This window comes from Cytobacillus solani (genome assembly GCF_001420595.1).
Lineage (GTDB): Bacteria > Bacillota > Bacilli > Bacillales > Cytobacillaceae > Cytobacillus > Cytobacillus solani.
Genome location: NZ_LJIX01000006.1, coordinates 2509744 through 2567414, shown reverse-complemented (window position 1 = coordinate 2567414; position 57671 = coordinate 2509744). Strand labels below are relative to the sequence as shown.

The window sequence follows — 57671 nt, the reverse complement described above, 5'->3', positions numbered from 1 at the left end:
ATTGAAAATGGAGATATTTTGACATGCAAATAGAAGTAATTGTTGATAATAAGGGCACAAGAAATCCAATCTGGTTAGATGATGCTAACGGGAAGAATTTATCTATCTTTAAATGATAAACCATTTGCAGAAAGAATAGAAGGGTATTCAGATTAAAACCGCAAAGTACCTGAAACCAATCCAATATGAAGAATTTGTCATTGAAACACCATAGATGGCTCTTAGCCTTTTCCAGCTTTGGAAAGTGGCTTTTTTTGACTTGAAATAAAATTATTTGATAAACAATGAAATTATTTTACGCCATAACTCGTTTTAATAGGTGTAAGATGAAAACAAGACATGCGCATGATTGTTTTAGCAAGGAGGTCAAAATGGAAGATGAACTTCAATGGGTGCAGGAAGTGCTTTCAGGGAACAAACAAGCCTATGCACACATTATTAATAAATATAAAAACCAATTATATGCCACAATTTTGCGAATGACAAAAAATCCGCAGGATGCGCAAGATCTAGTGCAGGAGGCATTCATTAAGGTATACAACCAGTTAGGAAAATATGATCAAAAAGGACCGTTTTCGAGCTGGATGTATAGGGTAGCGATTAACCATTGTATGGATGAGTTCCGGAAGAAACACTATCAAATGAAGCAGGTGGAAGTCAACGACGAAAAGGTTATTAATCCGAATCATCCAGAAATTATTTTCCTGAAAAAAGAAAAACGCAGACAATTGGAACGGCTAATTGGTACGTTGCCTGAAGATGAGCGAATGATTATTCTTTTGCGATATGTAAATGAATTAAGCTATGACGAGATAAGTGATTTAGCCGAAATCCCTCTCTCACAAGTTCGCAATAAACTTCATAGGGCTAAGAAAAAAATGAGAGATACAGTAAAACGTGAAGGAGGATATTTTCATGGGATGTCATGCGGCAGATAAACTTTCACAGTATGTTGATGAGTTACTTATAGAACAAGAGCAGGTTAAGATACACAATCATATTAAAAACTGTGGAGACTGTTTGCGAGTAGTAAATGCTTTTAAAGAGGAACAGCAATTTTTAAAAGAAACACTGCAAACGCCACCGTTACCTGATCATTTCTCAGAAATGATACTTGATCAGTTAGAACCATATGAACATAAGATAGTCAGTAAGAAAAGAAAACCTTGGAAACGAATTATGTATTCCGCAGCAGCAATTCTGCTAACACTAGGTCTTGGTACAGCACTCAGTCCTAGCTTTGCGGAATGGATAGGTGGGTTATTCTCAACAGATCAAGTTGATGATGGGCTGCGCATGGCATCTGAAGCAGGACTTGCTGAACGGGTCAATCTTGAAGTGAAGAATAACGGACTTACCTTTAAAGTAGAGGATGTAGTCGCCGATACCTCCAGGATAGCCTTGTCATTCCAAGTGTTAAGTGAAAAAGGAGAACCACAGGACACATATCTTGATATTCCAGAATCGCGAAATAAGATTACAGCAATTGATCAAAATGGAAAAACGCTTAATCATCTAGGGAGCGGATGGACAGAAGGCAGTGATTACGGGTTAGTTGAACTATCATTACGGGAACAGCCTGCACTTGATAAAGTTACCATTATGTTTGATTTAGTCGAACTAAATGGTGTAAAAGGCAGCTGGAAATTAAATGTTCCAGTGGATTTAAAAGATAACAGGAAATATACAACAACCCTTCCTCTAAAGGAAGCAAAAATAAGCACAGATGGAGTGGCTATTCAAATGAAGGAAGTGCGATTTGCACCTTCTTCTAACGAATTGTTATATGAAACTGCATTTACAAAGGAAGAAAGAACACGAGTGGCAACTGAAATTGATATGCTTAAAAGGAAATTTGGCGAGGGAAATATCCATTCTTTTACCAATTACGGAACAGCCATTCAATATCATATTGAAAATGAGCAAGGAGAGGCTGTATATTATCATAATACATTTATGGAAGGTAAAGGGCATCCGAGTGGTGAAGGACTTATCCAAGGTTCTGGACAGGATATGGAACAACTTGGTCAAGTGATGTGGAACGAATCATTTATTCCGCAGAAAAATGATCAAAATCTTACTTTTGTATTAGATGGTGTGACAAAGACCGTTCCTTCTAATTTTTCGATAAAAGTCAAACCAAAGGAATTTAAAAATACTCCTGTCAAATTTGAATATGAAGGCAACTATATGACTATTAAAGAAGCGGATACAAAGAATAAATTATCCCTTCGTAAGTCGCTTATTCCAATTGAGAAGGAAACAACCTTTACTATCGAGATGGAAGGCGGAAAAGAACTGCCTGGATCTGACCTGGGTGACTGGGTTATTACTGACAACAAAGGGAAGGTCTATCAAGCCTTTCATAGTGGTTCCGTTTTAAATGAGAAAGATAAGAATGGACGTTATAAGACTACTATCGAGCTCAAAGTGTATGACATTAATGAGATACCAGAAGAGGTAACATTACACTTGCTATCTGTTACTCGTTATTACGATGTTGAAGATAAGTGGGAGATTCCATTATATTAAAAAGAACAAAACATTAGGAACGAAACCAATTATGGCTTCGTTCCTATCTTTTTATTTGCTGTGCAAACTTGCTCCTCCCACTTAAGTTAGCTAAACAACAGAGCTATTAGGGGGTACCGCCAAAGTTGACGGTACCCCCTAGAAGACATGTAAAGAATCGCTCATGAATCGACAAACATAGAATTCAATAAATACATTGATAAAAGTGAGAACTTATGGTAAATTTATATAGATATACATCGTTTATATATTTTTTAATATATTATCCCTATTTTAATTATACGATGTGATCGATGCGTTAGTCAACCCTTTTTATTAATTTTTTTAAAGGAGTGTTTGCTATGAATTCGGAACTTCAGCAGGAGCAAAAACGAGTAGACAGTGTAATGACGACAATTACACAGGAAATCAACAGATTAGAGGAAGAAACCTCCAGGCGTAGAAACGAAGTGGTTCATATCCGCAAGCACTTTTGGGATGAAATCAAGGTAAATACGGATACCTTTGATGATTATCTTGAGACCATTATCGGCTTGAGGCAAGAGGCTCAAGCTCTGGCAGTAAACCAAAGTGCCCATAGACATGCTTCTAAGCGTTTGTCCACGCTGCGGCAAATGCACGAAATTCCCTATTTTGGACGGATTGATTTTATTGAAGAGGGTACTTCAACTCAGGACCAAATCTATATTGGTATCTCATCGCTTAGTGATCCTAGTGGCGAAGATTTCCTTATCTACGACTGGAGGGCTCCGATCTCAAGTGTCTACTACGATTACCAGCCCGGCCCGGCTAAATATGTAACACCCGGAGGCACAATCCAAGGCGTATTGGAGAAGAAGTGGCAATATTTAATCCGAGGCAGCGTTCTTCAATCCATGTTCGATACGAGTCTTACCATTGGAGATGAGGTTTTACAGCAGGTTCTGGGAAAAGGGACCGACAAACAAATGCACAATATTGTAGCGACCATTCAACAGGATCAAAACCGGATCATCCGTCATGATCAAGGGAGACTGCTCATTGTTCAGGGGGCAGCTGGGAGTGGCAAGACTTCAGCAGCTATGCAACGAATTGCTTATTTACTCTACAAATATCGAGATCGTCTGAATGCTGATCAAATCATTCTTTTTTCGCCTAATTCCATCTTTAATAGTTACGTGTCGAATGTGCTGCCGGAACTCGGCGAAGAGAATATGCAACATGTCACTTTCCAAGAATATATGGACCATCGTCTGAGCAAAGAGTTTCAAATTGAAAATCCATTTGATCAATTGGAATATGTTTTAACAGCTGCGAATACTTCTTCGTATAGGTCTAGGGTTGCGAGTATACAATTCAAAGCATCTACTCGTTTTTTTGAAGCAATCAAATCATACAGACAATCCCTAGAAGGTTCGGGAATGCTATTTAAGGACATTAGCTTCAGAGGGAAACCAATCGTTACTGCACGACAAATAGCAGAAAGGTTTTACAGTCATGACGCTTCACACCGTTTCCATAACAGACTTGAAAGTTTGAAGGATTGGCTCATTAAGAAAATAAATGAGGCCCAAAAGGTCGAACAGACAAAGCCATGGATTTTGGAGGAAATCGAAGTCCTTAGCAACGATGATTACCATAAGGCACATTGCTACTTAGCAAAAAACGAGGCTATAAAGCAGAAGTGATAGCCGATTATGAGATCGAACCAGAATCACTCGCCAGATTGATTGCTCACCAGAAAATGAAGCCCTTACGAAAACAAGTCCGAGCGTTTCGTTTCGTTGACATGAATGGGATGTATAAACAGCTATTTGCTGATCCACTAAAGATCAGTGATTGGATAGAAGGTGAGAAACCGGAAAGGTGGCCGGATATTTGTCGAATGACGCTGGAAATGCTAGATGAAGGTAAACTTTTTTATGAGGATGCTACTCCGTTATTACTTTTGAAAGAGCTGATTCTAGGCTTTCAGACGAACAGTTCCATTAAACACCTCGTTGTTGATGAGGCACAGGATTATTCCCCATTTCAATTTGAGTTTTTGAGGCGTTTGTTTCCTGCAGCCAGGATGACTGTGCTCGGCGACTTTAATCAGGCGATATTCGTACATGCCAGCGAAATGGTTGATTTCACAACCCTAACCAACCTATATGGTCTAGATGAAACAGAGGTAATCACAATAGCAAGGAGCTACAGATCTACCAAACCGATTATCGAATTTACACGAAGACTCGTTCCGAACGGTGAAAGTATTATCCCTTTTGAACGGGAGGGTGAACAACCCGTGCTGAAACAAGTTGCCGATCATACAGAATTGCACAGATACATTGCCTCTAATGTCGCAGATTTTAGAGGTTTAGGGTTTAGTAGCATTGCGATTATATGCAAATCTGCTGAGGAAAGTAAAAGTGCATATGAAGCCCTATCTGGCATCGAAGAAATTAAACTCCTGAAGAGTAACTCGATTGAATACGAACAAGGAGTTGTTGTCGTACCATCATATTTGTCCAAAGGTATCGAATTCGATGCTGTCATCATTTATGATGCTTCAGAGGATGTATATGGTGATGAGAATCTGCGCAGTGTTTTCTACACCGCCTGCACCAGAGCTATGCATTATTTGCAGCTTTACAGCGTAGGTGAACCGAGCCAGTTATTGCGAAACGTATTACGAGAAGGTTTCATCCAAGCTTAACTCAGTTTTTAGGCTTGTCATAAAGCGTACTTTTTGACAATAGAAGCACATAAAAAACGCAAAGGTTTAAATATATCAAAAAAAATAAAAAATGTAATGGTTAGGGGAAATGTAGAAATGAATTCTTTGGTTCTTGGTTTCCATGAAATGAAAAAAACACAGCTTTTGCTCGTTGGTGGAAAAGGGTTAAATTTAGGGGAAATATCAAAAATTGAAGGAATTCAAGTACCAGAAGGATTTTGTGTTACAACAGAAGGATATCAGAAAGTAATCGAACAAAACGAAACGTTTCTAGCATTGTTGGATCAACTAACAATGCTAAAAGAAGGGGATCGAGATCAAATTGGTGAAATCAGCAGGAAGATTCGACAAAGCATCTTGGAAGTAGAAATACCTTCCGATGTTGCGCGTGATGTTGGTCACTATCTTTCCCAGCTTGGTGCAGAACATGCTTATGCAGTGCGTTCTAGTGCGACTGCTGAAGATTTACCACATGCCTCTTTTGCTGGTCAGCAAGACACCTATTTAAATATCATCGGAAAAGAAGCAATCTTGCAGCATATCAGAAAATGCTGGGCTTCTCTTTTTACGGATCGAGCGGTAATATACCGAATACAAAATAGATTTGACCACAGACAAGTTTATTTATCTGTTATCGTTCAAAGGATGGTTTTCCCACAGGCTTCAGGGATTTTATTTACCGCTGATCCAATAACCTCTAACCGAAAGCTGCTATCAATCGATGCCGGTTTTGGGTTAGGTGAAGCATTGGTCTCTGGCTTGGTGAATGCCGACTGTTATAAAGTACAGGAAGATAAAATAGTAGATAAGATGATAGCTAACAAGAAATTGGCTATCTATGGACCAAAAGAAGGTGGAACAGAAACTCAACAGATAGATCACGATCAGCAAAAAACACAAACACTTACTGACCAACAGATTTTACAACTAGCAAGTATTGGAAGACAGATCGAAGCTTATTTTGGTAGCCCACAAGATATCGAATGGTGTTTAGTTGATGATATATTTTATATCGTCCAGAGTCGGCCAATCACGACTTTATACCCGATCCCCGAAGCAATTGATCATGAAAATCACGTTTACGTATCTGTCGGTCATCAACAAATGATGACCGATCCTATGAAACCGCTGGGATTGTCTTTTTATCTGTTAACGACTCCTGCACCAATGCGTAAAGCTGGTGGAAGGTTGTTTGTTGATGTCACACATAATCTTGCCTCACCTGTAAGCAGAGAAATTTTATTAGATACCCTTGGACAATCCGATCCGCTCATAAAAGACGCCCTTATGACCATAATAGAGCGAGGAGATTTTATTAAATCGTTACCAAATGAAGAACAAAGTCTCGATAAAAGCAATAAACGTATGTCGTCTGTGGGTTTTCAAACACAAATAGAAAAGAATCCGAAAATCGTTTCTGAGTTGATTAAGAGTTGTCAAACATCGATTGAAGAGTTAAAGCATAACATCCAAACGAAATCTGGCGCGGATTTATTTGATTTTATCCGAAAAGATATCCAGCAATTAAAGAAGATTTTATTTGACCCACAAAGTTCGGGTGTGATTATAGCAGCACAGGATGCTTCATCATGGATCAATGAAAAAATGAACAAGTGGTTGGGTGAAAAAAACGTAGCAGATACGCTTTCTCAATCTGTACCAAACAATATTACTTCTGAAATGGGCCTGGCGCTATTGGATGTTGCAGATGTGATTCGTCCTTATCCGGAAGTAATTACTTATTTACAACATGTAAAAGAAGATCACTTTTTGGATGAACTGGTTATGTTAGATGGGGGACAGGAAACTCTAGACGCAATAATTGCTTATCTTAACAAATATGGAATGCGATGTGCCGGAGAAATCGATATTACGAAAACCCGTTGGAGCGAAAAACCGATTACACTTGTCCCTATGATTCTTAGTAATATCAAAAACTCTGAGCCTAATGCCGGTAATCGGAAATATGAGCAAGGACGGCGTGTTGCTTTGAAAAAAGAACAAGAGTTATTAGATCGATTGAAGCAATTACCGGATGGTGAGCAAAAAGCCAAAGAAACAAAACGAATAATCGACCTAATCCGGAATTTCAGCGGGTTTAGGGAATATCCAAAATACGGCATGATTAATCGTTACTTCGTTTATAAGCAGGCATTACTGAAAGAAGCCGAACAACTTTTACAAGCAGGTGTTATTGATGAAAAAGAAGATATATACTATCTCACTTTTGAAGAACTTCACGAAGTCGTCCGCATAAATAAACTAGATTACCAGATCATCAGCAATCGAAAAGACGAGTACAAATTATATGAGAAACTAACTCCGCCACGTGTTATCACGTCTGATGGTGAAATCATTGCAGGTAAGTACAAACGAGAAAATCTCCCAGCCGACGCTATTGTTGGTCTGCCTGTTTCTGCTGGAGTTATAGAGGGATGCGCTCGTGTCATCTTAAATATGGAAGATGCTGATTTAGAAGATGGAGATATATTAGTCACCTCCTTTACTGACCCTAGCTGGACACCATTGTTTGTATCCATAAAAGGCCTAGTAACAGAAGTTGGTGGATTAATGACCCATGGAGCAGTTATCGCACGTGAATACGGCTTACCAGCAGTTGTCGGAGTAGAAAATGCTACTAAACTAATAAAAGACGGACAACGAATTCGCGTGCACGGTACAGAAGGGTTTATAGAAATATTGTAATTGCTGAATACGTCCAAATTTAATTAGCAGCACCGCTCCAGAGGGTACCGGAGCGGTGCCTCACCAACCGTTATAAATAAAAATGATATTAGGTCACAGCACCAAGATTGATAGTAGAATGAATTAAAAAGAGTAAGCTCTGTAAATATCTCCAATAATCCCTTTCAATTGATGAACACCGAGGTCGGTATTTGTCATTATGACTAGCCCGGTTTCCAAATCAGGCTACCATCATACATTGAAAACCTACACCCCAGCCAAATGATGAAATTTCAATTCCTTTTTCGTTTTTCTCAAGAAAAACACCTAGCCTAGTCCAGTCTTTACCACCTTGTGGAGTTACCAATTCAATGGCTTTATTTACAGGAAGATTAAGTTTACTTTCTCCTTTTAAGGAATTTAATAATTCTATAACCAACAGAGCTAAATCTGAAGGGGTTGTCCATAAACCAGAAGCAGCAGGATATGGATAAATGGGATACTTTCCATTTACTTCATCACCAACTTTGTTATGACCAGCTGAAAAATTGGATAGATCAGCTTCTCCAATAGGAAGTTCAAATGTGCTATTTCCCATAAGTAATGGTTGAAAAATATATTCATTCATTACTTTGTTAAAAGTTTTTCCAGTCACATCTTCTATCAAGAGCTGTATAATACAATAGCCTGCATCTGAATATTGAAAGTCGCTTTCAGGTTCATACTTCATTTCAATAGGAACTTTACAATAGGGGGTTTTTCCTTCTAATAGCTGGACTATTGTAGGAAACCCTATTTTCGAATCGAGTTCAGGAAAACTGCCTTCAGGATCGATCATTCCTGATTGGTGACAAAGTAAATTTCTTAGGGTTACTCTTTTTCTTATATTCCATGCATTATAAGGAATTTTCCACGATACAAGTTTTTCATTTACATCCTGATCTAAATCAAGAATACACAGGTCTGTCAATTTCATTACTAACATTGATGTTAGAAATTTACTAATTGAACAGGCGCTAAATATCGAATGACTATCTACGCTTTTTACTGTATTTGTATTAAGTAAACCGTAGCATTCTGTCCTGCTTATTGTACAACCTTCAATACAAGCCATGCTAAGTCCAGTTACATGATAATTATCCATAAGGTTTTGAATATTGATATGCGGTAATTTCATATGAACCTCCATCATCAACTTCCAAGATAAATATAATCTTACTTTACTATATTTTCATTATAATGGTACATTTCTGTATTCGTGTTCTGTTGTTTAAAAGTAAAAAAGAATCATAGTTGAGTTCATAAGCTATGATCTATACAATAAGATTTATAGTGTTTTGGTAAAAATATATAGGATGTGGAAATATTGGAAAATGAAATGCTGAAAATATTTGACCAACAACGGAATCAAATAGGCATTGCTTCAAGAGAAGAAGTCCATCGGGTAGGTTATTGGCACGAAGCCTTTCATTGTTGGTTTTTTAGCAGAGAAGGGGAAGAATGTTATATTTACCTTCAAATTCGGAGCAAAATGAAAAAGGATTATCCGAATCTAATCGATATCACCGCTGCAGGGCATCTCTTAGCACATGAAACAGTTGATGATGGGATTAGAGAGATTAAAGAAGAAATTGGCATTGCTGTTTCCTTTAACGAATTAATTTCAGCAGGTATTTTTAAATATTCTGTTGTAAAAGGAAAATTTATCGATAATGAGCTGGCTCATATTTTTCTATATGAAACGAAACATTTCCTACATAATTTTATATTACAAAGAGAAGAAGTATCAGGGATTGTTAAGGTAAAATGGAAAGAATTCTATGATCTTTGGTTAGGCAAAATAGATAAAGTCAACATTCAAGGGTTTGAAGTAAATAAGGAAGGGCAAAGAACTTCAATTAACCGATTTGCTGGAAGAAATCACTTTGTTCCTCATGATTTGTCTTATTATGAGCATGTTATTAAAACGATTCAAAAAATTAATGAAGATTAGGGTGATCAAATGATAGTATCCTATTTTTTAGTGTTTTTATTGGCGGCTATTCCATTATTTGAGCTGATTACAGTCATCCCTTTAGCAATCATAGGCGGATTGGCGCCGGTTCCGGTAGCTATCCTCGGTTTCTTAGGGAATCTATTAACTATTCTATTGTTAATTGTGTTTGTTGATAAAATTAAACTCCTTCTCAGAACTAGAAAGCAAAAACGTAATGTGGTTACTGAAGTTGAGGGCGGGGAAGACCAGTATACGGAAGGAACAGAACCAGAACAAGATTCCAAAAAGCAAAAACGAGCAAGAGTACTCTTTGATAAATACGGTCTTCCTGGCTTAACAATTTTTGGGCCACTTTTAGTAGGATCACATATTTCTGCATTCATGGGAATGAGTTTTGGATCAAGCAGAGGGTTGGTGACAGGCTGGATGATTGCAAGTCTAGTTATTTGGACCATTGTCTCAACAGTTTTAGCTAATTCAGGGGTATCATTCCTGGCACCTGATTTGAAAGAGAATGGTTTTCTGCTTCGTATCTTCCAGTAAGGGGAATAGGATATATTTGCGCTTTTCATAAATAAAGATTGATGTCAATCTATTAGTGTGGAGGGGTGGAATTTGTGGAAGCATTTATTTTTATCCTTATCATTGGCTTCATTTTTTTATTCGTGTTTCTAAAATTAAATAGAAAAAAGCGTAAACTGCGTTTGAAAAATGAAAGTGTACCATCACATTTAGGCATGCATGTTTCAGAGGGGAAACTAATTGTAAAGGCTTTGGATGCTTCATTCCCCTCCATATTTAAAAGCAATGTAAAAACAAGGATCTTAGAGCAGCATCCTAATTGGACAGAAAATGAATATCAATGGAGATTTTTTGAATTAAAAAGATATTTTGTTATGAATAGCTTGTTGAAATCTGTTCCTATGTTCAGTGAAGAAGTCGATGAAGTTTGGCATGAAATGTTAATGTTTACGAAGGATTATGAAAAATTTTCGATGAAATTTTATGGAGAGTTTTTGCATCATATGCCCAATATGGAATCTGAACCGATACCGGGAGAAAGAGCCTTTTTTGATTGGATGTATTTGAGTTTATTTGAACCAAGATTAAACAGTCATTTACTATGGGGTGTTTTCTTGAAACATCCTATTAAGAAGGAAATTCTTCTAGACTTTAAACATCTTTCAGATGAGGAGCTCTTAAAGAAATATTTTCGGCAAACGACACAATGGGATAACGTAAAGAAATACTTGATCAATAAATTGAAATTAGAAATCCAACAGGCAGAACAATTCCAGCATGAAAAAAATCCATTTATTAAAATAAAGTCGGAAAATGAATTTCACATTATTCTTCCTGCTGCTGTATTCTTCTCCCTTTATGGGGTCGATCACTATGAAAACAATATAAACAGCTTAATTCCTTTTTATTCAGCTAAAGCTGCTGCTTCAGGCAGCTCCTGCTCAGGTTTCGGGTGCGTAAGCTCATCTGATAGTGATTCAGGTGGAGGATCGAGCTGTTCGAGTTGTGGTGGGGGGTGCAGCAGTTAGTTGAAAAGCAAAAAACAAGATCTTCCAGCAAGATCTTGTTTTTCTACTATAAAGATTCAATCCGTTATATCAATCCTTTGTTTTCTCTTGACTTTCCAGCTGATAGCTGCAGTTGGAATCATGATCATGATACTGTAAATAATCCCTATTTCCCATTGAGTTCTTGTAAGGAAAAAGGCTTCAACAGGAAGGGCGCGAGTTTTAATAAGCCAATAGACAACTGCAAATAGTGGCAGTAGTATACCGATAATTGAAATATAGTTCTTGCATATACTTGATACAAAGATAGCTAGTAAACTCATTGACAGCATTATTACATATGTAAGTAAGACCGTCATAAGAATTAATTGAAGAAAAGTGAAATCATACCAATACACAGAACCCATAAAAGAGTTAATTTCACTTTCAAGAAACATCCCAATATCGTTAGTAGAATACATCCCGTAATAAACGATGATTAAAAATGTCGTAATAATGAAAGCTGAGAGCATGCCAGCAGCAACTTTTTTCATAAACAAGCTTCTGCCAATCTTAGAGCTGTATTGTAATCCAAACATATTATTCTTATAATCTCTAATAAAAATGGGAGAAATCATAAAGATGACGCTAACTAGGATCGTAATGGCAATGGAATGACTGATCGTTTGAAAATTGTCTTGAACAGGGTAGGCTGGGAAGATAGCATTCACCGTTCCAGATTGAACGATTTCCTGAATTCTCAGTTCCTGTTTATCAGTTAATTTTCCATCGGTATAACTATAGCCATATCTTTCATTAACAAACTCCATCTCCTCAATAATATTCTCTCTTTCAGGGATCTCCCAGAATAGATCAACCCCATCTTCAAACATAATTCTTGAAGACAATCGCTCAATGGCAGGATTCTCATGATCTCCATTTCTCATTTCTTGGTATTCTCGATAATTTGTAATCCCTAATTTAGCAAATTCTTGATCAGCTTGAATGTACTTATCTGCTTTATTTATTTCCTGTCGAAACACCTTTTTAAAGTCTTTTAATTCATCTTCATCTAATTCATACCCATATTTTTCGACCATTTCAATTCCGATATTGTACATATCAGTTGCTGGCCTTCCGTTTGGAAAAACAGTTACATCAAAATCTATAAAAATATAATACATAAGCAGGTTGATCAATACGAAAATAAGCATCATGACTGGGTGAAAAATCTTCTTCATTTCCTCTATAATGATCCGCAAAATTATTCAACTCCTTTACTTTAAATCGCATTTCCGGAAACTTCTAGTACAGTACATAACAAAGAGTAGTAAAATGACAAACCAGGCAACGATTGTAATTATTTCATAATAAGCAGTAAACGTTATTGCTCTTTGCATAAACCAAACAACTGAATTCAATATGAGATGAACGGGTGTAAAGGAGCCTAGTAAAAATAAAATACTACTATTCGGAAACAGTCCTTGATTGATAAATATCACACCAAATAAACAGAGAAAGGTAAAGAAGACGAGATAACTATTCCGAATCCATCTGGCTAGAACAACAGTCATCAAGGTGAAAAGAACAATTAATAGATAGGCTAATACAATTGCCGCCGCTAAATATTCGATAAATGATAGGTTCCACCATGACATAAACCATTCCTTGCCTGCGTTAAAATAACTGCTAATTGGCACATGCCAAAACTCCTTATACGAAAATACACTGAAATAAGCCGCCAAGCTAATCACAAAGAGAATGGACAAAATAGAAATATTGGTAATTAACGAAGCACAAAATTTATCCAGCCATAATTTTCTTCCTCTTTTAGAGCTATAAGTAAGTAAATAGGTTCCTCGATCAAACTCAAAGTTCATGATATATGCAGTCACTAGAACCGTTAAAATCAGACTTTCTATTAGAAGCGCTTTAAACATTGTTTTAAACAGTAATAAATGAGTTTCCCATACACTCTGAGCAGGGAACAGATGCTTATATTCATTATTTTCATGAACCTCTTTGTATCGTTCCGAAAAATTATCAAATTGACTTCTAATTAATTCCGCTGCTGGTCCGCTGATTCCATATACCTTCAGCTCATATTCAGCTATTTTAATCGGATCACGCGAAAGGAAGCTTTCCTCGATATGAAGACTATTGTTATAGTAAAAATCTAACAAAGCGGTATTATTGAAAAGTTGAATATTTTTCTCAGAAAACTTTTCGGGAATATAAAAGGTACGGTCAGAATATAACTCATCCATGTTTTGATATTTCTTAGACACTACACTGTTAGTTATCTCATTTACTTTTTCCAATGATGCTTCATAATCACTCTGCATCCTTTTTAGCATCTCAGCATTTATTTCTGTTCCATACATATGAGCCAGTTGATTTATGCTGCGTAAATCATCCTTAATATAGGAATTCTCATAGATGAGAAAGAAGTTAAAGCCGAGAAAAAGGACTGTAAGTGCCAGAATAACAGGGGAAAGGATTACTTTGCGAATTTCATACAGCAAAATTCTCATTTCAGTTGCTCCATTACTTGATCCTGATATTCAAATAGAAAGACATCTTCTAACGTCGGACTTACTTGATTCCAATTTGGAGAAGAACATTCTTCTGCAATATAACGAATCAACATTTTGCCATTTTCCTGACGCTCAGAAAGAGATAAATATTGTTCCCGAAATGGCTGAACTTGTCCAAATTCCATCTCTGTTTCAAATACTTTGCCATTAAGCTTTTGACAAATGGCTTGAATACTATCTTTAACAAGGACTTGTTTATCCTTAATCATGATAATTTGATTGGCAATAGACTCGACATCTGAAACGATATGCGTGGACAAAATGACAATTCTGTCTCTTGCCAAGTCTGACAAAAGATTTCTGAACCGAACGCGTTCTTTTGGGTCTAATCCTGCTGTCGGTTCATCAAGAATTAAGATTTTTGGGTCATTCAGCATTGCTTGTGCAATCCCAACTCTTTGAATCATTCCACCCGAAAATGTCCTCATTTTCTTTTTGATGGCATCTTCTAATGCAACTAGCTTAAGTAGTTTTGGGATTTTATTATTTGCTGCTTGTTTAGAAATTCCTTTTAATGCAGCTAGGTATTGTAAATATTGATAAGGATTGTAGTTCTTGTAATAACCAAAGGCTTGCGGGAGATAGCCGATTAAATCTCGGTAATTTTCTCCCATACTAAAAATATTTTGACCTTCAAATAGAATTTCGCCTTTTGTTGGATATAGCAAGGTTGTGAGCATTTTAATTAATGTTGTTTTCCCTGCACCATTTGGGGCTAATAAACCGTATACTCCGTTAGAAAACTCAAGCTGAATATCTTCTAAAACGGAATCCTTCCCAAAGTTCTTACTTACATTATTAACCGTTAACATATCCGTTCGCCCCTCTCATCTTATTGTGACGCATGAATTCTTTCATTTTTTTTACGTATAGGCAGGTTGACAGACAAATAATCGTTCCGTATAAATACCATGGCACTGATACGAGAAACTGATAATAGATAGCTGAATCAAGCATGACTAGTAATAGATTGATGCCTATCCAACAGAATATGATCCCGATCTTTGCAGCTAGTGTTTTTATGATAGAAAGCACATAGATAAACAAAAGTGAAAATAACAGCAAAGAGGTGGTCGATATCAAAAATGCCTGAACAAAGTGCACACTAGAAAATTTCAGTGCCATTGAAATAATCCAAACGGTGTTTAATAGAAAACAAAGAATGCTAAATATAAGCATACGAAAAGCAGCAATTTGATATATATTATATTTACACGACATTTCCACTTCGAATGTTCCATTTAATTTGTTCTGAATAAATGGGAAAATAGAAAGTACAATGTAAAGAATTGGTGAAACAAGCATAATAATGCCGTAATAATTAGTATGTGTGTTATATCTTTCCTGTCCATTAGTCGTCACAACATACATAAAGAATGCCATCAAGACAAAAGCGGTTATGATTACTATATAATCCCTCATAATAAATCGAATCCCAATCTGCTTATACATGCTGCTTAGGAGATTTTTTAAAGAATCTCGTTTGACCATTCCTTTGGCAACAATTGTGTTAATTTCACATTCAACAAATTTCTCATCTGGAAAGGGGGGCTGATCACGCTTGTCCACCATTGTCCCTCACTCCTTTTCTTACAAACTTTATACTGCGATAATATTTCGTTTTTACTGTAGATTCTGGAATCTGTAAGGAGGCAGCGATTTCCTGAAAAGTGTACTCTCCAAACAGTTTTAAGCGAAAAATTTGTTGATGGGATGTTTCCAACCCATTTATAATCTTCATGACAGCGCTAAATTCCTCTTTATACAAAAGCGATTCTGTAAAATCCTTCTTTTCTCCAATTTCAATAGTATCGAGAGAATCTGAAAGATTTCGGAACTTATAATGCTTAGAACGAAAATAATCCACCATTTTATAAGTAGCAATTTTATATAACCATGTTCGAAAAGATGCTCTCTTCCCTTCAAATTGATGTAACCCTTGGAGCATATTAATAAAAATTTCTTGCGTTATATCACGTGATTGTTCCTGATCAAGTGTCTGTTTAAAAACATAATGATAAATTTCGCGGTAATAGTGAGATACAAGCTCATTTGCTGCCGCTTCATTGCCTTTTTTCTGTATCTGTTTAATCAGCTTCAAGTCTCGGTCCATCTTTCACCACTCAATTTCTGAAAATAGTTAAGGTTAAGCAACGTTTTACCTCTAGAAGTATATAAGAGTAAGCTTACATTTATATATTCGTATAAAGATAATGAATAGTTTTGGCTTTTTATCATTTTCTCTAATAAATATAAAAGAAAGTTATACGAGTGTAATAATAGATCTCTTTTCAACCATACATTAATTTAGGAAAATTCCTCCATGTTTTCTTCACGCAATAAAGTTATTTTTTTCTATTTAAAGAAATTTCTCCAATTACATTGAAACTTTCCAACTTTCTTTCCGTAGAAATAATAGGCTGAAATGACGGAGGAGAAACCTTGAAAATATTATTTTGGTTGATTATTGGAATAGTCGCTTTATTTGGAATCGTGATAGGTATTGGGATTCTCAAATATAAAAAAGAAATAAAAGGAACGAACCCGGAATATATAATTGATCTTTTCAAGGAAAAAGCAAAGGATAACAATATTTCGTTATCGATTCATCACAATAATGAGAAGTGGGTAGAAATTAACGAAAAAAAGCTGCTTCCTTTAGCAAGTACAGTAAAAATCATTGTCGCAATTGAATATGCGCAGCAAGTGGCAGAAGGTCGAGTGGATCCGAAGAAAGAGGTAAGTTTACAAGAATTAGACGCATATTATGTTCCAAAAACAGATGGAGGTGCCCATAAGGCGTGGCTTTCAAAATGGAGGAGTGAAAAAGATATCGATCATGTACCTTTAAGCGAGGTTGCGAAGGGAATGATCGATTTCAGCTCGAATGCGAATACTGATTATTTGATGCAGATACTGGGCTTAGAAAATATCAATCGAGTGGCTGAAAGCCTAGGAATAACAAATCATGAGCCTCTATATCCGATTGTTAGTGCACTTTTTATTCCTTCAAGGCTGATGACGGAAAAGAAATTATCAAAAATAGAGACGTTGCAGGAGCTCAAACAGATGGACTTGAATGACTATCGAAATTGGGCGATTGCTATTCACAAACACAATCTCAGCCAGCCGCTAACTTCCCAAGAGAAACAACAATTAATTAAAGTGATGAATATGGATTTTCAAAAAATCTGGTCAGACCGTTTAACACGTTCAACGACAGAAGCCTATGCATCAATTATGAGGAAATTGAATAGCAAGGAGTTTTTTCATAAGAATGTTCATGAACATCTTGATCCAATCATGGAGCAATTAATGAGAAATCCTATCAATCGTGAATGGCTCCAACACGCTGGGCAAAAAGGGGGGTCTACCGCATTTGTTTTTACAATGGCGATGTATGCGACTGATAAGGATGGGAATCAAACCGAGTTAGCCTTTTTCGCCAATGATTTAACGTTAATAGAGCAAACAAAACTATCTTGCGTGATGAATGAGTTTCAGCTGAAGTTTCTAAAGGATTCAGAATTTCGAAAACTTATTAAATCGGAACTGGCACATTTATAAAGGGCATTTGATATGTTCTTTTTAATTTCAATAACAATTAAAAAATAGTAGATTTCTCCAAAGAAAAGCCTAAAATGAATAATGGGAGGTTTTATTCATGCAAGAAATTAGCAATCTCGCATTATTTATTATTCTTTTATTTGTGTTTGTCCCGATTATTATTTCGATGAATCAAAAGTTAGGAATGGGCAAGGATATCCTCTATTCTTCTATTAGAGGATTTATTCAATTATTATTATTAGGATTTTTTATTTCTTTTTTGTTTAGTTTAGAAAATGTTTTCGTCGTATTTGGCTATATTTTTCTAATGATGATAATTGCTTCATTAAATGCATCGAAAAGAGGAATGGACAGGAAGAAGTCTTTTTTTATTTTACTTGTTGGAATTGCACTGTCTGTCCTTCTCTGTATTTGTATTTGGCTAGTTTTTGAAATTATCCCGCTTGAAGCGCAGTATCTCATTCCAGTAGGTGGAATGTTTATTGGAAATGCGATGATTGCTGGCGCAGTTGTTTTAGAAGCAATGAAAAACAATCCAGAAATGGAAGAAGAATTTTTGAAAAAGAATGCTATTAAAATTGCAATGATACCGACAGTTGATATGTTAAAAACGGTAGGTTTGATTCAAATACCAGGAACAATGACTGGCATGATTCTTGCCGGTGCAGATCCTTTCGGTTCCGTAAAATATCAGATTTTCATTATTTTTACCTTATTAGTTGTATCCTCTTTGGCAGCGATAATCGTCTGTTTACTAAATTATAAATATATTATGAAGGAAGTCTCTGTCCAACAGGATACAAGTATTACATTATAAGAGGATGAAATATGTGCAGCAAATTCAAATCCTGCAAAAAGTCATAGATTACATAGATGAACATATAAAAGAAGAGATTTATCCAAAGGACTTAGCTAATCTCGCTGGATATTCTCCATATCATTTTTATCGATTATTTAATAGGCATATTGGCTTTTCTATCATGGAATATGTTTTAAGAAGAAAGCTGCAATATGCCTTATTTGAACTTGCAAATGAAAAGAAAATAATTGAAATTGCCATGGAGTATGGCTTTCATACACATGCTGGATTTACAAAAGCGTTTAAGAGATGTTTTGGATGTCCTCCGAGTCTTTATAAACTTCATTGTCCAGTATCTCGCCCGAACAGGCTAGATTTAAAGAAATTACAGCAAAAGGAGGTTGGAGGGATAATACTCCAGCCAAAATTGATTTCTAGAAATGCCTTTTGGGTGGCTGGAAAAATGTTTGAAATCCAAGCGGGCAATATTTCATTCACAAGAGATGCACCTGCTTTCTGGGAAGATGGTGGATTTAACGATGGCTCAGTAGAGACAGATCTATATAAATTACTCAACCCCAAAAAGCATGGAGAGTATTGCTTTAATATTAGTCATGATATATTTGAAAATCATTTTACGTTTCTCTTTGCAGTAGACTATGATCATATTACTGAAATTCCGCTAGAAATGGTTAAATGGGAGATTCCTGCAGCCACATATGCTGTTTTTAGAACCCCATTGGTGGAAGAAGATCAGTTTGTTTCTTCTATTAAAGGGACTTGGCGCTATATTATTGAAGACTGGCTCCCGCATTCAGGCTATGAAGTAGACGAAAACAGCTATGATTTTGAATACTATGATGAATATTGTCATCATTGGGAGCATGAGAAAATTTTTATGGAAATACATCTCCCAGTGAAAAGAAAAGGAGGGTGACTACTCACCCTCTTGAAATTTTTAATGCTTTTTTTAGTAAGAACAAAACAGGAGATAAGAGGATTGCACTAATAAGGATAGCCGTTTTGATTGAAAATATTGAAGCGATTCCCCCAATGATTGGACCTCCACTAATTTGACCAATCGCATCTACTTGCCCTTTCATTGAGAAAAAGGTTGCACGGACAGATGATTCAGGAATGATTGTATTAAGCCATATTTCTTCCAGCGGCTGCATGATCTGTCTTGCCATTTGAACAATCACATAAAATATAAGCAAAGTGATTAATGACGTCGAGTATGAAAAGCCAATTAATGAACAAATAATAAGGAAGCTTCCAATAAATAAAGAGATATAGATTAACTTCAGGTGCTGATGAATAGAGCTGCGATTAATTATATGCAATACAAAAAAAGAGCCAACAACAACTAAAAATTGAATCCCTCCAGTTACAAGTACAATGCTTCTCTCAGAGAAAAAGGAGAGTTTAGATGCTTCTAAGAAATGTGATAACCATAAACGATCAAAGCCCTCACTATAAAACCCAAAAAACAATGCAATGAGAAAAAGTAGTCGCATCAAGCGGTTTGCCTTAGAGTATATAGCAATTTTGCTTACATTCATCTTCATATTCTTCCATACAGATGATTGACCTTCTATCCTCAATGGTACGAACTTTTCTTCTTTCATATAGATCATTAAATAAACTGCTAGACCCAGCATACAAAGTCCGCCAATTATGATAGGGAGGTTCAGCATAAATATTCCAGTAAAGATACTTAGAGGAATCGCAATCACTTGACCAAGGTTGCCAGCTTTTGCTCCATTAATAAATGCACCAGCCGCAAGTTCTTCGCCAACTTCATCACTCACCCATGCTTGTAATGATCCACTCGTGAATGTATAACCGATCCCCCATAATATTTGAGAAAAAATCACTGCTAAGAAGAAAGGAAACAATCCTTCAAGCAGAAATCCGAATCCGATTAAAAAGTATCCAATAATAATAGAAAGTTTTCTGCTCTTCATATCAGATACGATCCCAGTAGGAATTTCAAAAATAAAAACAGAAAGTTCCAGGACAGTTCCAATCAAAACAAGTTCAAGTGGGTTAAGATTGACAATTTGTACATGATACAACAAATTTACAGTGAAAATATAAGTAAAGAAAAGCTGGGATAAAAAGCAAGTATGGATATAAACGTAATATGGATTTTTCATAAATAACTGTTTCATCATTTCTTCCTCCTTACAATTATCATAGAGGGGAAAAATGGTTATTTCTTTTCCAAACTTGCGGAATAGCAATAAGAAAAGCGCAAGCTCCTTGATCATCGCCGTACAAACTGGAAGGGCTTCGACTGAGATAAAGGAAACACGATGAGTGAGCGAACCGATGTTGACTTATCGTAGGGAGGAGATCTGAAGTTTGATAGGCGATAGGCGCTGGAGCTAGACAATTTCCTCTCTCCAAAGTTATCCACAACATTCGATTTTATAATTTCCTAGACTATCAATAAACCCTGTCCTTTGTTAAAGATTAGGACAGGGTTTTAATTAATTCTTATTTGCAGCAATAACTTTATTTCTTCCTTCTTGCTTTGCTTTATATAATGCTTGATCTGTCATGTCCAGAAGTTCAGAGAAATTGTCAGTGGACTCTGGAAGATGACCTACACCGATAGAAACAGTTACTGGTTTTCCAGTCGGACTGATTGTCGTATCTAACGTTTTTCTTAAACGCTCTGCAATTAATAACGCTTTAGCTAAATCAACGTCAGGAAGGATAATGAGGAATTCTTCTCCGCCCCAACGGAAACAAAGGTCCGTTTCAATAGTAACCTCTGTGATTAATTTTGCAATGTATTGAATGACTTCATCGCCTTTAAGATGACCATACTGATCATTTATTAATTTAAATCGATCAATATCGAAGAGGATAATGGAATATGAATCTGAGTTTAGAGCTAATTTTTCCAGTGCACGGCGATTATAAAGACCTGTTAGATGATCTCGTTTTGATTCGCTTTCTGCAAAATGCAGTTTTTTCTGGTAAAAGTCGATAGCAATTAGAAGAGTCCGTTTCAATTCTCTTATTTCAAAGTACCATTCTGGGATTATTTCTGTTGGTACTGGTTTGTTTTTTGTAACTTGACGAGCATATATTGCTAAATCCCTAATTGGATTAACAATTTTGATTAACATATAGATAGTCAAAACGAATACAAAAATCATAAATGGAATCGTATAGAGGCTAATTTGTTTTCCTAGTTCATACGTTGGTTTATTTACGGCTTTCTGTGAGGTTTGAGAAACAATTCCCCAGCCATTTGAATTCACTGTTGCATAGCCCGCCAACATTTTTTCTCCCAAAGTATTAATAACAACCCTACTGCCACTGTTTCTTTTTATTAATTCTTTAACCACTTCATTTTCTTTTACATTGTCATTAATTCTATTAATATTAGGATGAAAGATGATATTTCCCTTTGAATCAACGACATAAACATATGAATCGTTTTGATGCTTTGGGTGCTGCCCAAGAATTGCCTTTAGGCTATTTTCTTCATGCAGATTAATCGTACCAGCAATAAAGCCAATATATGTACCAACATCATTAAAAACAGGAACAGATATTAGAATAACTAATTTTTCATTAATTCCTACGTATGGGTCAGAAACTGTATGCTTTTTTCTCGTTAGAGCCTCTTGAGTACCAATTGAATTGACCTTTGTTCCTTCAACATTAATATCCGGAACAGATGCAACAAGGATACCGTTGCGGTCAACAAATAATGTGCTGTTAAAATAGGTTGTTGAGTGAAGTAAATCATATAAATCTTTATAAATATACTTTGAATCTAATGTTTTATAATCTTCGTCCCTTGCTTCTACACTTAAGTTTGAAAACATATCACGAAAATGCAAATTCGTTGTATCAGCGAGTTTTTTTGCATAAAATTGATTTTCAATTAGATAATTCTTTTCAAGTGTATTTTTACTTACTATTTGGCTTGATATCAAACTGCCCACATATGTGCCGATCATGGCAAAGCTCAACAAGAGCAAAATTAATAATTTTATACTTAGTTTAATTGGTTTCATATCATTTCCCCAAAAAAAAGTATTATTCATAGTTAGAATAGCCTTATGAAGAGTATACTATTATTTTTGAAACGATAACAATATGAAATTCATTAATAATTGTATAGAAATGTTGGAAATAGCAGATTTACTAATTTTCTAGACGTTTAGTAGATCGGGAATCTCTCAAACATCTCATAAATTTATTTTTCTACTATTATAATAATGTGAGGACCCATCCGCCTAATGCTCCAGCAGCAACAATAACCCAAGGAGGGAGCTTCCAAAAAACGAGCAGGCTAAATAAAATGGCTGCAAAAACAAAGTCAATTGGAGATAATATTGAGGTAGTCCAAATTGGATGATACAGTGCAGCAATTAAAATCCCAACTACAGCAGCGTTTACCCCCATTAATGCACCTTTGATTTTCGGATTTTGCCGTACCATTTCCCAAAAAGGGAGGGCACCTAGAATTAACAAAAATGCAGGTAAGAAAATACCGATTGTAGCGACAATTCCGCCTTTCCATCCATTCATTACTGCACCGAGATAGGCTGCAAAGGTAAATAAAGGACCAGGTACGGCTTGGGCAGCTCCGTAACCGGCTAAGAAGCTTTCTTCACTAATCCAGCCGGTTAGAACAAATTCACGCTCAAGTAAGGGGAGGACGACATGACCACCGCCAAAAACTAAAGAACCGGACCGGTAGAAACTGTCAAACATTGCAATCCAGTAGGATGAAGTTGTTTCTCGTAAAAATGGCAATATAATTAGCAAACTAAAAAATATGATAAGACATCCAATAGCAAAGCCCCGTGATAATGGGAAATTAAATTTTACATCCTTATTTTCATGATTTTGTTTAAAAAGGACTAAGCCAATAAGTGCAGATAAAACAATGATCCCAACTTGAATAAATGCGGTTTGCCATAAGAAAGTAGCAGTTAGTGCAAATAAAGCAATGGCTTTTCTGCTTAAATCTGGGACTAGTTTCTGACCCATACCCAAAATAGCATGGGCGACAACTACTACTGCAACAATCTTTAATCCATGAATCCATCCTGCTTCTCCAATATTAAAACGATTAAGCATAAGTGCAAATAATATCAAGACGATTACCGAGGGCAAGGTAAATCCAATAAACGATACTATCCCACCTAGTACACCGGCACGCATCACTCCAATACCAATACCTACTTGGCTGCTTGCAGGCCCGGGCAAGAACTGGCATAAGGCAACTAAATCAGCATAGCTTTTTTCGTCCATCCATCTCCTTCTTCGAATATATTCTTCATGAAAGTACCCTAAATGGGCGATAGGTCCTCCAAAAGAAGTAAATCCGAGGCGTGTTGAAATGATAAGGATTTCAAATAAAGACGTAATATAATTTTCTGACCTTGTTTTTTTCACAGATGATCACCTTCTTGTTTCTGTTTTAATAGCTAGGAACTGTTGAGCTCTTATTCGCAGTAATTAGCATTATTAAAAATATAACATTAGTTATATTCCAATCAGATTGTTCAATCGAAATTTTACAAAACCTTTACATTGTAATATAGCGATCTTAATACAAACTATATATGAATGGTTATAGGAGGAAAAGATTAACAAATGTCGAATTCTTTATATTATGAGGATTTGATATTTATAATTAGATTCATTAATTAAGGAAGTGTTCAAAGTGATTATGTATCCATTTTTAGAAAAGGGAACAACAATTGGTGTGACGGCGCCTTCCTCTGGAGTAAAACCTGATCTGCATGTGTTGATTAAACAATCGTGTGAACGGATGCAATTAAGAGGATTTGATATTAGATGCGGAGATACAATTTGGACTCAAGACAAAGCCAAATCTGCATCAATTAAGAAACGGGCGGATGAATTTAATGAAATGATGGCTGATGAAAATATTGGCCTAGTCTTTCCTCCTTGGGGCGGAGAATTGCTAATTGAAATACTTGCTGGAATTAATTTTATCAATATTCGAAACAAGTGGGTATTAGGCTATTCAGATACGAGTGTATTATTGCTTGCCATCACTTTAAAGACGGGGCTTGCAACTGCACATGGGACAAATTTAATCGATTTGAGAGGGGAATATTCTGACGAAACGACAGCAATGTGGGAGAAGGTGCTTTCGACTAAGCAAGGTGAATCTGTCCTGCAGCATTCGTCCAGCAAACATCAAGAAAAGTGGCAGCATGATCATCCTACTCCATGTGTATTTCATTTATCAGAACCAACAATATGGAAATCGATTTCAAATAAAAAGGTTGAGATGGAAGGACGATTAATAGGCGGATGTATTGATGTCATCCGACATTTAATTGGGACACCAGTTGGTGATGTTAGAAGCTTTAGAACAAAGTATATCAACGATGACCCAATCCTCTGGTATTTTGAAAATTGTGAGATGACCACCACTGATTTAAGAAGATCTTTAGTACAAATGAAATTAGCTGGCTGGTTTGAAAATTGCGCTGGGATCATGTTTGGCAGAAGTGCAGCGAATACGCCAGTTGATAATTATACAGTTGAGGATGTTTATCAAGATCTTTCAAAAGAACTTCAAATTCCAATTGTTTATGATATCGATTGTGGTCATGTTCCGCCACAAATGACTTTCATCAACGGTTCATATGCTGAGGTAATTGTGGAAGAGGGGAAGGGTACGGTACGCGAATACTTTATATAATGCGTGATTAGAAGGGAGGAGTTCTAATGAAACGAATGAGATATATAAGACCAACCGATTATTATGATGAACGTATTTCGACAATTGATGAACAGCTATGCCATTTAATACAAAAAAGGAAAGAGCTTTCAAACAATGATCCCGGGTTTCCACCTGATGAGTGCATCTCAAAATGGGCTGAAAAATTCGACCTTTACGAGGATTTGTTGAGATCGATATTTGGAACGTTGAAAATAGATGAGGAATTTAAACCTCGTGTTGAACCAACAAATTTTATCAAGCATGTTGCAATTTTAAAAGCAGCTGAGATAGACAAACATTTATACACTTTAACTTTTATTCGGCAATTTGAAAACGCGAGCGTAGTTCAATTAAATGTCGATTGGGATGGCTCAAATGATTCTCATGAAGATATACACCATCGCCATTCCTTTGAAATGAACATAGGAGAGCAATACGATTGTCGTTTTTTTGGAGGGGGTGGATCTACTGGCCGTTATACACACAATTTCGTTGTATCCCCTCCAATCCCAGACAATCCTTCTGGACTTACATTCAATTTTGTAGAATATGATTCCTTTTTTAAAGATAAGCCAACAGGTGTTGAGGTGAAAATTTATGTAGAGTAACGTTCAAATACATTTGGATTAGATAAGCTTGTGAGGGTCTTAAGATGCAATTTTATATTAGAAGAATGACTGAACTTTTTGCAGTGGAAATTCTTAGTTGGAAATATGAAGCTCCCTATGATTTTTATAATAATGACCTATGTTCAGATAATATTCGAGAATTACTTAATCAAACGTATTATGCAGTGGTTAATGATAATGACCAATTAATCGGCTTCTTCTGTATTGGCAGTGCTGCCCAAGTACCAATCGGTTATGAATTTGGTGCATATTCGGATGATCATATTGATATTGGGCTTGGAATGAAGCCAGAATTAACAGGAAATGGTTTTGGATATACATTCTTAGCTTATATCCTTCAATATATTAATGAGACTTATACAGATAAAACCATTCGTTTAACAGTGGCCAAGTTTAATCACCGTGCGATTCATCTGTATGAAAAATTTGGATTTAAAAGAAAAATCGAATTTAAAAATAATTCAACTATTTTCACAACTATGCTAAAGGAATAAGGAAGGATTTTTCGGAAAGGAATGGCCTCCATTCGAATAAAAGTTAATCATCCATTTATCTATTTTTTACCGAGCCAAAGATACTATAGCGTGAAGCTTAGATAATTCATATTATCCTTAAGGGAGGTAATCTGATGAATCCGATGAATATAATGGCATTAGGATTACCATCTGTTATTGTTATATTAGTAATAATTGGATTTTATAAAGTGTTTGTAAAGAAGAAAAGTGTGACGCCTTTTTATACTCCATTTGATAAGATTACTGGTCAAACGGAAGTAGAATTTCATGAAGAACAAGAAATTCTTGCTGAGGATGAGGGAGAAGGCGACGATAAAGATCGGTAATAAGTGCCGGAATACGGGTATTAAAATAAAAGGAAATCACCACATCCTGAATTGATGTGGTGATTTTTTTAGAGATTATTCAACTAAATTATCTTTAGGCACGACCCAAAAAGCAGCTGCTATAGAAAGAAATAAAACAATAAATGGTGCATAAAAAATCATAAAATAACTCATAAAATCTCTCCTTTTAAGGATGATTGCTTTGTTTTCCCTGTACATACTCCTTATTAAACAAAAACAATCTGAGAAGAAGGATCAGCGATGGAATTAATAAAGCAAGTCCGGCAATGAAAGCAATGATTAGCGCTGTTGCCATAGCTTCATTAGTAAAACTGTCATAAATCGTTAGATACGTATACAGTAAATATGGGTAATGAGAAATGCCGTAAGCGAAAAAAGCAAGTGCAAATTGCCCTGTTAAAAGACCAAATGCCAGCCCGTATCTGTGTCGTTTCCATAATAAAATAACGGTTCCAATAAATAATACGAGCGAGATCGCAAATAACCACCATAATTGAATTAAGCGAGTAAAATGTTCATAATTATGTCCATGCATTTCAACAATAATTCCAGCAGCGGTAAGGATACAAGGGCCAGCCCAAATAAGTGCATATTTCCGCATTAGTTCGGTCGCATCCATGTCATTGGCATGATCCGCATACCATGTCAAAAATACAGCAGAAATATATAATACGGCTGTCAAACTTAAAACAACTATGCTCCAACTTAATGGACTCGTAAAAAGCTTAAAATAATCGAGAATTGGACCAGATTGCTCCATATTGACAAATCCGCCTTCCGAAATAGTTATTACAATAGATAAAGAAGCCGGTATAAACAATCCTGATACACCATATAAAAAGACATATATTTTATGTTTAAGACCACCATAAGTTGTAAAGGCGTAATAGGATCCCCGAATAGCCAGCAAAATGATCGCAATGCTAACTGGAACGAGTAAAGTTGTTCCATAATAATAGGCGGTTTTTGGAAAAAATCCGACAATCCCTACAAAGAAAAACACGAGAAAAACGTTCGTAACCTCCCAAACAGGGGATAAGTACCGTTGAATAATTTTCGTTAAAATATGCTGTTTTCCTCTATATAGACTATAGGCATTAAAAAATCCAGCCCCAAAATCAATGGAAGCAACGATAATATACCCAAAAAGGAATAACCAAAGGACTGAAATTCCGATCACTTCTAGAGTCAATACAGTTCACCTGCTTCCTCTAATTCTCGATCAGCTAATTCTTGTTCTATTGTATTTTTCCGAAACATTCTTGAAAGGACAATGTTACTGCCTATTCCTAAAATAATGTATAATCCTGCGAACAAAAGAAGCATCGTATCAACTTGACCACTTGATGTTGCAGCATCCTTTGTTTTCAGAATTCCACGTAAAACCCACGGTTGACGCCCAACCTCATCAAGCCACCAGCCTGCTTCAATCGCAAGAATAGAGAGCGGACCTCCTATGACAATCAACAATCGATACCATTTGGAACGTACGTACGTCCATTTTTTCCACAATCCGACTATGTATGTGATAGATAATACTAACATCAACATGCCGATTGTAATCATTGCATCGAATAAATAGTGAATATAGAGTGGAGGGGTTTCATCCTTTTGAAAGTCATTAAGTCCAATCACTTCGGAATTAGGATTTCCGTGTGCTAATATGCTAAGGGCAAATGGGATTTTGAAAGCATATTTCACTTCACCATCTTCTAGGATTCCATAAAGGATAAGAGGAGCCTTTCCCTCCGATTCAAAATGCCATTCAGCTGCAGCTAATTTTTCCGGCTGGTATTCAGCTAAATACTTGCCAGAGAAATCACCAATGATAACCGTTGCAATGGTAAATATTAACCCAACTTTCATTGTGAAGAATAATGCCTTTTTATGATAGATATGATTGGACCCTTTCAATAAACGGAAAGCAGCAATAGATGCAAGTACAAATGCAGAGGTCATATATGCAGATACAAGAACATGCGCAACCTTAGTAGGCATCGCAGGATTAAACATAGCTAGCAAAGGTTTAATATTTACTAAATGACCATCTATTATGTCAAAGCCTTGGGGTGCATTCATAAATGCATTCACAATCGTTATAAAAATTGCCGAAAAAGAAGCACCAAGAGCTACTGGAATAAGGAGCAGCAAATGCTTTTTCTGGTTTTCAAATCGATCCCATGTGTATAGATAAATGCCTAGAAATATCGCTTCAAAGAAAAAGGCAAATGTCTCCATAAATAATGGAAGGGCAATTACATTCCCAGCAAGCTCCATAAAGTTTGGCCATAGAAGTGAAAGCTGTAAGCCGATCGCTGTACCAGTAACAACACCAACAGCTACTGTTATTACATAGCCTCGCGTCCATCTCCTAGCTAATAGTATATAATGTTCATCATGCTTTTTTATCCCCACCCATTGAGCCATCATAATCATGAGAGGGATACCTACTCCAATTGTGGCGTATATAATATGGAAGGACAAAGTCATTTCAGTTAATACCCGACTGAAAAAAACAGCTTCTTCATTACCCATTTCAAAAACTCCTTTTCTTATCCTGCAAAAACGCGGCCAATAAATGATAAGCCCATAATCATGGCTACAATAAATACTAACCAAGTTAATTTTCTTTCGTGATTTTTATACATGAACTTACACTCCCTCATTCATTCCCTTAATATATCTTTTTCCAAAAGGTAGCATTTCATTTATGAAAGAATATTGCAATAATTAAATAATAGGTAAGTTTACGATATGGGAAAAGATTTCAGGAAATACCATAATCTGTTAGAATTGAAGAAGATACATTACATTTCTAAAGTAAAATACCTATAAAAGATAAAAAAGGAAATCAAACTAATGTTGCTAACAAATACAGAATTAGAGAAATTAAGTCTAAAGATCACTAATGTACTAACGCATGAAATGAACTGGAAAATTAAGGATATTCGGTTGATTGGCAGCGGAGTTATAAATGCCGTATTTTTAATTAAGGATAAAGAAAGAGGGTTGCTTGCGGTAAGAACGCCTTGGAGATCGGAAGAACGGATGATGGACAAAAATTCAAGCGGAATCATTTCTTTGCAAAAGGAAGCGGGAATAGCAGAGCATTGTTATAAACATCAAATTCCCGTTCCAAAGATACATAAGCTTTATTTTAGTAATGAAATCAACTTTCTAGTATCTAATTTTGTGACTGGAGATGATCATGAAATTTCATCTTTTGATGTGGGGAAGTTAACATCAAAAATTCACAAGCTTCCTACGGATGGCTTAACAATTATTGATCAGCAAGAACAAACATTAAGTAAAATTATTTCTGAAAGAATAACTGAACGAGTAGTGTCATTAAGAAAACTAGTTTATACAGATCTTTTCGTTCCAGATTCAGGTGAATTGGAAGCAATATTAAATACTTCAAAAATAACTAATTGCCTCTTGCATCTAGATGTTAGAAGACCAAATATCATTGCAAAAAACGGAATCATTCAAGCGATAATTGATTGGGATAATGCATTTATCGGGAATCCAATAATGGAGTTAATGAGAATATCTGAGACACAGGAGTTAGACGAGGTAGAGTTTCTAAAAGGATATAACGCCGAAAAATTACTTAAAAATACGGAGAAAGTAATTCAATCAATTTATCGTCTTGATACAGCTTTAATGCTTTCTATTTTGTTTATTTCGTTTTTAAATGACAAAGAAAAAAGTGAATACTATATAAATCGTGTTCAATTGTTATTCGATGAAATAAACAAATACCTTTAGAGTTTCCATACGTTGGCTAGATTGTATTAAACAAAAATTTAAAAAATTTATAGATGGGAGTGCTTTATTTTGACCAAATGTGACGACTGTCATTCTATGCAGTAGTTTATAAGAAATTACAAAATATGAATACAAATATGTAAATGTCTCTTAGAAAGAAAATTGGGAAAGTGTGTACGTACATACAATAACTTAATAGAAAGAATCTATAACGAAGTTAGTGTTGGAAAGGAGGGAAATTCGGTGCAAAATGAAAATAAGATTTTGGTTGGGGTAAAAGCAGTTATTGTAAATGAGGGGAAAGCATTAATTATTAAACGCTCCAAAATAGCTCACTTTAGCGGAGGTACGTGGGAGACTGTTGGTGGAAAGGTTGAATTTGGAGAGGATTTAGAAACAGCCTTGAAACGAGAGGTAATGGAAGAAGTAGGTTTAGAAATTAAAATAGAACATATTTTGTATGCGGCTACTTTTAAAACAGATCCGTTTAGACAAATGGTGATAATAACTTATTTATGCAAGAGTGAAAATAAGGATGTAAAATTGTCATCTGAACATGAAGATTACCTTTGGGCTGGTCCAAAAGAGTTAAAACAACTCCTTCCGACGAACATAAATAATGATTTTGATAAGAATCATGTTTTTTCGTTGATTGAACAAAGCAAAATTTCTTAAAGGATAATGAAACTTTCATATGCGATAACCGTACTAAATAGTAAAATATTGTAACGGAGGAGGTAAGCTATTTTGGATAGGAAGAGAAAAGAAAAAATCATAACATGGTTAATAGTCGTTTTAATAGCAACACTTGCTGGCTCGATTGGTTTTATGATTTTAGGCTATTTCAAAATAGGATTAGCATCAGGTGGAATATTTATGTTCGTAGCAGCATTTCTTGCTGAATGGACACGAGACAAAAGCACCGTATATATACATAGAAAAGAGTATAAAAGGTGACTGAGGCTGTTTGTAAATATAAGTACAATTTACTGAATATTCTTTCTTTTGATTAAGATAAGCTTAACACTAACTAGTATTTTTTTTCGTAATTATCCAATCATAAACCTTTTCTTATTCATCCAAAATAAGATGGCTTGTTCATTCAAACAAGGGGGATGATTACGGTTGAAATGGCATAAAAGAATGCTTTCTTTATTGCAGCAGCAGCAAGGTAAAAAAGTCGCATTATGTGTAGATACATCGACAAATGAAGTTCCGAAGATGTTGATTAATAATATTGTGAAGCTTTTTGAACAATTAAAACCTGATACATTATTAGTTCAAGCAGATTTTAAAATAAGAAGCATTACCCCCATAAAAAGTGATACGATTAAATATTACACACATGGAAAATCTTCTTACACACTCGTACTTGAGTGGGCACATGAAGAAAAAATTGATACACTTTTTTATATTACAGATGTGACTGGTTTTATTCCGGATGAGATGAATACGGTCGATTTTGAATTATTTTGGCTCGTTCCTGATGATTTCATCCCGCATGTTCCATTTGGGAAAGTGATTAAGGTAGCCTAACAGAAAAGATCCCTCATTAAAAGTGAGGGATCTTTTCTGTTAGCTATGAATGTGTTGCTGTTTTTTTTGATAATCTTTATAAATCAAATGCCATTTTCTAAATTTTGTCCATGCTTTTTCAAAGTCAGGCTGGATAATCGACAGCTGGACCCAGCCTCTTTCAGCCAAGTAAGCACTCTTATAATGCAATTCGAAACCTGATAGGGCTGCATCCTCTGCCATATATTGATCATCTTCATTTCCTTTTAATGTGACAATCATTGGATATCCTTCCGTTGTTAAAAACGACATTTCCTCTTCATTTTCTGCAGCAAGCAGTTGCTCATACCTGCTTTGTAACAGTGTATAGCGCTCATCATTTTCATATGCATGAAGCGCTTGCTCAAAGCTTTTAAATAGCTGGGAAGAGTAGGTGAAAGGGATATTTCCATTTGCATATAACCCTAGATCAAGATAGGAAGGCAAATTCTTGTCAACATCTATCACATGATTGGAAAAAACAACAGCAATCCCGCTCATCGTTCCAATCGCTTTCCCGCTAACTCCTGTTGCTAAATATACATCAGCTAAGGAGAAGGGCAGTGAACCAAATGAACTCACACAATCGACGCATAGTTTGACCTGAAATTTCCGGCAAAGCTGCTGAATCAATTGTAAATTATTAAGCATGCCTGTTGAAGTTTCACCATGCGCCATTAGAAGCCATTCATATTTATTACTTTCAAGCTTTTCATTCATTTGAGCCTCATTAAATGGTTCGCCCCATTCATATGATAGTAAATCGTATTCAAGATTCCACCGATCTGCTTGTGCATGTAATCTTTCTCCAAAAGCCCCATTTGTAAGAATTAACCCTTTCCCAGATAGACGGCTAATTTGCCCAACCATCGCTTCATTTGCAAGGGTACCACTGCCTGTCAATACGTGTACATATTTAGCCTCACTCATTTTCAGAAGTCGATTCTGTACTCTTTTTAACGAGATGGAGAAATCATAAGAACGGTGAGAAATAGGCTCTTGCAGCAAGGCAGCACGAATGTCATTCGTTAATTGAACAGGACCTGGGAAAAAGGAGTACGTTTTTTGTTTTAATCTTGCAGCAACAGACTGTTCATAACGAGCTCTAGTTAGAACCATGGGAATAAATTGCGCATCATCAGAACCAACTGGCTCTGCAAAAGCTTCAAATCCCATTTGATCATATAGTTTTAATTCGCGTACAGTTCCAGATATTACTGCAGCGCTATACCCTTTTTTATAAGCATAATCGGATAATGCCCCAGTAAGCATAAAGAATACACGCCCATTCCGATGCTCTTTCCTAACAGCAAGAAGACGGATTTCACAAAGCTTTCCAGTTAACGCATCCTGTGATAACAGGTTTTCAACAGGACCAAGCTTCTTATCTAAAGAGAAGGGACGTTGATCACGAATAGCAATCATTCCAACAAGCTCTTGCTCTTTTAAAACAATAATATATTGATTTTCATTATGAAATGGATCCACACGTACTCCATTGGGATCTGGGGCGTGTTGTGGAATCTCTTCTACAAAGGTTTCATAGTTTAATTTTGCAATTTCGGCAAACTCTTTTTCAGTACGTGCAATTTTACACCAATACATTTGGAAAAACCTCTCTTTTACAAAGCTACATTCTAATGATATGTATCATGACTAAAATCTATTTTCGCATAAGAAGAGATATATGGAAATACCTTTCTCCTAAAAATGGAAACCTGTTATTGAAATTAAAGGTATTTCTTATGTATGTATGATTTATCCTATTTTATTATTATTGTCAGTTTAATAGAATCAATAGTTAATATTTTTGTTTAAATTTGAATAGTAATAACTCTATGGATTGCAGATTGCCTCGCTTTTATTCCAAATTACACCCCCTAGAACATTAGCCCTATTGTTTAAAATAAAGAGAATATTTATAATTATCTGTATATTATATAAAGGAGGCTAAATATGTCTTTAACGAAAAAGATCCTTTTGGGGATGGGGCTAGGGATCGTTGTTGGATTAATCCTAAATTTAGCTTTGCCTGGTATGTATGATACTGTTCAATCGTATATTTTATATCCATTAGGTAAAATATTCGTCAATCTAATTAAAATGCTGGTTGTACCAATTGTTGTTGTATCCTTAATTCTTGGGACTGCAGGAATCAGCGATCCGAAGAAATTAGGGCGAATTGGTGTGAAGACCATCTCTTTCTTTCTTATCACAACTGCAATAGCTATTATATTGGCAATAGGAATGAGCTACTTGTTTCATCCTGGATCAGGAGACTTTCAATTAGATGGAGCAGATTATGAGGCAACAGAAGCACCACCTGTCATTGATACACTTGTGAACATTATACCAACAAACCCTGTCAATGCGATGGCTCAGGAATCGATGCTGCAAATCATCGTTTTTTCGATTTTTATTGGATATGGTTTGTCCAGACTTGGTGAAAAGGTGAATGGAATCTATCGGCTCATTGAGCAGGCAAATGATGTATTAATGTTTCTAGTTAATGTAATTATGAAATTTGCTCCATTTGGTGCTTTTGCGTTAATTGCTACGGCAATTGGCGGTCAAGGCTTTGATGCGATTATGGCGATGGGCAAATATATGTTTGTTGTATTATTTGTTCTTCTTCTTCAACTGGTACTTGTTTATGGATCAGCTCTTTCCTTCTTAGGAAAAATGAATCCAATCAAGTTTTTTAAAGGATTTTCTCCTGCTATGATTGTTGCTTTCAGCACGTCGAGCAGCAGTGCTACATTACCTATCTCAATGAAATCAGCACAAAATAATTTAAATGTATCTAAGAGTGTCAGTGGTTTTGTCCAACCGCTAGGTGCGACCATCAATATGGATGGTACAGCCATTATGCAAGGTGTTGCAACTGTATTCATTGCGCAGGTTTATGGGAGTAATCTGAGTTTAAGTCAATTGCTTACGATTTTATTAACTGCAACATTGGCTAGTATCGGGACTGCAGGTGTGCCAGGTGTTGGGCTTATCATGCTATCGATGGTATTGACATCCGTAGGGCTTCCTGTTGAGGCAATTGCGTTAGTCCTCGGGGTTGATCGTTTACTTGATATGTGCAGAACCTCTGTCAATATTACCGGCGATGCTGTATGTGCAGTTATTGTAGATCGCTCGGAAGGAAAACAGGAAGATTTAGTATCAGAGGAGAAAAGTGCATAATGTTCTTCATTCTTCAGACTCCCATCGGGAGTCTGTTTTATTTCTTCCTGACTATTTTTGTAAAATGTTTCATAATAAACTATAATAATATCAACTATTAATAGAATTAAAAGTTTTTTGTAAATTGATGGAGGAGCCTATGGAACCAATACGTACTTTTGGCAAGAAGGATCCAAATAATACGTACATAGAGAGACCCGCAGTCTATGCGGTTGTATTTAATGAAACAAATGAGAAGGTAGCGGTTGTCCAAGCAGATTGTGACAAGTACTTTCTTCCTGGCGGTGGTATAGAGGGGGAGGAAACACACACCGAATGCTTAAAAAGAGAAGCAATCGAGGAATTAGGCTCGGAAATAGAAATCATACAGTATATTGGATTCGCTGAAAGATACTTTTTTTCAACAAAGGAATATAGGGATTATTTGAGTCAGGGTTATTTTTATTTATGCAAGCTAGGAAAAAAGCTTTGCGAACCGATTGAAGACGACCATCATTTAGTATGGATGGAATTTGCCGAGGTTCAAAAGAAATTATTTCATGAACATCAAAGCTGGGCGGTGAAAAAAGCATTAGAAATAGGTAGACAAAATGGCAAATAAATTGCTAAAGGGCACTTTTTTACTTTCCTCAGCATCCTTTATATCAAAAATTCTTGGATTTATTTATATTGTTCCTTTAACAGTATTAGTTGGGACTTCTGGCTATGCCTTATACAGATATGCATATGGACCATATACGATTATGCTAAGTCTTTCAACGATGGGCATTCCTTTAGCCATTTCTAAATTAACTGCCAAATACAAACAGCTTAAAAGGGAGGACATCGTTCGAAAAATAGTAAAGTCCGGTATGGCATTCATGCTCGTTACTGGCATGACTTCATTCTTACTATTATATATGCTTGCCCCGCTGCTCGCTGGAATCGTTGTTGATGGCAAAAATGATGGAAATTCGTTAGAGAGTATTACCTATGTCATTCGCGTTGTCAGTTTTGCCTTGATAATTATTCCGCCCATGAGTCTTTTGCGGGGATTTTTTCAGGGGAATGAATCGATGGGACCTTCAGCTATCAGTACAGTTGTCGAACAGCTATCTAGAGTACTATTTATTTTAGCAGGTGTGGTCGTTTCTTTAAAGCTCTTAGATTTATCAATTAAGCATGCTGTAGGGGTAGCAGCATTTGGTGCATTTATTGGCGGAATTGCGGGACTTGCTGTCCTTTTATTTTATTTTCGGAAGAGAAAAAAATTTCTTCTGAAGCCAAGACATGAGATCGTCATACACAATGATATATCAGTCATTTCTATTTTTAAAGAAATGATCAAATATTCCATACCATTTGTCATCATGGGATTAAGCCTGCCACTTTATCAAAATATTGATACGTACTCAATAAATATGGTATTAAGTAACAATGGCTATAACAGGATGGATCCTGAAAATGTTAACTCTGTAATTGGACTCGCACAAATTCTAGTGCTCATTCCCGTTTCCATTACTACTGGACTTAGCGTAACGATTATTCCTAATATAACAAAATCGTTTTTTCAGAATAATTTTTGTTTGTTAAAAGAGCAAATCGGTCAATCTTTATTAATTCTTATGTTTATTATCATCCCTGCTGCTACAGGCATTTATGTGCTCGCAGAACCACTATATCTTTTGTTATTTACAGAAAAGAACTTGCCAATACTTGGTGGTGAGCTGCTGAAATTTTATGCTCCAGCAGCAATTTTGATCGCTTTTTACGGTGTGACTACATCAATTCTTCAGGCAATAAATCAGCAAAAAATATTAATTCTCGGACTTTTTTCAGGAATCCTTATTAAAATTATCCTGAACCTTGTGCTGCCTGGAATATTTTTAGAAAAGGGCTTTATCCTAGCAACTTATTGTGGGTATCTTGTATCACTTACTTTTAACATGATCATCATTCGAAAAAGAATTGGAATGGATCTGATAAAAATCAAATATCGAATTGTCACTGTCATTATCTCGACTTTCATTATGGCTTTTTTTGTTAATATACTGGAAAAGTCTTTAAGTCAATATGTAGGGACATTTTTAATTGTTTTAATATGCAGCTCTTTAGGAATTCTTATTTATATTATTTCTTTATATGGCCTGAATATTATTCGATTAAAAAAATCTCTAAAGGGACAGTAAGTAAGAGATAATTAAAGAATCATTAAGCATTTATAAAGAAATTTACAGATTTTGTTGTTTGCCACGATGTTTTACCTATGTTAAAAATAATATGAATTGAATAAGAATGTTTTCTAGGGTTCCGCAAATTTATTTGGACTGGTCCGAGAGAAAACTCACAGCGTTTGTTGTGCCACGGAAGGATAAAAGCCTGGGAGATGACTGTTTATACAGATCTCTTTGGCTTTTTTTTGATTAAAGGATGATTTGGAGGAACAAGAATGAACTGGGTTAAAGTTTTTATTGCAGCATTTTTTGAAGTATTCTGGGTGATTGGCTTGAAGCACGCTGACGACCTATGGACATGGACAGGGACAGTGATATCGATCATTGTTAGCTTTTATTTAATGATTATGGCTGGGAAAAAACTTCCAGTTGGAACGGTTTATGCCGTATTCGTTGGAATGGGTACAGCTGGAACGGTACTTTCGGATATTATATTCTTTCATGAACCATTAAAGATATCTAAAATTATCCTCGTTTCCATTTTATTAATTGGTGTTGTTGGTCTGAAGCTTGTAACGAAAGATGAACAACTTGAGGGAGGGGAAACAGAATGAGCTGGATGTATCTAGTACTTGCGGGCATCTTTGAAATGATCGGTGTAGCGATGATCAACAGTTTACACAAGAATCGCAACTGGCAATCACTTCTTTTCATGCTTGCTGGTTTCGGATTGAGCTTTTTATTTCTTGCATTTGCCATGGGAAAATTGCCGATGGGAACGGCTTATGCGATCTGGACAGGAATTGGGGCATCAGGAGGAGCCATCTTAGGAATGGTTCTTTATGGGGAACCTAAAGACTGGAAACGTCTGCTTTTTATTACGATGGTGTTAGGAGCTGCGATTGGATTAAAAATCGTATCATAATAAATTTTTATTGGACTGAACATTATGTATTAAAACTTTCCATCACTTTACCGATATAATAAAGTGCGATTAATAATTGTATAAACTGCCTAAAGCTAAACAACAATTCAATTATTTAACACCAAATGGGAGTGACGGAAAGTTGAAAATTAAAACGAGTTTAATCTCTACCATATCCATATTAATATTAACGATAATTGCTCTAGGTTTGTTTTCTATATCTATTATCAATTCAACCATTGATCAAAATCAGTTATTAAAAAATAAAATGGAAGTTCAAAAAGGGATAGTAAAAGTTCAATACCGTCTGACTGGTCTTTCAAATGATGAAAGAGCATTTATCATTACAGGGGATGAACAATATTCTCATGGAATGCACAATAAGGCGAATGAAATTAAGAAAATGCTTAAAGATATTGGAAGCTTAATTAAAGAAGATCAATATAAAAAAGATCTTGCCTCACTTGAAAAGAGCTTCAATGAATTTTGGCAATTGAATCAGCAGGTCATCAGAACTTTCCGCGACAATCCTTCAGAAGCTAGAAGTTTACATTTTGGTGAGGAGAGAGCATTAAGGAAAGAGGTATTAGATCCCGCGGTCAACAAACTTGTTGATGTTCTAGAGAAAGATGTAAATAGTCTTAGTAATATGATAAAAAAGGAAGGGAAATGGAGTAAAACAGCGCTTCTTTCCTCCTCAATCATTGCCACTATCATCGGCATTGTGTTAGGCTTTTACCTATTAAGATCGATCCTGATCCCCCTTGGACAGATTAACAAGCAATTAGAAGAAATTGCTAAAGGAGAGGCTGACTTAACGAAACGTGTAAAAATCAAAGGGGAAAATGAGTTTGGACAATTAGCACAATCGTTTAATTTATTCGTTGAATCATTGAGAGAAATCATTAAACAAGTTGGCAGTTCATCCGAGCAAGTTGCAGCATCATCAGAGGAATTGACAGCAAGTGCAGAACAATCCAAGGCAACCACCGAGCTAGTATCTGCATCAATGCAAACAATTGCAGACAGTAACACACAGCAAAGTGATATGATGGAGAATAGTTTACAAGCAGTTAATCAATCACTGCAAAACTTAGTAGAAGTGACAGGAAACACTGCAAATGTGGCAGAGGTATCCTCAGCTATGAAAATTCAGGCTGAAAGTGGCTCAGAATCTGTTAAAAAGGTTGTGGAGCAAATGGAGTCTATTCATCAGTCTGTAGACTTGGCTGGTGAAGGTGTAAACTCCTTAGTATCAAGTGTTCAAGAAATTAAAGAGATTTCATCTTTAATTACTGATATTTCCAGTCAAACCAATTTGCTTGCACTAAATGCAGCAATCGAAGCAGCAAGAGCAGGTGAACACGGAAAAGGATTTGCTGTAGTGGCAAATGAAGTGAGAAAACTGGCAGACGAAACGAATCTTTCAGTCAATAAAATCCATCATCTAGTTGCAACGATACAAAGTGAATCGGCTGATACGGTTAGCAACATTATTCAGGTGAAGGAAAATGTCGCCTCAGGTATTAATATATCTAAAGAAACGGTTTCTAATTTTAAAGAAATTCTTGATTCAATTGAAAAGGTTACATCACAAATTCAAGGAGTGGCTGCGACCTCACAGCAAATTACTGCTGGTTTTGAATTGGTACAGCATTCAATTGAAGGAATTACTGAAGGAACGAAAGAAACTGCAGCAAGTACAGAAAACATTGCTTCCTCTACAGAAGAGCAGCTTGCCACAATGGAAGAAATCTCATATGCAACTGCATCATTATCTAAATTAGCAGAGGACTTGCAATCAATGGTATCACGATTTAAAGTATAAATTTCTTATAAATTGAGTTTTAAATTTGGCTTAAAACACAGCGCACTGCTGTATATGACACCCCCATATGGGGTGTTTTTTTAGTAGGAAAATAAAATAAATTTAGGAAATTATACCAATCTATGTGTTTATATATTATAATTTTAAGAATATTTAAAAAGGGAGAAGATTAATTATGAATGATTGTTTTATTTGTCATAAACATAGTGGAGCTATAAAAACTGATGGCGTAATAATCTATGAAAATGAGTATGTTTATGTTGGTCATATTGATAGGAAAGGAAAACCTAATTACTTAGGGCATATTATGATAGACTTAAAAAGACATGCACCAACGCTTGGTGATATGACAGCAGAAGAAGCTAAAGCATTTGGGTTAATCATGGCTAAGGTTAGTAAAGCTCTAGTAGAGTCTGAAAAAGCAGAACACGTATATGCTGTTGTTTTAGGGAACTCGGTTCCGCACCTTCATCTTCACCTAATGGCACGATATCCAAATACGCCAAAAGAATTTTGGGGTCCATGGGAAGTATATGATTGGGAGGATGCGCCAATGGGTGACAATAACGCTGTTATTGAACTTTGCACTCGTATAAAAACACACCTAGAGAACAATTCAAATGAGTAATTCAATGAAAGAATTCACATGGATTGGTTGTCAGGAAAATTTTGTTGATAAGATAGATGTTCAAAGAATTAATCAGATAACCATTGGACGTTTTGGAGGAAATTCAACAGCAGGACAGGATAAAAATGAAGATGGCTGTTTGATATGGGTAGACGATAAGAGGGAGTGGGAATTTGCTATCATTTTGGATGCACATCATTCCGCAGAAAGCGCAGAAATAGTAATTGATACATTTATAGTAAAAAAAACAGAAATTGTAACTATATTATCAATGCCGATTAACCAATGTTTTAAAAGACTTGAAGAAATAGTCTTGGATCTATTTCAAGGAGAAGAGTTTCTTTCTTCTTGTCGGAAAGTTAATGGAGAAACTGCCTGTTTAATTGTCGCTCGAAAAAATAAATATGTTTGGTGGCTTTCAGTAGGTGACTGTTCCTCATATATCTTTCACCCAGAACTTGCTTCTCTTGGTCAATACCAAATGAACCAACGGCAATTCTTTGAATGGGTTGGACAAGTCAACACGTTTGAACAAACAGTTCCTTGCTACAGCAGTGGCAAAAGAGAACTAAGAAAAGGATCAAACCGTATATTTTTAACAACCGATGGACTTATTGAATGTCCTAATGAACCCTTTTCAAATCCAAAAGAAATATATAAGATGTTTTCAAGTTCTGAAGATGAAGTGAGCATAAAGCTGCTCCTTCAAAAAATTCAGGTTAACCATGTAAGGGATAGTACTACAATCATTTCTTGGAATGTGAACATTACGAATCAAGTTACAAGACCAAGCAATGAATAGGGAATCTTCTACTACAATGTTAACAAGAGGTGCAATTTGCACCTCTTGTTTTTTAAATGAACAATAGTATCATTTTTTGCTGTTGATAGGTAGTTATGGAATAATACAGCATAATTAACGTCCTCTATTAGCAAATCATTTCAGGAAGCTGAAAATCCTGTTATACTATATTAAGTAAATGTTAGAATTGAATGATAAGCATTCCTTAATTGAAACTAGTTAATTATTGATAAAAGGAAGGGAATATATGTCTGTTGGAAATGAAAATATAACTAGATTGCACATAGAAAATAAAGAATACATATTAATTGGAACTGCACACGTGTCTAAGCACAGCGCGGAATTAGTTAAAGAGGTAATCGAGGCAGAACAGCCAGATGCTATTTGTATTGAATTAGATGAACAAAGATATAAATCCATTATTGATGGGAATAAATGGAAGGAAATGGATATCTTTCAGGTGATTAAAGAAAAAAAAGCCTCCTTGCTTTTAATGAATCTCGCTATTTCTTCCTTCCAGAACCGTATGGCCAAGCAGTTTGGCATAAATGCAGGTCAAGAAATGATTCAAGGGATTGAATCAGCGAAGGAAACGGGTGCTGAACTCGTTCTCGCTGACCGAAATATCCAGATTACCTTTTCTCGCATTTGGGGAGGAATTGGATTAAAAGGAAAAGCAATGCTATTAACACAAGTAATAGCTAGTATATTCAGTAAAGAAAGTATCTCAGAAGAAGAACTGGAGAAGATAAAGGAACAGGACACAATCAATGCCATTTTAAATGAATTCACTGAAACATTTCCGAAATTAAAGACTCCTTTAATTGATGAGCGAGACCAGTATTTAGCTGAGAAAATCAAAAACGCTCCTGGAGAAAAAGTTGTTGCAGTATTAGGTGCCGCACACGTTCCCGGTATTACAAAAGAAATCAAAAAAGAACATGATTTAACCCGCTTAAACGAAGTACCACCTAAATCGAAAGTTCCAAAAATTATCGGATGGCTCATTCCGATCTTTATTATTTCCATTATCGCTTATACCTTCTATACAAACCCATCTGCAGGTATGCAGCAAACATTGAGCTGGGTGCTCTGGCATGGAGCTTTCGCCGCACTTGGAACAGCCATCGCCTTCGGACACCCGTTAGCAATTGTAACAGCCTTTATTGCTGCCCCAATCACTGCATTAGATCCAATCACTGCTGCAGGTTGGTTTGCTGGAACTGTACAAGCCTACTTCCGTAGACCAAGTGTAAAAGATTTTGAGACGCTATCTGAGGACGTTTTTAGTTTCAAAGGATTTTGGAAAAATAAAGTAACTCGAGTACTCCTTGTTGTTGTGCTGGCAAATATCGGTAGTTCACTCGGAACTTTTATTGGCGGTGCAGATGTCATTCGATTATTTATAAAGCATTTATAATGAAAAAGGATGTTGTCTATGAATATAGATAACATCCTCTTTTATAAAAATGAGCCAGGTATGATCCTTGCATCGTTTTAAATAGTTAGAAATCCTAAGCTATGCTTGGAATTATCCCTCTAAGGAATTTGCAAAAACAGTAAGGTTTACCTTTTATTTAGAATTAGGTGTTATCTTTCTTGTTGTGAGTACCTTCATAGCATCCTCTACATCATTTGCAAAGCGAATTGGATTTTCAATTTTTTCAAAATGAATATACATCAGTCTTGGGTCATCAAAAAGCCAATGATTATGAAAGGCTGTCACAATAATATTATGTTCGCGAAGCTCGCTAATGAATGGATTTATCTCTTCTTGTAGAATCACCGTTTCTCCACTGCATAGTGCTCTGCCGTCCGCTGTTAAAGATTCAAAGGCAAACATTTGTGGAATCAATAAAAATGATCTACCACGCCTTCCAAGCACTCGAGGCATAATATTTGTCCGCGATTTCATCACTATGCAAATCCCATCTTCAAATGTATGCATGCTACCTTCCAAAATTCTATTGAACTCTTCACATAGTTCTTCTCCTCGTCTGTTTGATGCTTTTTGAACTCTGCGAGAACTTCCAACATTGCGCGTGATTAATACGTCTAATGCTCTTCTTACTTTTCGAGCAAAAGCCAAAGGTTCATCAATAGATTCGAAATGCATATACATTAGCCGGGGAATATCAAAAAGCCAGTGATTGTGAAGGGCAGTTACAATGATTCCCTCTTTACGCAAAATAGTCATAAATGGGTTAACTTCTTCTTGAAGGAGAACAGTCTCACCAAGACATAATGCCTTTCCATTCTGATCTAGGTTCTCAAAAGAATATGCCTGTGGAACAAACATAAAGGATTCAGCTCTCCGGCCTAATACAACAGGGTGAATATTTGTCCGGGATCTTGTCGCAGTACATACGCCATTAATAACAGAAGGTGTAGCCCCCAAAATTTCCGCAAATTCCTGGCAAAGAGTATCTGGGTTCATGTTGCTCATATTGTCCAATTTCAAATCATCTCCTGAATATTAAATTTCAGGACATTATATTCATGTACCTAAATTAAGGAACTTGACTGAATGATTGGAAGTGAAAGTCTAAGTGTTTTACCAATGCAATAGGCTAAAATTAAGTACAAAATTAGATATAGATTAGAAAGAGTTTTGATGTCTATGAAAAGAGACAATCCCCTTTTTATAAAATTGGGCAGTATGCTCATTGCGTCGTCTAATTAGAAAAAGAGTAATGAGGAGAGAAGTCTGGAGCATCAAGTAATCAATTTAGTTTATTTAGATAATGAAATAAAATCAAAACCAACATAGGATTCCGGTAACTCTTTGTGTAATATATTAGTATAGCAGATATTATGTCAGGAGGGATAATATGACAGGAGCCATTGCTATTGTTATGGTTTTTTCTATTCCAATCATCGCCATCGTAACCGATCACTTTCAAAAACAGTCAAAAATCAAGCATAAAATGATCCAAGATGAATTAGAACTGGAAAGGTTAAAGCATCAAAACTATCTAATTGAAACGCAAAAAATGAGGCTTGAGCTGGAACAAATGCAGCTTGGAGAACAAAAAGATAAGAAGGTACTGTAGGGAGGTATATTATTTGTGTTTTATTGATTGCGGGAATCATTGGTATGATATGATTCCTGCTTTCTTTTAGTTTCTGATAAAAGGTTATTTTGCACTCTCTGATGCTCTCTCGCATTGGTTTTTTTTGCAAAGGGGAATCATCTGCACTCTCTGATGCCGCTCTCATCTATTTCTTACCTACCAAAATTTTTTCATATGTTACCTTCTCAAAGAGTTACAAACCATTTTCCATTCTTTGTCTTGAACTATTAAAGATTATATTTATTAAAATATAAAAAACTGAATTTAAATCGAAAAAAAATTACGCTAAAGAGTAAAATTTATTGCGTTTTAACAGAAAATAATTTACTCTTGAAAGTAAGAGGAGGTGTAAATCTTGGAAGATCTGAGATTAAATGTTTCACTATTACGAAGAAGAGTTCCTAATTTAACAACTGCTGCGAAATCTGTAGGTCTAAGACCTGCTACCGTTTCTAATCTTTGTACGGGTAAGATCCCTGTCGGACGTTCAGAGGTTCGCACATTAGTTGCACTTGCTTCCTTGGCAGAGTGTAGTTTGGATGAGTTGATCATAAGAGGGGAGAAGATTGAGATGATTGAGACGAAAATTAAAACATTGGATTTATTTGCACCACTTGCTAAAGGAGGTACAATTGGGTTAGTTGCTCGCCATGGAATGGGTCAGCTTGTTCTACTGTCGGAGTTATTCTTCCGCTTAAAAAAGGATGACTTTACAACCATTTTGCTCATTCCAAATGGAAACTATCCTGAATTAAATGATGTAACAGAAAATACTGACTTCATCGCTCATACAATCAATGAGGTATATGAAGAAATAGCTGTGAAGGGAAAAACATCAGAAATTGCATTTGCTGCAGATCGAAGAAATGTTGTAACTGGGGAAATTTACGACCTTCAAGAACGATTACAGGGTATAGGGATCACGACAGTCACCACTTTTTTAGTCGATTTAACTGGAGAAGCGGTTGATGAAGACCTGCCATATGGTCCACTTGAAACATTATGGCAATTTGATGCTGATTTATCTGCAAGACATAAATTTCCAGCAGTCAACCCAATTCATTCAACCTCTTCCGTTTTAGAAGGAGCCCATCTAGATCAAAATCACCTCACCACTCAACAACGCGCACAAAAACTACTACGTCGATACCGAGAGCTCCGATCATTAGTAAATGTACGAGGATTGGAGCATCTCCCAGGAGCTGAAATCCAAACATTTAAACGTGGCGAACGGCTGGAAGCCTATTTAACACAGCCATTCTATGTCGCAGAAGCCTTTACAGGACAAAAGGGGGAATCTGTAGCCTTATCAGATACAATTAACGATGTCAGAAAGATCTTAGATGGGGTGACAGATTCCATCCAAGCAGATCAGTTAAGCTATATTGGGCAGTATATTGCGGATTAACAATAAGTTAACAAAATTAGAACTCAGCTATTGGGTTCTTTTTTTTTATGATTATTGATGCAACATTTGTGAAATTACAATACAGAAAAGTTGTTGCAATTATCTACCTACTCTAATTTATATTAGGTATGCTCCTTTTTTCTTAAAATTCAGAAAATATAAAACGTACTATATTCAAAATCATATTGCTTTAAAGAATCCTTTGTTATAAAGAACTAGTAAGGCTAACGAAGTAGTTGTTCTAAGGAGATATTCATCATGGAAACTTCTTCCTGTTGTTTTAGGTTAACTATCTTGGAATAAAGTTTATATTTAATATGGATCATCATTGAGTGTAATACTAGGCAATTATTTACAGTTATGTTATACTAAAAGGGATGTAATTGAGAATGATTTTCAAATTGAACGATAAGTTACATACTTACTATTTTACAAGAGCTAAGAAAGGGGGATTTCCAGAATGAGTAATCAAGAAGGAATAAATGCTGTCGAACAAAACATTATAAATCGTAGAACAATTACATCCTTTAAAAAGGATTCAATCAGTCCTGAGGAGATCATTGAGTTGCTGAATGTGGCCAAGTGGGCGCCCAACCACAAGTTAACAGAGCCTTGGAAATTTCAATTATACGTAGGTGAGGGGAAAGAAAAATTTATACAAGCCTACATTCATTCACAGCCAAAAGTTGATGGCGAGATCTCGGAAAGAGTGAAGAAAAAAGCACAATATTTTAGAGATATTCCCGTGCATTTGGTAGTCATCATGCCCGAAGATCCCCGCCAAAGAAGGTGGGATGAAGATTATGGAGCTGTCTCCTCACTCATTCAAAATTTTCAACTTGCGGCATGGCAAAGAGGAATCGGTATGATTTGGCGTACGAATGATTGGATTTACGATCCAACGTTCAGGGAGGAAATAGGTGTAACTCCTGGCGAGAAAATAGTGGCGACATTGATGATTGGCTATCCTGAATATGTACCTGCTGCTCGGCAACGTACCGATATTCGAGAGCTTCTTAAAATTATAGATAAATAGTGAAAGGAAAAATAGAACGCAGCATTTGGTTCTTTTTTTAAAAAAAATCTGTGATTATCATACATATCAAAGGGTTTAATTCAGATAATTCTATATATTCTATATTGTTATAGAAATACATTTGTGAAATGGGTTATAATTTTACTTAAATTGACAATATTTATTGGCCATTAATATCAAGGGGATGGAAAAATGCATAATACTAAAACAAAATTAATGCAGGATCTTATAAGAATTCAGAAGGAACATTATCAGCTGCAGGAAGGGGAGGAAGTACAGGATTTCGTTACACAGATGCTGCAATATATTGGTGATCCTCAGCCTGAGCTGCGTGATGATCTTATCTATACAACTTTCCAAAAGTGGATTTTTGAAATGAATAAATTTACAGATGAGGAACTGCGAAATCTCTTGTCTATTTTAATCGATAAGCAGCATTTGTTATATCATCTCGGCAATGCAGGTGACCTGACAGTTTTAACAAGAGCTTTTTCTGTCTTGCCCATTGCTCTAATATTACACCGCCACTTGAAACAGCCTTTCTTGGCGTTTTCTGATTTCCAAGCAGTTAAGAATGCATTGCTTCGCTTTTATAAAGAGGAGAAAGATTTACGCGGCTATTTACCTGTGGAAGGCTGGGCTCATAGTGCAGCCCACGGTGCTGATGCTCTAGAAGAGCTCATACAATGCCCTGAAAGCGATATGTCTTTGCAACTTGAGGTATTAGATGTGATAAAAGGGATGCTTCATAATGGCATCTACATTTTCTGTGATGAGGAGGATGAACGGATTGCAAGTATTGTGGATACAATGATTGTCAAAAACCTGATTCCTAATGAGAAAATCACTGACTGGTTAATCTCCTTGGCAGACTGCGCTGATTGGACGAGAAACCGCGATCAAATGATTGCTCAAATAAACAGCAAGAATTTTATACGAAGTCTTTATTTTAGGAGAGAATATGTAAGCCATAATAATCAACTTGCAGCTGCTTTACTTGAAGCAGAAGGTAAACTAAATAATTTTGCAACACATTAAGTATAAATTTAAAAATTATCAATAGATAAAATGGCAAACAAAAATACGGAATAAATTGAGGGGCTTTTTAAAAAAATCGAAGGTGAATACATGTAAATAAAAAAGCATTCTAGGAATACCCATGAATGCTCTTTGTTTTCTTATTTAGAATGGATGTGCTGGATTCTTCCAACTTGCCCGTCTGTTAGTCTAACTTTGATTCCGTGCGGGTGTGTTCCAGAGTTCGTGAGGATGTCTTTAACGACTCCTCTTGTAAGCTTTCCAGTTCTTTGATCCGCTTTTAAAATAATGTCAACTGTTACCCCTGGTGATATATCTTTACGATTATTCCCATTCATTAGCTGCCCATTTTTCTGCGGGTATTACTTGGTTTCTTCGTTTGCTGGCTTTTCATCTTCTTTGCTGAAAGGTCAACATTTGCTTTTCCTTTACTAGATGAATTCTGGTTTTTTTTGTTTTCAAGCTGCTTTTTCATTGCCTCTTGCAGGCTTACTTTCTTTTTTGGTGCTTCAGATTGATTGTTTTCAGTCATAAGAAATTCCTCCAATTGGAATATGTTAGTTAGAAGTATAATCTATTTTTATGATTTATGAAAGAATAAAGAGTGGATTCATTTCACTTCTATAATAATATTTAATCATTATTTGAGGGAGAACAGTAACAATCTAATTAATTTATCAGGGGTGAATAGAATGTGTACTCAAAATAAATTACCTCCCATTGAAGCCGCACATCAATTTATCAATAAACATTTTCCTAATTGTCAAGGGGCTTTATTAGCAGGAAGCGTCGTTCGTGGAGAAGCAACAGAAACATCAGACCTTGATATAATAATTTTTGATAAAAATATTTGTGCATTTTATAGGGAATCGTTAATAGACATAGGTTGGTCAATAGAGGTTTTTGTACATGACTTAACCTCCTATAAATTATTTTTTGAAAGTGATCGGAAACGAGCGAGACCCTCTTTGCCAAGGATGGTTTCAGAAGGAATTATTCTAAAAGATGATGGTATTGTAGAATCTATTAAAAAAGAGGCACATGACTTGTTAGAAAATGGACCAGAAAAATGGTCAGTAGAAACGATAAAAACAAAGCGCTATTTTATAACAGACGCATTAGATGATTTTATTGGATGTTCGAATAGGGCAGAAGAACTCTTTATTGCAAATACTCTTGCTGGATTAGTAAGTGAATTCATTTTAAGAATAAATGTCCAATGGATTGGTGCATCAAAGTGGATCGTACGCTCTTTAAAACATTATGATGAAGAGTTCACAGAAGAATTTGTAGAGGCTTTTGATGTTTTTTATAAGAATGGTGACAAGAGGCAAGTTATTCAATTAGTCGATTCTATCTTGAAACCATATGGCGGACGTTTGTTTGCTGGTTTTTCATTGGGGAAAAATGAAGGATTCTAAAATGAATTAGTATAAGAACTTAAAATTCATACAAATATATTAAAGTTATGAATAAATGACAAATACGGAGGTCAACTAGTGAATAAAACAATTGTATTTACTGGAGGCGGTTCGGCTGGTCATGTAACTCCAAACATTGCCATAATAAGTGAAATGAATAAGGATTGGGATATCCATTATATCGGTTCAAAAAAAGGGATAGAAAAAGAATTAATTCAACGCTTGAATATTCCTTACTTTGGAATTCATAGTGGAAAGTTAAGAAGGTACGCAGACAAAGAAAATTTGATTGATATTTTTAGAGTAATGAAGGGATGTTTTGAAGCAAGATCGATCTTAAAAAAGTTAAAACCAAGTTTAGTTTTTTCTAAAGGCGGATTTGTTTCTGTACCAGTTATTTTAGCTGCGAAAACTCTAAAAATACCTATTTATATTCATGAAAGTGATAAGACTCCTGGATTGGCAAACAAAATCTCTCAAAGATTTGCAACAAAGATATTTACTTCTTTTGATGAGACAAAGCATTATTTTCCAGCACATAAAACGTTTGCCATCGGATCTCCGATTAGAAAAGAAATAGTAAACGGGACGGCTGACAAAGGGAGAAAGCTTCTTGGCTATACTAATCATTTACCGATTTTAACGATCATGGGCGGAAGTTTAGGAGCAAAAAGAATCAATGAGGTAGTTAGAGAATCTTTAAATCAGCTAACAGCAAATTATCAAATTGTCCATATTTGCGGAAAGAATAATCTTGATGGTACGATTACAACCAATTCCAGATATATACAATTTGAATATGTGCAAGATGAATTGCCAGATATTTTAGCTGCTACTGATATTGTCATTACAAGGGGTGGTTCAAATGCTATTTTTGAATTTTTAGCACTACATATTCCCATGATAATCATACCTTTAGGGATGCATCAAAGTAGAGGGGATCAAATTTTAAATGCAAAAGCGTTCGAGAAAAAAGGCTTTTCACTTACATTAGAAGAAGATAGATTAAATCAAAAATCATTAATAGATAGTTTAAATTCAATGAACAAAAACAGGAGTTTTTATCGTGAAAAAATGAAAACCTCTTTTCAGGGGGATGCATTGCAAATATTAGTAAATGAAATAAATAATATTCATATTTAGGTTAGGCAATAATGAAAGGATTTACTGATAATTAATTTGCTTCCCCAAGGATTTTTTTGACAAATTAGTAAAACGACTATATAATATAATTGTAATTTTAAATCATAAGGGAGGATTATTAAAAAATGACACACGCAATGAGACTACGTTTCCAATCTTTGAACCTGTAATTGAATACGTTCAGGAGCTCTGTTAGTGAATGCAGAGTAAATGGGATTAGTCTGTCCTTTTTTAATGATCTTCATTTCAAATATATTTATGTATATGAAGAAAGGCGGATCGTTCTGCCTTTTTTTTAAAATTTTTTCTTTTATATTATGTAAAGGAAAGACTAAATCCTCTTACTCAAAAACCACAGGCAGACGTCTGTGGTTTTTTATTTTAAAGATGAAGGAGAGGAAAGAGATGCAATATTTATTGTTTCATTGATACGGGCGTGCAATAGAAGCTCGTATCGATCCTAGCTATCGATACGAAATCCAAAAAATTTCGGAGGTAGCGAAAATGGAACAAATATGTTTTGAAATAGAAAATGTTGAAGTAACTTATTTAGATAAAGAAATATTGAAGATTGACAGATTAGCAGTCCATCAATTTGACCGCATTGGCGTTGTAGGCAAAAATGGTGCTGGGAAGAGTACGTTAATCAAGTTATTAGCTGGAAAAATATCGCCAACGAGTGGAAGAGTGAATCGTTACATTGATTGTGGATTCTTCGAACAGCTTGAAGCTCCAGCAAAAGTAGAAGCAGATTTATCCTTGCTAGGAAAACTAGCAGTTCCGAAACATTCAAAACAATTAAGCGGCGGGGAGCAAACAAGGCTAAAGCTAGCCCAATTGTTTACTCACTACTATGAAGCTTTGCTAATCGACGAGCCAACAACTCACTTGGATCAAGAAGGGATTTCATTTCTAGTTGAAGAGCTAGCGTATTACTATGGTGCACTTGTGTTAATTAGTCATGATCGCAGCGTATTAGATAAACTCGTCACCACAATTTGGGAAATAGAAGATGAAAAGGTGAATGTTTATACTGGAAATTACAGTGAATATATGGAGCAAAAGCGATTAGAGCGTCAACAGCAAAGACAAGCGCATGAACAATATATGAGGGAAAAGAACCGACTTGAAAAAGCAGCCCAAGAAAAAATGAAAAAGGCTGAAAAAATTGCTCAAGCAGGAAGTATGTCCAAGAAAGAAGCGAATGCAAAACCGAACAAGATGTTTATGACGAAATCTAAAGGAACAAGCCAAAAGGCAGTTCAGCGTGCAGCGAAAGCGATTGAACATCGAATGGAGAAACTTCAAGAAGTTGATGTAGTACAAGAGGAAAGAAAAATCATTTTTCGTCAGTCTGAAACATTAGAATTGCATAATAAGTTTCCGATAATGGCAGACCAGTTCACTCTTCAAGTGGGGAATAAAGTGTTACTGGAAGAGGTGAGTTTCCAACTGCCTCTCGGTAAAAATATTGCGATTACTGGACGAAATGGTAGTGGAAAGAGTACGCTGCTTCACCATATTGCGAATCAGACAGCAGGAATTACAATTTCTCCTAAAGCCAAGATTGGCTGGTTCCGCCAAATGAGCTATCAATTCTCAAGTGACGAAACAGTTCTTCAATTTTTGAAAAGTCGCTCAGACTATGATGAAGGTTTTTTAAGAAGTGTATTACATGCAATGCATTTTACTGGTACAGACATACGAAAAAGGGTGATATCATTAAGTGGTGGAGAAGCGATACGCCTCCAGCTTTGTTATCTGTTTTTAGGAAAATACAATATATTATTGCTAGACGAACCGACCAATTTTTTAGACGTACCTACCATTGAGGCACTAGAAAAGTTTATCGCTGCATATAAAGGAACGATTATTTTCGTATCCCATGATCGTGCATTCATCAATAACACAGCAGACATCAAGTTTAATATTGCGAGTAAAAGATTAAATCAAGAGTGATAGAACTTTTGAAATAAGCTGCCTATAATGTTAGGTGGCTTATTTCTACATCCAAGCATTTATTAAGGCAGCTATTTCAAAAAGGATTAAATTCCCTTTACAATTTCATCACACAAGTGTAGAATCTCTATATACCTAAAAAAACTAGGTAGGTGAAAATATGTTTAATCGTGAATTGGTAAAAGGAAGTACATCGCTCTTATTGCTCCAACTGTTAGAGGAGCGGGACATGTATGGCTATGAACTTGTAAAAGAGCTAGAGAAACGAAGCGGAAACGAATTTTCTGTGAAAGAGGGTACGCTCTATCCAGCGCTTCATAAACTCGAAAAACAGGAATACATTGAATGCTATTGGCAGGAACAAGAGAAAGGACCGGCAAGAAAGTATTATTGCATAACCAATGCAGGCAAGGACATGCTTCTTGAAAAGACACGGGAATGGAATGACTTTGTATCAGTGATGAACAAGCTGATAGGGAGAAAAAAACATGGAACGGCTGAAGAATGAGTTTTTAGCGGAGCTAGCGCAGAGACTTGTCGAACATCCAGATAAAGAATCGATATTGAACGATTATGATGCGCATCTTGATGATCTTCTTGTATCGCTATACAAAGTAGAAAACGAATCAGAGCTACGGCAACAGGTTTATTCAAGATTCGGATCACCGAAAGAGATAGCTGAAATGTGGAAAGAAGAGCTGTCTGTTACTCCTAGTAAAATGAAATGGCTATTCCTTGCAGTAAATATATGTTTGTTTACAGGAGGAGCGATCCTCACTATCGCACATAATCTCCTTGATTGGCGTTGGCTTTCTAATCTATGGGCTCAATTAACTTCATTTCCAATCATCATTGCACTGATTTATTTATTCTTTTGGGCGCTGCTAGGCTATGAAATTGGGAGAGGATTTGGACATAAAGGCAGAAAGCTAATGAAAGGAACATTCCTGTTAGCATTGCTGCCAAATATTCTCTTAATGATATTAACGGTATTCAAAATCATTCCTCATGAATGGTTTAGTCCGCTGCTGACTGAGACGTTTATCGTTTTCTGCATCCTTTTCACCATTCTTTTATATCCCATTTGTCTAATTAGTTACAGGTGGGGCAAAAAAGCTTCTGTATAAGCTTTTTTTTAATCATATACATAGAAATTCTATATATATAGAAAAACTATATGCTTTTGGAGGTTTTTATCATGGAATTGAAAATAGAAAAGGTAGACTGGTTGTTTTTTCTTCTATGCCTATTTGCAGGGGTACTTGCTGAAGAAGCATTTTTCAGGGGCCAAATCGGTGTCTCCTATTTTGTTTTTATTGCTGTTTTCTATACTATATTCTTTTGGCGCTTTCATTCATTTTCGTTTTCACATCAGCGAGTAGGGTATCTTATATTAATTTCAATTTGGCTTTTGGCTGCAGGCTACTATTTAAATGACACCGTTCTTTTTTATGCTCTGAATATACTTGTGATTCCATCCCTTGTTATCTTTCATTTAGCATTAATTACATCACCCAAAAAGATTGAGTGGAATAAGCCATTTTTCATTCTTTACACTGCTTTAAGATTTGGACAGGGAATTCGCTATGCGGGTATTTTCATTAGCTATATTGCCAAAAAATTAAATCGTAGCAGCAACCCAAAGCAGTTTGATGTTTGGAAAAAAATTCTCATCGGTGTTGCTATCGCTATTCCTTTCTTATTTGTCGTTCTTAACCTGCTGATTTCAGCTGATGCCCAATTTGAAAAGCTTGTAAACAACCTCCCAAATTTGTTTAGCTTTCAGACAGAATATGTCTTCCGTGTCATTACCATGCTTATTTATGGATTAGGATTTTTTGGGTTTATGCAAGTTCTTATACAAAAAAATGTCCGAATAGTAAAGAAAGAAGGCACATTAAAGCTTCTTCAAATGGATGGAATCATTACTTTGACTGTGCTGCTGCTTTTGGATTTGGTCTATATTTTATTTGTTATTGTCCAATTTAAATATTTCTTTAGCGGCACACTTGATAACGGCTTCACTTATGCCGAATACGCAAGAAGGGGATTTTTTGAGCTCCTATTTGTTACCCTAATTAACTTGACCATAACAACGGGCGTTATTACTTTTACAAAGGGTGTTCAAGGAAAATTGAAAATAGCCATTCGTTCCGCCTTAACCATACTCGTCTTATCAAGCGGTGTCCTGCTTATATCAGCATTTATGCGCATGTCGATGTATGAGGATGCATATGGCTTCACATTTACAAGAGTTCTCGTCAATTCGTTCATGATTTTCCTAATGGTCATCTTTGCCTACACCCTTGTGAAAATCTGGCTAGACCGACTGTCTTTATTTCATTTTTACTTTATTGCATCTCTGATCTATTATGCCGGCATGAATATCATCAATTTTGACCAGATTGTGGTAGATCGTAATATCGCACGCTATGAGACAACAGGAAAAATTGATATCCATTATTTAAATAGCTTTTCATCAACAGGAATTCTTGGACTAATAGAGCTTTATGAAACAAACCCTGATGTACCAGGTTTAAAAGCATTACTAAAACAACGGAAAGCAGAAAGAGAGTATTTACATCCAGATACATGGCAGTCGCAAAATCTTGTGAGGGATAAAGCGTATAAAAGGCTGGGAGAATTGGATTTAAGGTGATATTTCTCAGTAAAACTGAAAGAAATGTAGTTTAAATAGATTAAGAAGAAAGAATCCATTTTGATAATTTTTACAAAAAAATGGATTCTTTCTTCTATCGCCTATTCATCTTTGATTATCAATGTGATTGATATTCGTCTATTTTTATTTGATCAATAACCGAATTCACATCATAAAAGCCGTCTATTCCATTCCTTTTCTATTTCCTCTAATGGTTTTCCTTAAATATTTTGCAACTTTATTTCTAATTGATCTTGATTGTAAACCTGCTCAATCTTCTCTAAACCATAGGAATCAATTAAAAAAGTAATAAATGATCCTGCATGTGTGTAGCTAATCCATTTTACGATGTAATCTGCATACTCAACTAAAGGTGGACGAAAAAAGAAATCATCGATTGTTAGATCCATTAACTTATTTTCTAGTACTGCAAACACCTGTTACTTCAGCCCCAAATGATTTGGCAATTTGAACAGCGAACGTACCGACCCCGCCAGATGCCCCGTGAATTAATACCTTTTGATTTGTCTTAATTTTACCTTTATCCCTTAGACCCTGTAAGGCTGTAACACCCGCCATAGGTGAAGCGGCTGCTTCCACATACGTAATATTGGGTGGTTTAAGGGCTAGAGCCTCTTCAGCGACAGCTGTATATTCGGCAAAACCACCCCACCGCAAATAGAAAGGTCACCAAACACTTCGTCACCAGGTTTAAATTGTTTAACATCTTTTCCTACTTCTTCAACTTGACGGCTATATCACCCCCGGGAATGGAGTATTTTGGCTTTGTTAATTCGAAAGCAAAGCGAGCAAGAAATGGTTGACCTTTCAAAAGAACTAAGTTACCAAAGTTCAAAGATGATGCATGAATCTTAACTAAAACTTGATTAGCTAAAGGTACAAGTTTATAGAATATGCTAGATTTTAAAAAATCCTCCTAATTTGCAACTTTTTGTTATGCTGAAACGTGGATAGGATGAAAGGGGGCACAGCTTTGGAGTTAGATGAGGCATATGAGGTATATGTAAAGGATCTATACCGTTATTTGTTATCCCTTTCCAAGGATCATTTTACAGCAGAAGACTTAGTACAAGAGGCGTTCTACCGTGCGTATATCCATTTAGGTGATAATGAAATCAATAATATAAAGGCATGGCTATTTAAAGTGGCTTACCGTGCATTTATTGATTTTTCGAGGAAAAATAATCGTTTGGTTATCAGTGACAAAATCGAAGGTATGAACAAAAATCCTATCATTCTTGAAAAGAATCCTGAGAATCGTATGTTAGAGAAGGAGAGCTTTCAACTATTGATAGAAGATATCCATTCTTTAAAGGAAACGGAAACACATGTGATTCTTTTATGTGATTTACATCAGTTATCCCTGAAGGAATCAGCGGAGATACTTGATATAAATCTAAATACATTAAAAAGTCATCTTGTACGCGGTCGAAAAAAATTGATTGAAAGGGTAAAAGACAGGAGGATGAATGATGAAAGAGGATAATCAGAAAGACAAAGAAATTTATCAATCGTATATTAATCATTCCATTCAAGACTTTGAAAATAGTCAGTCCATTAACGTAAAAGATCAAAGGTCTATGATTAAAAAAGGAAAATACATGGCATTAATCACTTCGATTATGATAAGTCTTGCAATACTGCTATTAATCATTCCTGGCATGACACTCGGATCCTATTTATATTATGCCGTCGGCGGGAAGGCAAATCATTTAATTGAGATTGCCACAAAAACGGTCTATGTAACCGAGCCAAACATTAGTTTAGAGGAAATGGAATTGGAGGAAAATATTAAATTCTTCTCTATGGATATTCAATTTGAAGTATTTAAGCGAATTGGTAAAGAAGATTATAAGGCTGGGGAATACCTGATTAAGTATGCGTTTGATAAACCTAGGTTTCCAGAGAAGACGATCCTATTAGATCGGCCATTGCCCAAGATAGCAAGCATGGAATCAAATCGCATATTTCATCCGGATGCTTTAAAGCCACCAGGGCTTGAAGTTGAATGGGACCTATTAAAAAAATTGCCTGATGGGACAGTTAGTGAAGTATATATCTCTTTAAGTAAATTAATGAAGGCAGGAGAATTAGAAAAACAACTTGGAAAAAATGTAGAGGTTCGATGGGTTGCAGTTGATACTGGACTTGAAAAGAAGCAAATAGATAAGGAAGGCTATCCAGTCGCTCCGATTGGCTATCCTTTACAGCTTGATCAGACCACTTGGTCACCTTTTAATGGACGTGATCAAACAAATGAAGAGGTATTTATGGATATACTTGAATTCCTAAGAAACAATGAAGAAAATGCTGCAAAAATAGCAAGTGCAAAAAGCCTTGCCCTTGAAGAAAGAGTTCCTTATTTAAAGAAAAATGGGATTTACGTATACGGGGCTGTAGTGACAGGACCAACCTCAGAATTAAGAAAACTTCAAAAAAATGAAGCC

Annotated in this window: 55 protein-coding genes, 2 pseudogenes and 1 riboswitch (1 of these 58 running past the window's edge); of the genes and pseudogenes, 39 read left to right on the top strand and 18 right to left on the bottom strand. The window is 35.8% G+C overall.

Annotated features, from left to right (window positions below; translation table 11 throughout):
* Positions 1–371 precede the first annotated feature (371 nt).
* From AN957_RS14615 to ppsA, 4 genes and pseudogenes are all read left to right on the top strand, one after another.
* On the top strand, positions 372–938 hold the full coding sequence (locus AN957_RS14615; RefSeq protein ID WP_056684815.1) for an RNA polymerase sigma factor: 567 nt from the start codon (positions 372–374) through the stop codon (positions 936–938).
* Positions 916–2532, top strand: coding sequence for a DUF4179 domain-containing protein (locus AN957_RS14610; protein ID WP_056684812.1), 1617 nt, complete (start codon positions 916–918; stop codon positions 2530–2532). Before AN957_RS14615 ends, AN957_RS14610 begins: the two co-directional genes overlap by 23 nt.
* A 341-nt stretch (positions 2533–2873) precedes the next feature.
* Positions 2874–5209: pseudogene (helD, locus tag AN957_RS14605) on the top strand (RNA polymerase recycling motor HelD).
* 117 nt (positions 5210–5326) lie between these two features.
* On the top strand, positions 5327–7936 hold the full coding sequence (gene ppsA, locus AN957_RS14600) for a phosphoenolpyruvate synthase (protein ID WP_056684809.1): 2610 nt from the start codon (positions 5327–5329) through the stop codon (positions 7934–7936).
* A gap of 220 nt (positions 7937–8156) precedes the next feature.
* On the opposite strand, the gene AN957_RS14595 is transcribed toward ppsA, so the two are convergent.
* On the bottom strand, positions 8157–9092 hold the full coding sequence (locus tag AN957_RS14595) for a serine hydrolase domain-containing protein (RefSeq protein ID WP_342668489.1): 936 nt from the start codon (positions 9090–9092) through the stop codon (positions 8157–8159).
* A gap of 180 nt (positions 9093–9272) precedes the next feature.
* Here AN957_RS14595 and AN957_RS14590 point away from each other — a divergent pair, with 180 nt between their 5' ends.
* From AN957_RS14590 to AN957_RS14580, 3 genes are all read left to right on the top strand, one after another.
* Entirely contained in the window at positions 9273–9908 is a 636-nt protein-coding gene (locus tag AN957_RS14590) for an NUDIX hydrolase (protein ID WP_321172058.1), read from the top strand.
* 9 nt (positions 9909–9917) lie between these two features.
* Positions 9918–10454 (top strand): small multi-drug export protein, encoded by a 537-nt coding sequence (locus AN957_RS14585; protein WP_075209158.1) that lies wholly within the window; start codon positions 9918–9920, stop codon positions 10452–10454.
* Between the two features lie 74 nt (positions 10455–10528).
* On the top strand, positions 10529–11461 hold the full coding sequence (locus tag AN957_RS14580) for a glycine-rich domain-containing protein (RefSeq protein ID WP_231690074.1): 933 nt from the start codon (positions 10529–10531) through the stop codon (positions 11459–11461).
* A gap of 56 nt (positions 11462–11517) precedes the next feature.
* Here the strand turns inward: AN957_RS14580 and AN957_RS14575 are convergent, their stop codons facing one another.
* From AN957_RS14575 to AN957_RS14555, 5 genes are read right to left on the bottom strand one after another with little or no spacing between them, the layout of a single operon-like run.
* Positions 11518–12681, bottom strand: coding sequence for an ABC transporter permease (locus AN957_RS14575; RefSeq protein WP_053476203.1), 1164 nt, complete (start codon positions 12679–12681; stop codon positions 11518–11520).
* A gap of 15 nt (positions 12682–12696) precedes the next feature.
* A complete protein-coding gene (locus tag AN957_RS14570; RefSeq protein ID WP_053476202.1) occupies positions 12697–13953 on the bottom strand; it encodes a hypothetical protein in 1257 nt (418 codons plus the stop codon).
* A complete protein-coding gene (locus AN957_RS14565; protein ID WP_053476201.1) occupies positions 13950–14828 on the bottom strand; it encodes an ABC transporter ATP-binding protein in 879 nt (292 codons plus the stop codon). The genes AN957_RS14570 and AN957_RS14565 overlap by 4 nt, the downstream gene beginning before the upstream one ends.
* Entirely contained in the window at positions 14815–15588 is a 774-nt protein-coding gene (locus AN957_RS14560; RefSeq protein ID WP_053476200.1) for a hypothetical protein, read from the bottom strand. The genes AN957_RS14565 and AN957_RS14560 overlap by 14 nt, the downstream gene beginning before the upstream one ends.
* Positions 15572–16129, bottom strand: a complete 558-nt coding sequence (locus AN957_RS14555) for an RNA polymerase sigma factor (RefSeq protein WP_053476199.1) — start codon at positions 16127–16129, stop codon at positions 15572–15574. Before AN957_RS14555 ends, AN957_RS14560 begins: the two co-directional genes overlap by 17 nt.
* Positions 16130–16458: 329 nt before the next feature.
* Between AN957_RS14555 and AN957_RS14550 the strand changes: the two genes are divergently transcribed.
* The 3 genes from AN957_RS14550 (at position 16459) to AN957_RS14540 (ending at position 19319) form a co-directional block, all read left to right on the top strand.
* Complete coding sequence (locus AN957_RS14550; protein ID WP_056684806.1) at positions 16459–17583, top strand: serine hydrolase; 1125 nt, start codon at positions 16459–16461, stop codon at positions 17581–17583.
* A gap of 97 nt (positions 17584–17680) precedes the next feature.
* Positions 17681–18400, top strand: coding sequence for an ABC transporter permease (locus AN957_RS14545; protein ID WP_053476198.1), 720 nt, complete (start codon positions 17681–17683; stop codon positions 18398–18400).
* Between the two features lie 13 nt (positions 18401–18413).
* Positions 18414–19319, top strand: coding sequence for an AraC family transcriptional regulator (locus tag AN957_RS14540; protein WP_231690073.1), 906 nt, complete (start codon positions 18414–18416; stop codon positions 19317–19319).
* Positions 19320–19323: 4 nt separating this feature from the next.
* On the opposite strand, the gene AN957_RS14535 is transcribed toward AN957_RS14540, so the two are convergent.
* The 3 genes from AN957_RS14535 to AN957_RS14525 all read right to left on the bottom strand — a co-directional run bounded on the left by AN957_RS14535 (position 19324) and on the right by AN957_RS14525 (position 23815).
* Complete coding sequence (locus AN957_RS14535) at positions 19324–20556, bottom strand: MFS transporter (protein WP_056684804.1); 1233 nt, start codon at positions 20554–20556, stop codon at positions 19324–19326.
* Positions 20557–20877: 321 nt separating this feature from the next.
* On the bottom strand, positions 20878–22425 hold the full coding sequence (locus AN957_RS14530) for a sensor domain-containing diguanylate cyclase (RefSeq protein ID WP_053476196.1): 1548 nt from the start codon (positions 22423–22425) through the stop codon (positions 20878–20880).
* A 196-nt stretch (positions 22426–22621) separates the two neighbouring features.
* Positions 22622–23815: a chromate transporter gene (locus AN957_RS14525; RefSeq protein WP_056684801.1), complete on the bottom strand. Its 1194-nt coding sequence runs from the start codon at positions 23813–23815 to the stop codon at positions 22622–22624.
* A 271-nt stretch (positions 23816–24086) separates the two neighbouring features.
* Between AN957_RS14525 and AN957_RS14520 the strand changes: the two genes are divergently transcribed.
* From AN957_RS14520 to AN957_RS14505, 4 genes are all read left to right on the top strand, one after another.
* The gene (locus AN957_RS14520; RefSeq protein ID WP_056684799.1) at positions 24087–25100 is read left to right on the top strand and encodes a S66 family peptidase; all 1014 of its coding nucleotides are present in this window, start codon (positions 24087–24089) and stop codon (positions 25098–25100) included.
* Positions 25101–25126: 26 nt separating this feature from the next.
* Entirely contained in the window at positions 25127–25729 is a 603-nt protein-coding gene (locus AN957_RS14515; protein WP_053476193.1) for a hypothetical protein, read from the top strand.
* A 44-nt stretch (positions 25730–25773) separates the two neighbouring features.
* Positions 25774–26244, top strand: a complete 471-nt coding sequence (locus AN957_RS14510; RefSeq protein WP_053476192.1) for a GNAT family N-acetyltransferase — start codon at positions 25774–25776, stop codon at positions 26242–26244.
* A gap of 134 nt (positions 26245–26378) precedes the next feature.
* Positions 26379–26591 (top strand): DUF3951 domain-containing protein, encoded by a 213-nt coding sequence (locus AN957_RS14505; RefSeq protein WP_053476191.1) that lies wholly within the window; start codon positions 26379–26381, stop codon positions 26589–26591.
* Between the two features lie 75 nt (positions 26592–26666).
* Here AN957_RS14505 and cydS read toward each other — a convergent pair whose 3' ends face one another.
* From cydS to AN957_RS14495, 3 genes are read right to left on the bottom strand one after another with little or no spacing between them, the layout of a single operon-like run.
* Complete coding sequence (gene cydS, locus AN957_RS29190; RefSeq protein ID WP_425388901.1) at positions 26667–26765, bottom strand: cytochrome bd oxidase small subunit CydS family protein; 99 nt, start codon at positions 26763–26765, stop codon at positions 26667–26669.
* A gap of 13 nt (positions 26766–26778) precedes the next feature.
* Positions 26779–27804 (bottom strand): cytochrome d ubiquinol oxidase subunit II, encoded by a 1026-nt coding sequence (locus AN957_RS14500; RefSeq protein ID WP_056684795.1) that lies wholly within the window; start codon positions 27802–27804, stop codon positions 26779–26781.
* The gene (locus tag AN957_RS14495; RefSeq protein WP_053476189.1) at positions 27801–29147 is read right to left on the bottom strand and encodes a cytochrome ubiquinol oxidase subunit I; all 1347 of its coding nucleotides are present in this window, start codon (positions 29145–29147) and stop codon (positions 27801–27803) included. The genes AN957_RS14500 and AN957_RS14495 overlap by 4 nt, the downstream gene beginning before the upstream one ends.
* Positions 29148–29471: 324 nt before the next feature.
* Here AN957_RS14495 and AN957_RS14490 point away from each other — a divergent pair, with 324 nt between their 5' ends.
* From AN957_RS14490 to AN957_RS14475, 4 genes are all read left to right on the top strand, one after another.
* The gene (locus AN957_RS14490; RefSeq protein WP_053476188.1) at positions 29472–30383 is read left to right on the top strand and encodes an aminoglycoside phosphotransferase family protein; all 912 of its coding nucleotides are present in this window, start codon (positions 29472–29474) and stop codon (positions 30381–30383) included.
* A 243-nt stretch (positions 30384–30626) separates the two neighbouring features.
* On the top strand, positions 30627–31058 hold the full coding sequence (locus tag AN957_RS14485; protein ID WP_053476187.1) for an NUDIX hydrolase: 432 nt from the start codon (positions 30627–30629) through the stop codon (positions 31056–31058).
* A gap of 72 nt (positions 31059–31130) precedes the next feature.
* A complete protein-coding gene (locus AN957_RS14480; RefSeq protein ID WP_053476186.1) occupies positions 31131–31340 on the top strand; it encodes a hypothetical protein in 210 nt (69 codons plus the stop codon).
* 168 nt (positions 31341–31508) lie between these two features.
* Positions 31509–31919, top strand: coding sequence for a VWA-like domain-containing protein (locus tag AN957_RS14475; RefSeq protein WP_053476185.1), 411 nt, complete (start codon positions 31509–31511; stop codon positions 31917–31919).
* Between the two features lie 39 nt (positions 31920–31958).
* On the opposite strand, the gene AN957_RS14470 is transcribed toward AN957_RS14475, so the two are convergent.
* Positions 31959–33542, bottom strand: a complete 1584-nt coding sequence (locus AN957_RS14470) for a GNAT family N-acetyltransferase (protein WP_056684792.1) — start codon at positions 33540–33542, stop codon at positions 31959–31961.
* A gap of 351 nt (positions 33543–33893) precedes the next feature.
* On the opposite strand from AN957_RS14470, the gene AN957_RS14465 reads away from it, so the two are divergent.
* The 9 genes from AN957_RS14465 (at position 33894) to AN957_RS14425 (ending at position 42885) form a co-directional block, all read left to right on the top strand.
* A complete protein-coding gene (locus tag AN957_RS14465) occupies positions 33894–35129 on the top strand; it encodes a dicarboxylate/amino acid:cation symporter (protein ID WP_053476183.1) in 1236 nt (411 codons plus the stop codon).
* A 139-nt stretch (positions 35130–35268) separates the two neighbouring features.
* A complete protein-coding gene (locus AN957_RS14460; protein WP_075209156.1) occupies positions 35269–35730 on the top strand; it encodes an NUDIX hydrolase in 462 nt (153 codons plus the stop codon).
* Positions 35720–37297 (top strand): putative polysaccharide biosynthesis protein, encoded by a 1578-nt coding sequence (locus tag AN957_RS14455; protein ID WP_056684789.1) that lies wholly within the window; start codon positions 35720–35722, stop codon positions 37295–37297. Before AN957_RS14460 ends, AN957_RS14455 begins: the two co-directional genes overlap by 11 nt.
* Before the next feature lie 102 nt (positions 37298–37399).
* Positions 37400–37496, top strand: a riboswitch (guanidine-I (ykkC/yxkD leader).
* A 61-nt stretch (positions 37497–37557) separates the two neighbouring features.
* Complete coding sequence (locus AN957_RS14450; RefSeq protein ID WP_056684786.1) at positions 37558–37896, top strand: DMT family transporter; 339 nt, start codon at positions 37558–37560, stop codon at positions 37894–37896.
* A complete protein-coding gene (locus AN957_RS14445) occupies positions 37893–38207 on the top strand; it encodes a DMT family transporter (protein ID WP_053476180.1) in 315 nt (104 codons plus the stop codon). The genes AN957_RS14450 and AN957_RS14445 overlap by 4 nt, the downstream gene beginning before the upstream one ends.
* A gap of 142 nt (positions 38208–38349) precedes the next feature.
* On the top strand, positions 38350–40035 hold the full coding sequence (locus tag AN957_RS14440; RefSeq protein WP_056684784.1) for a methyl-accepting chemotaxis protein: 1686 nt from the start codon (positions 38350–38352) through the stop codon (positions 40033–40035).
* Between the two features lie 175 nt (positions 40036–40210).
* Positions 40211–40663 carry an HIT family protein gene (locus AN957_RS14435; protein WP_053476178.1) on the top strand — a complete coding sequence of 151 codons (453 nt, stop codon included), beginning with the start codon at positions 40211–40213 and terminating at the stop codon, positions 40661–40663.
* Positions 40656–41465: a PP2C family serine/threonine-protein phosphatase gene (locus tag AN957_RS14430; protein WP_053476177.1), complete on the top strand. Its 810-nt coding sequence runs from the start codon at positions 40656–40658 to the stop codon at positions 41463–41465. The genes AN957_RS14435 and AN957_RS14430 overlap by 8 nt, the downstream gene beginning before the upstream one ends.
* A gap of 247 nt (positions 41466–41712) precedes the next feature.
* The gene (locus tag AN957_RS14425; RefSeq protein ID WP_056684781.1) at positions 41713–42885 is read left to right on the top strand and encodes a TraB/GumN family protein; all 1173 of its coding nucleotides are present in this window, start codon (positions 41713–41715) and stop codon (positions 42883–42885) included.
* A gap of 153 nt (positions 42886–43038) precedes the next feature.
* Here the strand turns inward: AN957_RS14425 and AN957_RS14420 are convergent, their stop codons facing one another.
* A complete protein-coding gene (locus tag AN957_RS14420) occupies positions 43039–43911 on the bottom strand; it encodes a DUF1259 domain-containing protein (protein ID WP_056687186.1) in 873 nt (290 codons plus the stop codon).
* A gap of 385 nt (positions 43912–44296) precedes the next feature.
* Between AN957_RS14420 and AN957_RS14415 the strand changes: the two genes are divergently transcribed.
* From AN957_RS14415 to AN957_RS14400, 4 genes are all read left to right on the top strand, one after another.
* Entirely contained in the window at positions 44297–44518 is a 222-nt protein-coding gene (locus AN957_RS14415) for a hypothetical protein (protein ID WP_056684778.1), read from the top strand.
* Positions 44519–44894: 376 nt separating this feature from the next.
* Entirely contained in the window at positions 44895–45947 is a 1053-nt protein-coding gene (locus AN957_RS14410; RefSeq protein WP_056684776.1) for an ATP synthase beta subunit C-terminal domain-containing protein, read from the top strand.
* 460 nt (positions 45948–46407) lie between these two features.
* On the top strand, positions 46408–46983 hold the full coding sequence (locus tag AN957_RS14405) for a nitroreductase family protein (RefSeq protein ID WP_053476173.1): 576 nt from the start codon (positions 46408–46410) through the stop codon (positions 46981–46983).
* 192 nt (positions 46984–47175) lie between these two features.
* Positions 47176–48021, top strand: a complete 846-nt coding sequence (locus AN957_RS14400) for a DUF2785 domain-containing protein (protein WP_056684773.1) — start codon at positions 47176–47178, stop codon at positions 48019–48021.
* 140 nt (positions 48022–48161) lie between these two features.
* Here AN957_RS14400 and AN957_RS14395 read toward each other — a convergent pair whose 3' ends face one another.
* Positions 48162–48359, bottom strand: a complete 198-nt coding sequence (locus AN957_RS14395; protein WP_056684770.1) for a YwbE family protein — start codon at positions 48357–48359, stop codon at positions 48162–48164.
* Positions 48359–48553, bottom strand: a complete 195-nt coding sequence (locus AN957_RS14390; protein WP_056684767.1) for a hypothetical protein — start codon at positions 48551–48553, stop codon at positions 48359–48361. The genes AN957_RS14395 and AN957_RS14390 overlap by 1 nt, the downstream gene beginning before the upstream one ends.
* Positions 48554–48713: 160 nt before the next feature.
* On the opposite strand from AN957_RS14390, the gene AN957_RS14385 reads away from it, so the two are divergent.
* From AN957_RS14385 to AN957_RS14360, 6 genes are all read left to right on the top strand, one after another.
* On the top strand, positions 48714–49442 hold the full coding sequence (locus tag AN957_RS14385) for a nucleotidyltransferase domain-containing protein (RefSeq protein ID WP_056684764.1): 729 nt from the start codon (positions 48714–48716) through the stop codon (positions 49440–49442).
* Between the two features lie 78 nt (positions 49443–49520).
* Positions 49521–50585, top strand: coding sequence for an undecaprenyldiphospho-muramoylpentapeptide beta-N-acetylglucosaminyltransferase (locus AN957_RS14380; protein WP_056684761.1), 1065 nt, complete (start codon positions 49521–49523; stop codon positions 50583–50585).
* Positions 50586–51089: 504 nt separating this feature from the next.
* Positions 51090–52544: an Msr family ABC-F type ribosomal protection protein gene (locus tag AN957_RS14375; RefSeq protein WP_053476168.1), complete on the top strand. Its 1455-nt coding sequence runs from the start codon at positions 51090–51092 to the stop codon at positions 52542–52544.
* 160 nt (positions 52545–52704) lie between these two features.
* Entirely contained in the window at positions 52705–53052 is a 348-nt protein-coding gene (locus AN957_RS14370; RefSeq protein WP_053476167.1) for a PadR family transcriptional regulator, read from the top strand.
* Positions 53033–53671 (top strand): HAAS signaling domain-containing protein, encoded by a 639-nt coding sequence (locus AN957_RS14365; protein WP_053476166.1) that lies wholly within the window; start codon positions 53033–53035, stop codon positions 53669–53671. The genes AN957_RS14370 and AN957_RS14365 overlap by 20 nt, the downstream gene beginning before the upstream one ends.
* A gap of 71 nt (positions 53672–53742) precedes the next feature.
* Positions 53743–55203, top strand: a complete 1461-nt coding sequence (locus AN957_RS14360; protein WP_053476165.1) for a DUF4153 domain-containing protein — start codon at positions 53743–53745, stop codon at positions 55201–55203.
* Between the two features lie 221 nt (positions 55204–55424).
* On the opposite strand, the gene AN957_RS14355 is transcribed toward AN957_RS14360, so the two are convergent.
* Positions 55425–55640 (bottom strand): hypothetical protein, encoded by a 216-nt coding sequence (locus AN957_RS14355; RefSeq protein ID WP_053476164.1) that lies wholly within the window; start codon positions 55638–55640, stop codon positions 55425–55427.
* Positions 55624–56119, bottom strand: a pseudogene (locus AN957_RS14350) (NAD(P)-dependent alcohol dehydrogenase); the annotation flags it as partial. The gene AN957_RS14355 and the pseudogene AN957_RS14350, both read right to left, overlap by 17 nt.
* Before the next feature lie 78 nt (positions 56120–56197).
* Here AN957_RS14350 and AN957_RS14345 point away from each other — a divergent pair.
* Positions 56198–56710, top strand: coding sequence for a sigma-70 family RNA polymerase sigma factor (locus AN957_RS14345; protein ID WP_053476163.1), 513 nt, complete (start codon positions 56198–56200; stop codon positions 56708–56710).
* Positions 56697–57671, top strand: partial view of an anti-sigma factor gene (locus tag AN957_RS14340; RefSeq protein ID WP_053476162.1) — the 5' portion only. It continues 48 nt past the right edge of the window; the window shows 975 of its 1023 coding nt (coding positions 1–975); the start codon lies at positions 56697–56699; the stop codon falls past the right edge of the window. Before AN957_RS14345 ends, AN957_RS14340 begins: the two co-directional genes overlap by 14 nt.

Coding starts and splice junctions, on each gene's coding strand:
- AN957_RS14615 (WP_056684815.1), top strand. CDS start 372: ATGGAAGATGAACTTCAATGGGTGCAGGAAGTGCTTTCAGGGAACAAA.
- AN957_RS14610 (WP_056684812.1), top strand. CDS start 916: ATGGGATGTCATGCGGCAGATAAACTTTCACAGTATGTTGATGAGTTA.
- ppsA (WP_056684809.1), top strand. CDS start 5,327: ATGAATTCTTTGGTTCTTGGTTTCCATGAAATGAAAAAAACACAGCTT.
- AN957_RS14595 (WP_342668489.1), bottom strand. CDS start 9,092: ATGAAATTACCGCATATCAATATTCAAAACCTTATGGATAATTATCAT.
- AN957_RS14585 (WP_075209158.1), top strand. CDS start 9,918: ATGATAGTATCCTATTTTTTAGTGTTTTTATTGGCGGCTATTCCATTA.
- AN957_RS14570 (WP_053476202.1), bottom strand. CDS start 13,953: ATGAGAATTTTGCTGTATGAAATTCGCAAAGTAATCCTTTCCCCTGTT.
- AN957_RS14565 (WP_053476201.1), bottom strand. CDS start 14,828: ATGTTAACGGTTAATAATGTAAGTAAGAACTTTGGGAAGGATTCCGTT.
- AN957_RS14560 (WP_053476200.1), bottom strand. CDS start 15,588: ATGGTGGACAAGCGTGATCAGCCCCCCTTTCCAGATGAGAAATTTGTT.
- AN957_RS14555 (WP_053476199.1), bottom strand. CDS start 16,129: ATGGACCGAGACTTGAAGCTGATTAAACAGATACAGAAAAAAGGCAAT.
- AN957_RS14545 (WP_053476198.1), top strand. CDS start 17,681: ATGCAAGAAATTAGCAATCTCGCATTATTTATTATTCTTTTATTTGTG.
- AN957_RS14535 (WP_056684804.1), bottom strand. CDS start 20,556: ATGAAACAGTTATTTATGAAAAATCCATATTACGTTTATATCCATACT.
- AN957_RS14530 (WP_053476196.1), bottom strand. CDS start 22,425: ATGAAACCAATTAAACTAAGTATAAAATTATTAATTTTGCTCTTGTTG.
- AN957_RS14515 (WP_053476193.1), top strand. CDS start 25,127: ATGAAACGAATGAGATATATAAGACCAACCGATTATTATGATGAACGT.
- AN957_RS14510 (WP_053476192.1), top strand. CDS start 25,774: ATGCAATTTTATATTAGAAGAATGACTGAACTTTTTGCAGTGGAAATT.
- AN957_RS14505 (WP_053476191.1), top strand. CDS start 26,379: ATGAATCCGATGAATATAATGGCATTAGGATTACCATCTGTTATTGTT.
- cydS (WP_425388901.1), bottom strand. CDS start 26,765: ATGAGTTATTTTATGATTTTTTATGCACCATTTATTGTTTTATTTCTT.
- AN957_RS14495 (WP_053476189.1), bottom strand. CDS start 29,147: ATGGGTAATGAAGAAGCTGTTTTTTTCAGTCGGGTATTAACTGAAATG.
- AN957_RS14490 (WP_053476188.1), top strand. CDS start 29,472: ATGTTGCTAACAAATACAGAATTAGAGAAATTAAGTCTAAAGATCACT.
- AN957_RS14470 (WP_056684792.1), bottom strand. CDS start 33,542: ATGTATTGGTGTAAAATTGCACGTACTGAAAAAGAGTTTGCCGAAATT.
- AN957_RS14465 (WP_053476183.1), top strand. CDS start 33,894: ATGTCTTTAACGAAAAAGATCCTTTTGGGGATGGGGCTAGGGATCGTT.
- AN957_RS14460 (WP_075209156.1), top strand. CDS start 35,269: ATGGAACCAATACGTACTTTTGGCAAGAAGGATCCAAATAATACGTAC.
- AN957_RS14455 (WP_056684789.1), top strand. CDS start 35,720: ATGGCAAATAAATTGCTAAAGGGCACTTTTTTACTTTCCTCAGCATCC.
- AN957_RS14450 (WP_056684786.1), top strand. CDS start 37,558: ATGAACTGGGTTAAAGTTTTTATTGCAGCATTTTTTGAAGTATTCTGG.
- AN957_RS14445 (WP_053476180.1), top strand. CDS start 37,893: ATGAGCTGGATGTATCTAGTACTTGCGGGCATCTTTGAAATGATCGGT.
- AN957_RS14435 (WP_053476178.1), top strand. CDS start 40,211: ATGAATGATTGTTTTATTTGTCATAAACATAGTGGAGCTATAAAAACT.
- AN957_RS14430 (WP_053476177.1), top strand. CDS start 40,656: ATGAGTAATTCAATGAAAGAATTCACATGGATTGGTTGTCAGGAAAAT.
- AN957_RS14425 (WP_056684781.1), top strand. CDS start 41,713: ATGTCTGTTGGAAATGAAAATATAACTAGATTGCACATAGAAAATAAA.
- AN957_RS14420 (WP_056687186.1), bottom strand. CDS start 43,911: ATGAGCAACATGAACCCAGATACTCTTTGCCAGGAATTTGCGGAAATT.
- AN957_RS14415 (WP_056684778.1), top strand. CDS start 44,297: ATGACAGGAGCCATTGCTATTGTTATGGTTTTTTCTATTCCAATCATC.
- AN957_RS14405 (WP_053476173.1), top strand. CDS start 46,408: ATGAGTAATCAAGAAGGAATAAATGCTGTCGAACAAAACATTATAAAT.
- AN957_RS14400 (WP_056684773.1), top strand. CDS start 47,176: ATGCATAATACTAAAACAAAATTAATGCAGGATCTTATAAGAATTCAG.
- AN957_RS14395 (WP_056684770.1), bottom strand. CDS start 48,359: ATGAATGGGAATAATCGTAAAGATATATCACCAGGGGTAACAGTTGAC.
- AN957_RS14390 (WP_056684767.1), bottom strand. CDS start 48,553: ATGACTGAAAACAATCAATCTGAAGCACCAAAAAAGAAAGTAAGCCTG.
- AN957_RS14385 (WP_056684764.1), top strand. CDS start 48,714: ATGTGTACTCAAAATAAATTACCTCCCATTGAAGCCGCACATCAATTT.
- AN957_RS14375 (WP_053476168.1), top strand. CDS start 51,090: ATGGAACAAATATGTTTTGAAATAGAAAATGTTGAAGTAACTTATTTA.
- AN957_RS14370 (WP_053476167.1), top strand. CDS start 52,705: ATGTTTAATCGTGAATTGGTAAAAGGAAGTACATCGCTCTTATTGCTC.
- AN957_RS14365 (WP_053476166.1), top strand. CDS start 53,033: ATGGAACGGCTGAAGAATGAGTTTTTAGCGGAGCTAGCGCAGAGACTT.
- AN957_RS14360 (WP_053476165.1), top strand. CDS start 53,743: ATGGAATTGAAAATAGAAAAGGTAGACTGGTTGTTTTTTCTTCTATGC.